Origin of the sequence: Ralstonia sp. AU12-08 (assembly GCF_000442475.1) — a bacterium.
Taxonomy (GTDB): domain Bacteria; phylum Pseudomonadota; class Gammaproteobacteria; order Burkholderiales; family Burkholderiaceae; genus Ralstonia; species Ralstonia insidiosa.
In genome coordinates, this window is the sequence record NZ_ASZV01000008.1 from 173,015 (window position 1) to 229,013 (window position 55,999).

The 55,999-nt window shown below is 64.4% G+C and carries 55 protein-coding genes (2 of these 55 cut by a window edge); 28 read left to right on the forward strand and 27 right to left on the reverse strand.

The annotated features are described in order from the left end of the window. Together C404_RS36360 and C404_RS60590 are read left to right on the forward strand one after the other, a co-directional pair. Positions 1-382 carry the 3' portion of a fimbrial protein gene (locus C404_RS36360; RefSeq protein ID WP_021193671.1) on the forward strand. 170 nt of this gene lie to the left of the window's left edge, so only the last 382 of its 552 coding nucleotides appear in the window; its start codon lies beyond the left edge, outside the window; it ends in the stop codon at positions 380-382. A 604-nt stretch (positions 383-986) separates the two neighbouring features. Continuing rightward, the gene (locus C404_RS60590; protein WP_232317385.1) at positions 987-1,532 is read left to right on the forward strand and encodes a fimbrial protein; all 546 of its coding nucleotides are present in this window, start codon (positions 987-989) and stop codon (positions 1,530-1,532) included. Between the two features lie 92 nt (positions 1,533-1,624). Here the strand turns inward: C404_RS60590 and C404_RS36365 are convergent, their stop codons facing one another. After that, positions 1,625-2,473, reverse strand: a complete 849-nt coding sequence (locus C404_RS36365) for a class I SAM-dependent methyltransferase (RefSeq protein ID WP_021193673.1) — start codon at positions 2,471-2,473, stop codon at positions 1,625-1,627. A gap of 217 nt (positions 2,474-2,690) precedes the next feature. Here C404_RS36365 and C404_RS36370 point away from each other — a divergent pair, with 217 nt between their 5' ends. Then, positions 2,691-3,953 carry an NAD(P)/FAD-dependent oxidoreductase gene (locus C404_RS36370; RefSeq protein WP_021193674.1) on the forward strand — a complete coding sequence of 421 codons (1,263 nt, stop codon included), beginning with the start codon at positions 2,691-2,693 and terminating at the stop codon, positions 3,951-3,953. Positions 3,954-3,957: 4 nt separating this feature from the next. Here C404_RS36370 and C404_RS36375 read toward each other — a convergent pair whose 3' ends face one another. The 3 genes from C404_RS36375 to C404_RS36385 all read right to left on the reverse strand — a co-directional run bounded on the left by C404_RS36375 (position 3,958) and on the right by C404_RS36385 (position 6,041). Continuing rightward, complete coding sequence (locus C404_RS36375) at positions 3,958-5,088, reverse strand: methyltransferase (protein ID WP_021193675.1); 1,131 nt, start codon at positions 5,086-5,088, stop codon at positions 3,958-3,960. 102 nt (positions 5,089-5,190) lie between these two features. Then, on the reverse strand, positions 5,191-5,487 hold the full coding sequence (locus tag C404_RS36380; RefSeq protein WP_021193676.1) for a hypothetical protein: 297 nt from the start codon (positions 5,485-5,487) through the stop codon (positions 5,191-5,193). After that, a complete protein-coding gene (locus tag C404_RS36385; RefSeq protein ID WP_021193677.1) occupies positions 5,484-6,041 on the reverse strand; it encodes a hypothetical protein in 558 nt (185 codons plus the stop codon). The genes C404_RS36380 and C404_RS36385 overlap by 4 nt, the downstream gene beginning before the upstream one ends. Positions 6,042-6,142: 101 nt before the next feature. On the opposite strand from C404_RS36385, the gene C404_RS36390 reads away from it, so the two are divergent. The 5 genes from C404_RS36390 to C404_RS36410 all read left to right on the forward strand — a co-directional run bounded on the left by C404_RS36390 (position 6,143) and on the right by C404_RS36410 (position 11,256). Continuing rightward, the gene (locus C404_RS36390) at positions 6,143-6,577 is read left to right on the forward strand and encodes a gamma-glutamylcyclotransferase family protein (protein WP_021193678.1); all 435 of its coding nucleotides are present in this window, start codon (positions 6,143-6,145) and stop codon (positions 6,575-6,577) included. Between the two features lie 102 nt (positions 6,578-6,679). Then, positions 6,680-7,423: a DUF3348 domain-containing protein gene (locus C404_RS36395; protein ID WP_021193679.1), complete on the forward strand. Its 744-nt coding sequence runs from the start codon at positions 6,680-6,682 to the stop codon at positions 7,421-7,423. Between the two features lie 17 nt (positions 7,424-7,440). Next, positions 7,441-9,966, forward strand: coding sequence for a DUF802 domain-containing protein (locus tag C404_RS36400; RefSeq protein WP_031328967.1), 2,526 nt, complete (start codon positions 7,441-7,443; stop codon positions 9,964-9,966). Between the two features lie 8 nt (positions 9,967-9,974). Next, positions 9,975-10,625 carry an OmpA family protein gene (locus C404_RS36405; RefSeq protein ID WP_021193681.1) on the forward strand — a complete coding sequence of 217 codons (651 nt, stop codon included), beginning with the start codon at positions 9,975-9,977 and terminating at the stop codon, positions 10,623-10,625. Continuing rightward, positions 10,612-11,256 (forward strand): DUF2894 domain-containing protein, encoded by a 645-nt coding sequence (locus C404_RS36410; protein WP_232317381.1) that lies wholly within the window; start codon positions 10,612-10,614, stop codon positions 11,254-11,256. Before C404_RS36405 ends, C404_RS36410 begins: the two co-directional genes overlap by 14 nt. A gap of 37 nt (positions 11,257-11,293) precedes the next feature. Here the strand turns inward: C404_RS36410 and C404_RS36415 are convergent, their stop codons facing one another. Next, entirely contained in the window at positions 11,294-12,640 is a 1,347-nt protein-coding gene (locus C404_RS36415) for a GGDEF domain-containing protein (protein ID WP_021193683.1), read from the reverse strand. Between the two features lie 336 nt (positions 12,641-12,976). Here C404_RS36415 and C404_RS36420 point away from each other — a divergent pair, with 336 nt between their 5' ends. After that, positions 12,977-13,309, forward strand: coding sequence for a hypothetical protein (locus C404_RS36420; protein ID WP_021193684.1), 333 nt, complete (start codon positions 12,977-12,979; stop codon positions 13,307-13,309). A 224-nt stretch (positions 13,310-13,533) separates the two neighbouring features. Here the strand turns inward: C404_RS36420 and C404_RS36425 are convergent, their stop codons facing one another. Together C404_RS36425 and C404_RS36430 are read right to left on the reverse strand one after the other, a co-directional pair. Beyond that, positions 13,534-14,589: an SDR family oxidoreductase gene (locus C404_RS36425; RefSeq protein ID WP_021193685.1), complete on the reverse strand. Its 1,056-nt coding sequence runs from the start codon at positions 14,587-14,589 to the stop codon at positions 13,534-13,536. Between the two features lie 27 nt (positions 14,590-14,616). Continuing rightward, on the reverse strand, positions 14,617-15,798 hold the full coding sequence (locus tag C404_RS36430; RefSeq protein WP_049286117.1) for an MFS transporter: 1,182 nt from the start codon (positions 15,796-15,798) through the stop codon (positions 14,617-14,619). Positions 15,799-15,910: 112 nt separating this feature from the next. Here C404_RS36430 and C404_RS36435 point away from each other — a divergent pair, with 112 nt between their 5' ends. After that, a complete protein-coding gene (locus C404_RS36435) occupies positions 15,911-16,816 on the forward strand; it encodes a LysR family transcriptional regulator (protein WP_021193687.1) in 906 nt (301 codons plus the stop codon). A 129-nt stretch (positions 16,817-16,945) separates the two neighbouring features. Beyond that, positions 16,946-17,899 carry a chemotaxis protein gene (locus tag C404_RS36440; protein WP_021193688.1) on the forward strand — a complete coding sequence of 318 codons (954 nt, stop codon included), beginning with the start codon at positions 16,946-16,948 and terminating at the stop codon, positions 17,897-17,899. Between the two features lie 52 nt (positions 17,900-17,951). Here the strand turns inward: C404_RS36440 and C404_RS36445 are convergent, their stop codons facing one another. After that, positions 17,952-18,464: a hypothetical protein gene (locus C404_RS36445; RefSeq protein WP_021193689.1), complete on the reverse strand. Its 513-nt coding sequence runs from the start codon at positions 18,462-18,464 to the stop codon at positions 17,952-17,954. 111 nt (positions 18,465-18,575) lie between these two features. Continuing rightward, positions 18,576-19,664, reverse strand: a complete 1,089-nt coding sequence (locus tag C404_RS36450; protein ID WP_031328971.1) for a zinc-binding metallopeptidase family protein — start codon at positions 19,662-19,664, stop codon at positions 18,576-18,578. A gap of 244 nt (positions 19,665-19,908) precedes the next feature. Between C404_RS36450 and C404_RS36455 the strand changes: the two genes are divergently transcribed. From C404_RS36455 to C404_RS36470, 4 genes are read left to right on the forward strand one after another with little or no spacing between them, the layout of a single operon-like run. Next, on the forward strand, positions 19,909-23,322 hold the full coding sequence (locus tag C404_RS36455) for a transglutaminase family protein (protein ID WP_021193691.1): 3,414 nt from the start codon (positions 19,909-19,911) through the stop codon (positions 23,320-23,322). A gap of 21 nt (positions 23,323-23,343) precedes the next feature. After that, the gene (locus tag C404_RS36460) at positions 23,344-25,932 is read left to right on the forward strand and encodes a circularly permuted type 2 ATP-grasp protein (protein ID WP_031328972.1); all 2,589 of its coding nucleotides are present in this window, start codon (positions 23,344-23,346) and stop codon (positions 25,930-25,932) included. Continuing rightward, entirely contained in the window at positions 25,932-26,831 is a 900-nt protein-coding gene (locus C404_RS36465; RefSeq protein WP_021193693.1) for a transglutaminase family protein, read from the forward strand. The genes C404_RS36460 and C404_RS36465 overlap by 1 nt, the downstream gene beginning before the upstream one ends. A 28-nt stretch (positions 26,832-26,859) precedes the next feature. Then, positions 26,860-27,144: a hypothetical protein gene (locus C404_RS36470; protein ID WP_021193694.1), complete on the forward strand. Its 285-nt coding sequence runs from the start codon at positions 26,860-26,862 to the stop codon at positions 27,142-27,144. Here C404_RS36470 and C404_RS36475 read toward each other — a convergent pair. The 3 genes from C404_RS36475 to C404_RS36485 all read right to left on the reverse strand — a co-directional run bounded on the left by C404_RS36475 (position 27,141) and on the right by C404_RS36485 (position 30,180). After that, positions 27,141-28,526: an LLM class flavin-dependent oxidoreductase gene (locus C404_RS36475; protein WP_021193695.1), complete on the reverse strand. Its 1,386-nt coding sequence runs from the start codon at positions 28,524-28,526 to the stop codon at positions 27,141-27,143. The genes C404_RS36470 and C404_RS36475 overlap by 4 nt on opposite strands. A 5-nt stretch (positions 28,527-28,531) precedes the next feature. Then, the gene (locus tag C404_RS36480) at positions 28,532-29,362 is read right to left on the reverse strand and encodes a hypothetical protein (protein ID WP_021193696.1); all 831 of its coding nucleotides are present in this window, start codon (positions 29,360-29,362) and stop codon (positions 28,532-28,534) included. 173 nt (positions 29,363-29,535) lie between these two features. Then, a complete protein-coding gene (locus C404_RS36485) occupies positions 29,536-30,180 on the reverse strand; it encodes a TetR/AcrR family transcriptional regulator (RefSeq protein WP_021193697.1) in 645 nt (214 codons plus the stop codon). A gap of 130 nt (positions 30,181-30,310) precedes the next feature. On the opposite strand from C404_RS36485, the gene C404_RS36490 reads away from it, so the two are divergent. The 9 genes from C404_RS36490 to paaE all read left to right on the forward strand — a co-directional run bounded on the left by C404_RS36490 (position 30,311) and on the right by paaE (position 37,456). Next, positions 30,311-30,742: a YybH family protein gene (locus C404_RS36490; RefSeq protein ID WP_021193698.1), complete on the forward strand. Its 432-nt coding sequence runs from the start codon at positions 30,311-30,313 to the stop codon at positions 30,740-30,742. Between the two features lie 93 nt (positions 30,743-30,835). Then, a complete protein-coding gene (locus tag C404_RS36495; RefSeq protein ID WP_021193699.1) occupies positions 30,836-31,267 on the forward strand; it encodes a VOC family protein in 432 nt (143 codons plus the stop codon). 230 nt (positions 31,268-31,497) lie between these two features. After that, positions 31,498-32,034, forward strand: a complete 537-nt coding sequence (locus C404_RS36500) for an SRPBCC family protein (RefSeq protein ID WP_021193700.1) — start codon at positions 31,498-31,500, stop codon at positions 32,032-32,034. 32 nt (positions 32,035-32,066) lie between these two features. Beyond that, positions 32,067-33,515 (forward strand): DHA2 family efflux MFS transporter permease subunit, encoded by a 1,449-nt coding sequence (locus C404_RS36505; protein ID WP_021193701.1) that lies wholly within the window; start codon positions 32,067-32,069, stop codon positions 33,513-33,515. Positions 33,516-33,667: 152 nt separating this feature from the next. Continuing rightward, positions 33,668-34,687, forward strand: a complete 1,020-nt coding sequence (gene paaA / locus C404_RS36510) for a 1,2-phenylacetyl-CoA epoxidase subunit PaaA (RefSeq protein WP_021193702.1) — start codon at positions 33,668-33,670, stop codon at positions 34,685-34,687. An 11-nt stretch (positions 34,688-34,698) separates the two neighbouring features. Continuing rightward, positions 34,699-34,998, forward strand: coding sequence for a 1,2-phenylacetyl-CoA epoxidase subunit PaaB (gene paaB, locus C404_RS36515; protein WP_021193703.1), 300 nt, complete (start codon positions 34,699-34,701; stop codon positions 34,996-34,998). Between the two features lie 9 nt (positions 34,999-35,007). Then, entirely contained in the window at positions 35,008-35,808 is an 801-nt protein-coding gene (paaC, locus tag C404_RS36520) for a 1,2-phenylacetyl-CoA epoxidase subunit PaaC (protein ID WP_021193704.1), read from the forward strand. Beyond that, entirely contained in the window at positions 35,802-36,341 is a 540-nt protein-coding gene (gene paaD, locus C404_RS36525) for a 1,2-phenylacetyl-CoA epoxidase subunit PaaD (RefSeq protein ID WP_021193705.1), read from the forward strand. The genes paaC and paaD overlap by 7 nt, the downstream gene beginning before the upstream one ends. Positions 36,342-36,355: 14 nt before the next feature. Then, entirely contained in the window at positions 36,356-37,456 is a 1,101-nt protein-coding gene (gene paaE / locus C404_RS36530) for a 1,2-phenylacetyl-CoA epoxidase subunit PaaE (RefSeq protein ID WP_021193706.1), read from the forward strand. Between the two features lie 13 nt (positions 37,457-37,469). Here paaE and C404_RS36535 read toward each other — a convergent pair whose 3' ends face one another. Then, the gene (locus C404_RS36535) at positions 37,470-38,090 is read right to left on the reverse strand and encodes a TetR/AcrR family transcriptional regulator (RefSeq protein ID WP_021193707.1); all 621 of its coding nucleotides are present in this window, start codon (positions 38,088-38,090) and stop codon (positions 37,470-37,472) included. Positions 38,091-38,166: 76 nt separating this feature from the next. Then, a complete protein-coding gene (locus C404_RS36540) occupies positions 38,167-38,982 on the reverse strand; it encodes an alpha/beta fold hydrolase (protein WP_021193708.1) in 816 nt (271 codons plus the stop codon). Between the two features lie 99 nt (positions 38,983-39,081). On the opposite strand from C404_RS36540, the gene C404_RS36545 reads away from it, so the two are divergent. Further along, positions 39,082-40,035: a LysR family transcriptional regulator gene (locus tag C404_RS36545; protein WP_021193709.1), complete on the forward strand. Its 954-nt coding sequence runs from the start codon at positions 39,082-39,084 to the stop codon at positions 40,033-40,035. Positions 40,036-40,042: 7 nt separating this feature from the next. Here the strand turns inward: C404_RS36545 and C404_RS36550 are convergent, their stop codons facing one another. Beyond that, positions 40,043-40,648, reverse strand: coding sequence for a cysteine dioxygenase family protein (locus C404_RS36550; RefSeq protein ID WP_021193710.1), 606 nt, complete (start codon positions 40,646-40,648; stop codon positions 40,043-40,045). Positions 40,649-40,811: 163 nt separating this feature from the next. Between C404_RS36550 and C404_RS36555 the strand changes: the two genes are divergently transcribed. Then, positions 40,812-42,431, forward strand: coding sequence for a rhodanese-like domain-containing protein (locus tag C404_RS36555; RefSeq protein ID WP_037011192.1), 1,620 nt, complete (start codon positions 40,812-40,814; stop codon positions 42,429-42,431). Beyond that, complete coding sequence (gene metC, locus C404_RS36560) at positions 42,428-43,663, forward strand: cystathionine beta-lyase (protein ID WP_021193712.1); 1,236 nt, start codon at positions 42,428-42,430, stop codon at positions 43,661-43,663. Before C404_RS36555 ends, metC begins: the two co-directional genes overlap by 4 nt. Before the next feature lie 10 nt (positions 43,664-43,673). Here metC and C404_RS36565 read toward each other — a convergent pair whose 3' ends face one another. From C404_RS36565 to C404_RS36615, 12 genes are all read right to left on the reverse strand, one after another. Next, positions 43,674-44,528 carry an amino acid ABC transporter ATP-binding protein gene (locus C404_RS36565; protein ID WP_021193713.1) on the reverse strand — a complete coding sequence of 285 codons (855 nt, stop codon included), beginning with the start codon at positions 44,526-44,528 and terminating at the stop codon, positions 43,674-43,676. Continuing rightward, positions 44,515-45,198: an amino acid ABC transporter permease gene (locus tag C404_RS36570; protein WP_021193714.1), complete on the reverse strand. Its 684-nt coding sequence runs from the start codon at positions 45,196-45,198 to the stop codon at positions 44,515-44,517. Before C404_RS36570 ends, C404_RS36565 begins: the two co-directional genes overlap by 14 nt. Next, positions 45,191-45,973 carry an amino acid ABC transporter permease gene (locus tag C404_RS36575; RefSeq protein WP_021193715.1) on the reverse strand — a complete coding sequence of 261 codons (783 nt, stop codon included), beginning with the start codon at positions 45,971-45,973 and terminating at the stop codon, positions 45,191-45,193. Before C404_RS36575 ends, C404_RS36570 begins: the two co-directional genes overlap by 8 nt. Before the next feature lie 12 nt (positions 45,974-45,985). Continuing rightward, complete coding sequence (locus C404_RS36580) at positions 45,986-46,837, reverse strand: transporter substrate-binding domain-containing protein (protein WP_031328976.1); 852 nt, start codon at positions 46,835-46,837, stop codon at positions 45,986-45,988. A gap of 89 nt (positions 46,838-46,926) precedes the next feature. Beyond that, positions 46,927-48,054 (reverse strand): acyltransferase family protein, encoded by a 1,128-nt coding sequence (locus tag C404_RS36585; RefSeq protein WP_021193717.1) that lies wholly within the window; start codon positions 48,052-48,054, stop codon positions 46,927-46,929. 280 nt (positions 48,055-48,334) lie between these two features. Further along, positions 48,335-49,186 (reverse strand): hypothetical protein, encoded by an 852-nt coding sequence (locus C404_RS36590; RefSeq protein WP_021193718.1) that lies wholly within the window; start codon positions 49,184-49,186, stop codon positions 48,335-48,337. Positions 49,187-49,404: 218 nt separating this feature from the next. Further along, positions 49,405-49,854, reverse strand: a complete 450-nt coding sequence (locus C404_RS0129675; RefSeq protein ID WP_021193719.1) for a MarR family transcriptional regulator — start codon at positions 49,852-49,854, stop codon at positions 49,405-49,407. A gap of 26 nt (positions 49,855-49,880) precedes the next feature. Next, entirely contained in the window at positions 49,881-51,434 is a 1,554-nt protein-coding gene (locus tag C404_RS36595; RefSeq protein WP_021193720.1) for a DHA2 family efflux MFS transporter permease subunit, read from the reverse strand. A gap of 66 nt (positions 51,435-51,500) precedes the next feature. Further along, positions 51,501-52,763 carry an HlyD family secretion protein gene (locus C404_RS36600; protein WP_021193721.1) on the reverse strand — a complete coding sequence of 421 codons (1,263 nt, stop codon included), beginning with the start codon at positions 52,761-52,763 and terminating at the stop codon, positions 51,501-51,503. A gap of 44 nt (positions 52,764-52,807) precedes the next feature. Next, positions 52,808-54,271, reverse strand: coding sequence for an efflux transporter outer membrane subunit (locus C404_RS36605; protein ID WP_021193722.1), 1,464 nt, complete (start codon positions 54,269-54,271; stop codon positions 52,808-52,810). Positions 54,272-54,317: 46 nt separating this feature from the next. Beyond that, positions 54,318-54,752, reverse strand: a complete 435-nt coding sequence (locus tag C404_RS36610; protein ID WP_021193723.1) for a MarR family winged helix-turn-helix transcriptional regulator — start codon at positions 54,750-54,752, stop codon at positions 54,318-54,320. Between the two features lie 89 nt (positions 54,753-54,841). Then, positions 54,842-55,204: a winged helix-turn-helix transcriptional regulator gene (locus C404_RS36615; RefSeq protein ID WP_021193724.1), complete on the reverse strand. Its 363-nt coding sequence runs from the start codon at positions 55,202-55,204 to the stop codon at positions 54,842-54,844. A 145-nt stretch (positions 55,205-55,349) separates the two neighbouring features. Between C404_RS36615 and C404_RS36620 the strand changes: the two genes are divergently transcribed. Next, positions 55,350-55,999, forward strand: partial view of a zinc-dependent alcohol dehydrogenase family protein gene (locus C404_RS36620; RefSeq protein WP_021193725.1) — the 5' portion only. 358 nt of this gene lie beyond the right edge of the window; the window shows 650 of its 1,008 coding nt (coding positions 1-650); it begins with the start codon at positions 55,350-55,352; the stop codon falls past the right edge of the window.

Below are 55,999 nucleotides of genomic sequence, written 5' to 3' on the forward strand. Positions count from 1 at the left end.
CCTCCCTGACACGCAGGCCGGTACCTTGACTGCCGTCGGTGCCGTGGCGGCGAGTCGCGCTCCGGTCCAACGGGTGACGGTCACGTGCACGGGGAACCCAGGCGTGCGGATGACGATGGCGATCACCGGTACGTCCCCCGTACCTGCGCAGAACGTTGTGCCGAGTACAGGCACGGCAACTCGCATGGGGGTGCAGATTCTTTATGGCGCTGCAGGCACCACCACCGCTGCAACCGTGATGCCGATTGGCGGCACGGGCGTGACCTTTGCTGGCGGAGCGCCCGTCGTGATTCCGATTTCGGCGCAGTACTACGTTGTGACGGCCAATCCCAATGCGGGGACGGTCAATGCCCGGGTCACGTTGACGTTCACGCCGAATTGACCGGCGGCGCGGAGATGACGTGAGGAAAAATCTTTCGGTCGTTTAAAGGGATTGGTCACCGCTTTGAGGTGGGCGCATCTTGGATGTCATCGGCAAAAAAATTGTCCCGGTTTGGATTGGGGAAAATTTATTAGGAAACATAATGAAACGCTTTTGCGGTCTGTTATCGCTCGCGCTAGGACTGGCCCTGAGTTTTTTAATGTCATCCAGTGCGATGGCTCAATGTGCATGGACTGCAACGTCGGGGGGCGGCGTACTCGAAGTGGATGTGAATGCGCCGCTCAATTCGCGAATTGCCCAAGCTGATGTGGTGTTTTCCGGGCCGACGACGTGTGGTGTCTCGGCGCCTACGCATTTCTTTTCGACGCAACCTTTCTACGGTGCAGTTGCTACGTATGGGAACGTATATCGAACGAATATTGCGGGCATCGGTGTTGCTACGAATGTGATTGCGAACCGGCCCGCTGGTTGTCAAGGAACACCGTATTTGCCATTTCAGTGCGATGGATCGGGTGGTCTCCCGGCCGGTAGGGGCATGACTTTACGGTTTACGTTTATCAGAATCGGAACCATTTCGGCGGCTTCGCAATCGCTCACAGGTTCTATGGCCGCCTGGAATCACGGGGGGGCTGGTAGTACCAATCCTCGACTCAATTTCACATGGGGTAGTGCTGTCACCATTAGCCCGAGAAGGCCGACGTGTTCTGTTGCCGTGGGTGATCGTACTGTTGGTGTGAACTTGGGCGACGTCGCCGCTTCAGCGTTCACGGGTGTGGGTTCTACCGCAGGCGGCCAGAACTTCAATCTTGCGGTGACTTGTACGGGCGGAGATCCAGGCGCATTGGCGAGAACGGTCAATGTCAGAGCGACCGACGCCACCCGTCCCACCAACACATCGCAGGTGCTGTCCTTGACCACCGCCTCGACAGCCACTGGCGTTGGCGTGCAGATGCGGCGCGGTGCTACGGTGTTGACTTACGGCGCGACAACAGGGACGGCGACGGATGCCAACCAGTGGACGGCAGGCTCGGTTGGTACGGGTGTCAGTGGCCTGACGATTCCGCTCTCCGCACGTTATGTGCAGACGGCCGCGCCCGTTACGGCAGGTACGGCCAACGCCCAGGCTATCTTTACGATGGTCTTCAACTAGTCGGGTTGACTGCCTCATCTCCATCAAAAAAGGGCCTGAACTATCTAAGTTCAGGCCCTTTTTTGCATGTTGACGCCTCAGCCGGGCAGGGCTCAAGCCGGCGCAAAGAACCGCTCGTTCAGCTCTTCCAGCCCCAACGTACTGATCACCTCATGCAGCCGCTCGGTCGGGCGCTTGCGCGGCAGGTTCTTGTACTGCGCAATGATCAGCTCGTTCTTCATCGAGTGCTCCCAGCCAACCAGCTCGGTCACGCTCACCTGATAGCCGTGGGCTTCCAACTGCAGACAGCGCAGCACGTTGGTGACCTGGCTGCCAAATTCACGGGTGTGCAGCGGGTGGCGCCAGATTTCCGTCAGCGCATTGCCGAGCGATTTGCCCTTGTTCTTGCGCAGCACCCCGGCCACCTCTGCCTGGCAGCACGGCACGATCACGATGTACTGCGCGTGCTTTTCCAGCGCAAAGCGGATCGCATCATCCGTGGCGGTATTGCACGCATGCAGCGCCGTCACGATGTCGATGGTGGCCGGCAGGCGGTCTGACGTGATGGAATCCGCCACCGACAGGTTCAGGAACGACATCCCCTTGAAGCCGAGCCGCGCGGCAAGCTCGGTCGACTTGGTGACCAGCTCTTCGCGCGTTTCAATGCCGTAGATGTGCGAGGTGCCGTGCGCGGTATCACCAGCGGGTTGCTCCTTGAAGAACAGGTCGTACAGGATGAAGCCCAGGTACGACTTGCCCGCACCGTGGTCAACCAGCGAGACATGTCCCTTGGCCTGCTGCACGTCGGCCAGCAGCGGCTCGATGAACTGGAACAGGTGATACACCTGCTTGAGCTTGCGGCGGCTGTCCTGGTTCATCTTGCCGTCGCGCGTGAGGATGTGCAGTTCCTTGAGCAGCTCGACGGACTGGTTGGGGCGGATTTCGTGGGTCTTGTTGGACATCGTCAGGACAGCTTGGCGGCATCTGCACGGAAGGTGTGCGGTGCCGAGAGAAAAACGGGAGCGAAGGCGTGAGTTTACCGAAAAGTGGGCCAGGCGACGGGGAGGGCACCCGAAAGAGAACGATGGGCCGCTTCGTTTGTCCGTGCCAGGCCGGGATGTGACATGTGACAATAGCGCCCCCGCCAGTCCGCTCTGCACGTCATTTCCCCGCCTTCGCATGTCTGACCCGCTCAACGCCCCTCTTGTTGCTGTCATTGGTGCCGGCCCCGCCGGGCTGATGGCCGCTGAAGTGTTGTCCAACCAAGGCGTACGCGTGGAGGTGTTTGATGCCATGCCGTCAGCCGGGCGCAAGTTCCTGCTGGCGGGCATTGGCGGGATGAACATCACGCATTCGGAGCCGCTGGATGCATTTCTGGGGCGGTATCGCGCACGCCGCGAGCAGCTTGCGCCGATCATCGATCGCCTCAACCCCGATGCGCTGCGCGCGTGGATTCATGGGCTGGGCATCGACACGTTTGTCGGCAGCTCGGGCCGTGTGTTTCCGACCGAGATGAAGGCGGCGCCGTTGTTGCGCGCCTGGCTGCATCGGCTGCGCCAGGCGGGTGTGCAGTTGCAGATGCGGCATCGCTGGGTCGGGTGGGGCACGCCGTCAGATGCAGGGCACGTGCAAATGCTGCGCTTCGATACGCCGGATGGGGAGCGCGTTGTGCATGCCGATGCCGTCGTCCTTGCAATGGGTGGCGGTAGCTGGCCGCGCCTGGGCTCCGATGGTGCCTGGGTGCCGCAGCTGGAGGCACGCGGTGTGCAGGTGTTGCCGCTCCAGCCTGCCAACTGCGGGTTCGATACGGACTGGAGCCCGCATTTTCAGGAGCGCTTTGCGGGGCAGCCAGTCAAGTCGGTCGCCATTGGCTTGCCGTCGGGTGACGACGGTGCGCTGCAATTCCGCCCGGGCGAGTTCATGGTCACGCAGACGGGGGTGGAGGGCAGCCTCGTCTATGCGTTGTCAGCGCCCATTCGCGATGCGCTTGCCGCTGCTGGTGAAACGACAATCTGGCTGGACCTGGCGCCCGGCTGGAGTGCCCAGCGCGTGCGCGATGAGTTGATGCGCCCGCGTGGCGCGCGCTCGATGTCGAGCCATCTGCAGAGCAAGCTGAACATCACGGGCGTGAAGCTGGGGTTGCTGCGCGAGTGCCTGTCGAAGGAGGCGTTTGCCGATCTCGCACAGTTGGCCGCAGCCATCAAGGCGCTGCCGCTGCGTCTCACGCGCACCCGGCCGATTGACGAAGCGATCAGCAGCGCGGGCGGCGTGGCGTTTGAAGCGTTGGATGCCAACCTGATGATCGAGCGTCTGCCCGGCGTGTTCTGCGCGGGCGAGATGCTCGATTGGGAAGCCCCGACAGGCGGCTATCTGCTGACAGCGTGCTTTGCGACGGGCGCGGCTGCCGGGCAGGGCGTGCTCGACTATCTGGCGACGCGTTAGGGCATTAACGCGCCTTCAGGCGCCACAACGATGTCACCTCGGCCACGCGCGCTTTGTACAGCGGGTCGTTTTCATCCGAGGCTTTCGGGTGCTTGGGCTTGATGTCCTGGCGGCCGACGACTTGCAGGCTGGCGGCGTCAATCATGGCGAGCAGGGCGTCGCGCGTGCGCAGGCCAAGATGCTCGGCAAAGTCCGACAGGATCAGCCAACCCTCGCCACCGGGCTCCAGGTGTGCGGCAAGCCCGTTGAGGAAGCCGCGCAGCATGGCGCTATCCGGGTCATAGACTGCCCGCTCGATCGGCGAGCTGGGCCGCGCCGGCAGCCACGGCGGGTTACACACGACCAGCGGCGCACGCCCTTCGGGAAAGAGATCAGCGTCAACCACGTCCACCTGGGTTTGCAGGCCAAGGCGCGCCAGGTTGTCTCGCGCGCAAGCCAGCGCACGCGGGTCCTGATCGGTGCCGATGATGCGCTTCACGCCGCGCTTGGCCAGCACGGCGGCCAGCACACCCGTGCCCGTGCCGATATCAAACGCCAGCGCTTTCGACGGCAACGGCGCTTGCGCAACCAAGTCGATGTATTCCCCACGCACGGGTGAGAACACGCCGTAGTGCGGGTGAATGCGCGCACCATCCAACGCGGGAATCTCCACCCCTTTTTTGCGCCATTCGTGCGCGCCGATCAAGCCAAGCAGCTCCCGCAGCGATACGACTGAGGCGGCTTCTCCCACGCCATACGCTTCAATGCAGGCTTCGCGCATGTCAGGCGCGCGGCGCAGCGGGATCGTGTAATCGGCATCGAGCGGGATCAGCAGCATGCCGAGCGTGCGGGCGCGCTGCGATTGGGCCTGGCGATGGAAGTTGAACGCCTCGATGGGCGAGGAGGCTTCCTTGCGCGGTTTGCGATCGGTGCGGCGGGACATGGCCTGCAGCAGTTGCCGCGCGTTCTGGAAGTCGCCGCGCCAGAGCAGTGCGGTGCCTTCGCAGGCCAGGCGGTAGGCGGTGTCTGCCGTGGTGCGGTCGTCGGCAATGACCACGCGCTTGGGCGGCGGGTTGCCGGCTTCGGAGCGCCACAGGGCGGTGTGGACGGCGTCGGTTTCAACGTCGGTCCAGGTGAGGGTGGGGTGATGGGTCACAGCGGAATGGGTAGAAGGCGGGGTAGGGCGCGGTAGTGGGCGACACGATACCGCTGGCGGTGCAAACACACAATGCGGGCGGGCGCCGGGTGCTGCACTTGGCTAGTGCTGGATGGTCTTCAAATGCAGTGCAATTTCGTCGGTCACCACCTGGCGAAACGCCGGCCAGCCCATCGGCAACGGTACAAACACGCTGTTGTTGTTGTCTGATGAGGCGCAGCGCTTGATATGGCTGACGTGGCCTGCCGCGTCAAATTGAACGTGCAGGATGCGCGTGGTTGCGGACGGGTGCCACACCACTTTGCCGAGAAAGTAGGTGCGAGCGCCGCCGCGTTCGGCAGCGTCGACGACCAGATCAAACTGCGTGGTCAGGAACGTATGGAGTTCGTCTTGGGTCATGCGCTGGCGCCGTTGTGCTGCTGTGCCAAGGCGGATTCGACGGCGGCAAGATCCCGGGGATGTGTCACACGGTACTTTTGCGCTGCCGCCAGGATCGGCGCTTCAAGCAGGTGGGCGTACTGCGCGCGGCGCTGCGCAAACGTGTCCCACGCCCAGCGGATTGGGTGGCCTTTGTCGAGCCATGCCGAAAATGCCTCGGTATTGCCCGTGCCAGGCCACAGTTCCGCCTTGGTTATGGCGCGCCAGAACGAGCGCCGGATCACCCGCCACATGATCACCGGGCGGGCGTAGTCCAGCCACACGACGTGCGTTGCGCGGGCCAGGACGATGTCTCGCACGCCAGGGTAGTTGCCATCGCAGACCCACGACGGGCCATCAACGGCGGCCTGCACCCGGCGGTAGAACTCCGCAGGGTCATCGGTGGCCAGAGGTTTCCATTCCGCTTGCCAGTTGATGGCATCGAGCTCGATGTACGCAGCCTGGGTCGATGCGGCCAGCCGCCGGGCGAGCGTCGATTTGCCCACCCCGGATGTGCCGATGACTGCGATTCGCATGCGGATGCTCCCAGTCTTGCAAGGGGCACGAGGATAATCCAAGTGGCTGTTGGCCTGTTTGCGCACCCGGAGTCATGGGTAAATACCTTGGAGAAACACGGATGTCTGACCACGTTCTGGTCTTCGTATTTGGCACGCTCAAAGAAGGATTTCCCAACTTCCAAACCAATCGCGGACGCCGAATCCCGGGCGAATACCGAACCGTCGAGCGCTTTCCGCTCTATCTCATTGGGGAGCGCATGTCGCCGTGGATGATCGACCTCGCGGGTGAGGGCGAACACGTTGAAGGGCAACTGTTCTCGGTGGACGCAGAAACGCTTGCGGCAATGGACAGGCTTGAACGCATACACGAAGCGGATGGCTATCGGCGGATCGAGATCAGCGTCACGCTGACTACGGGTTCGGATGGCCTGGAAACTGCGGCTTTTGCCTACGTAAAGCCCGAGGGCAGCTTGGCGAACGCGGATGTACGGAAAGGCCCGATGCCACGCTATGCGCTGGCCGACGCAGCCTTGTATCGCCCGCGGTCTGGCTAGTTGTTACGATTCTTCCTGCGCAAGTGATGCTTTCGCCGCTCGCGGAAGGCGGTCTGGGTGGGCAGGCAGTGTAAACTCCAGCCTTTTTTTGGCACTCGTAGCATGGCGCACGCCCAGCCGCGTAGGGCGCTCAGCGGCCCTGCGCTGATCCGCTTACTTGCTCGCCTGGCGGACATTGACGTTTCCGAATCCGGGCAGCCGCTTTCAGACCGGCTGAGCCAATGGCTCAGTTGGACGGATGCCATCACGCTCTCGACGGCGCTGGCCGCCAGTCCGCCGGCCATCACCCCGGGTGTGCGGCCCGTTGGCATGGACGCCGAGACCATGTGCAGCCGTGTCCGCGCCGCATTGGCAAAGTCCATCGCCACCGCTTGTGCGCCTGATGCCAGGCCGGGCGGAGGTGGGCGCGCGCCCATACAACCCGCCATGCCGGCCGCGCCGGTTGACTATGCGGACATTCGGCAGCGCTACATCTTGGTGCAGCAGACCATGGAGATGGAGATTGGCGAGCTGCGTGGCCGCCTGCGACGCGTGCTGGCCGCCAAGACACCGGATCTTGCCCGGCTTGCCGTGCTGGACGCCAGCATGGAGCAGGCCCTTGGCGCACGGGAACGCACGCTATTGGGCGCCATCCCGACGATGCTCGGGCCGTACTTCGAGCGTTTGCGCGCGGCCGAGCAGCCGCAAGCTGATGCGCCATCGGAGAGCACGGCCCAAACCACTCAACCCACATCCCGCGCATGGCTGCATGCGTTCCGCAAGGATATGCAGAGCGTGCTGCTTGCAGAGCTGGATGTTCGTTTTCAACCGGTCGACGGGTTGCTTGCCGCCCTTCGGACTCGCTAAGCGTTCAACAGGACACCATGTCCAGAAATCACCTGAATCTCATCGTTTTCTTTGTTGGACTCGCTGCCTTGGGGTGGATCGCGGCAGGCTATGTCGTGGGCCTGAACCCGCTCGCGCTGGTCGTCACCATCGTGATTGGCGCCGCCTATGTGGCGGGTGCGCTGGAATTGCGCCGCTATCAGCAGGCCACGGGCACGCTCACGCAAGCCGTGGCCGGGCTGTCTGAACAGCCGCCCAAGCTGGGGGCCTGGCTGGAGCAACTGCATCCGAGCCTGCGCAACGCCGTGCGCCTGCGCGTGGAAGGCCAGCGCGTTGCGTTGCCCGGGCCGGCGCTCACGCCGTATCTGGTGGGTCTGCTTGTCCTGCTGGGCATGCTGGGGACGTTGCTCGGCATGGTGATGACGCTCAAGGGCACGGGCGCCGCGCTGGAGAGCGCCACCGACCTGCAGGCGATTCGCGCGTCGCTGGCCGCGCCGGTCAAGGGGTTGGGGTTCTCGTTCGGCACCTCGATTGCCGGTGTGGCCACGTCTGCCATGCTGGGGTTGCTGTCTGCGCTGTGCCGGCGCGAGCGGCTGCAGGCGGTTCAGGCGCTCGACACCAAAGTCGCCACGACACTGCGCATCTATTCCCACGCGCATCAACGCGAAGAGACATTCAAGCTGCTGCAGCGGCAGTCGGATGCCATGCCTGCCCTGGTGGACCGGCTGCAGGCAATGATGGCCGCGCTGGAGCAACAGAGCGCCGCCAGCAGTGAACGGCAGATCGCCAGCCAGCAAGCGTTTCTCGACAAGACGGAGGCGGCCTACCGTCAACTGGCATCCTCTGTCGGGCAGTCGTTGCAGGACAGCGCCGCCGAAAGCGCACGCGTGGCCGGTGCAGCGCTGCAACCGGTGGTTGACTCGACGATGGCGGGGCTTGCGCGTGAATCGGCCGCGCTGCATGAGACGGTGACGCATGCCGTGCAGCGCCAACTGGACGGCCTGTCGACGCGCTTCGAAACAACCGCCGAGACGGTCGCGAGCATCTGGAACACCGCCTTGTCGGAGCACCAACGCGCAAGCGCTGCGCTGGTGGGGAGCGTGGGCACGTCGCTGGACCGGTTTGCCGACACCTTTGAGCAACGCTCGACCCGTTTGCTCGATGGCGTTGCCGAGCGTCTGGACGCTACGGCCGGTAGCTTGTCCGGTGCCTGGAACGATGCGCTTGCGCGACAGGAGCGTACCCACGCAGCCCTGGCCGGGCAGAACCAGCGCGCGCTGGAGGCGGCTGTGGCGACATTCGAGCAGCACGCTGTCTCGCTGCAGGACGCGTCGCGCCAATCGCATACGGCGCTGCAAACCGCACTGGAATCGCGTGACCAGCAACGTCTGGCAGCCTGGACGGATGCACTGGGCGCGATGGGTGCCAAGCTGAGCCAGGAATGGGAAAAGGTGGGTGCCAACACGGCGAGCCGTCAGCAGGAGATTTGCGATGCGCTGGCGGCAACTGCCCGCGAAGTTGCGGCGCTGCAGGACACGTCGCGCCAATCGCATGTGGCGTTGCAAACCGCACTGGAAGCCCGCGATCAGCAACGTCTGGCCGCCTGGACCGATGCGCTGGGTGCAATGGGCGCCAAGCTGAGCCTGGCGTGGGAGAAGGCCGGTGCCGACACGGCGAGCCGCCAGCAGGAGATTTGCGATGCGCTGGCACAGACCGCGCGCGATGTTGCGTCGGCGCAGGACGCGTCGCGCCAATCGCTCGTGGAGCTGCAAACCGCGCTGCAAGCCCGCGACGAGCAACGTCTGACGGCTTGGACCGATGCGCTGGGTGCAATGGGCGCCAAGCTGAGCCAGGCGTGGGAGAAGGCGGGTGCCGACACGGCGAGCCGTCAGCAGGAGATTTGCGATGCGCTGGCGCAGACTGCGCGCGACATCTCTTCGCAAACACAGGCCCACGCCAACAACACGATCGCCGAGATTTCTCGACTGGTGCAGGCCGCCTCGGAGGCGCCAAAGGCTGCTGCCGAAGTGGTTGCCGAGCTGCGCCAGAAGCTGTCCGACAGCATGGTCCGCGACACGGCGATGCTGGAAGAACGCACGCGCATGCTGGGCACGCTGGAGACGCTGCTCGACGCCGTGAACCACGCGTCGACCGAACAGCGCACCGCGGTGGATGCGCTGGTGGCAAGCTCGGCGGAGTTGCTCGAACGCGTTGGTGTGCGATTCACCGATCGGGTCGAGGCCGAGACCGGCAAGCTGGGCGCAGTGGCCGCGCAGGTGACCGGCAGTGCCGTGGAGGTGGCGAGCCTGGGCGAGGCGTTTGGCGCGGCGGTGCACCTGTTTGGTGAGTCGAACGACAAGCTGGTGGCGCACCTGCAGCGGATTGAGTCTGCGCTCGACAAGTCGCTCACGCGCAGCGATGAACAGCTCGCCTACTACGTGGCGCAGGCCCGTGAGGTGATCGATCTGAGCATGCTGTCGCAAAAGCAGATTCTTGAAGACCTGCAGCGCGTGGGTGGCCATTCGGGCGACCAGCGTGCCCTTGCCGGAAGCGAAGCGGCATGAGTGACGCAATGAGCGACGAGATTGACGGCGGCTTGGAGTCCGCGCCGGTCTGGGCCGCGTTTGGCGACTTGATGTCGGTGGTGCTGGGCGCCTTCGTGCTGATTCTGGTGGGTGTGATTGGCGTGCAGCTGGAGCTGTCGTCCAAGCTGGAGAACGAGGTCAAGCAGCGCGAGGCAGAGGCGCAGCGCCGCAAGACGCTGGAGCAGGCGCTGGCAGGCCCGCTGGCGGCGGGGCGCGTGACGCTCGTCAACGGGCGGATCGGCATCAACGGCAACGTGCTGTTTGCGCTCAACTCCGACCAGTTGCAGCCGGAAGGCCGCGCGCTGATGAAGAGCCTGGCGGGCCCGTTGGCGGCCTATCTCACATCGCGTGACGAGATCCTGATGGTGAGCGGGTTCTCCGATGACCAGCAGGTGCGGGCAGGCAATCGCCAGTTTGCCGATAACTGGGAGCTGTCCGCCAAGCGTGCATTGACCGTGACGCGTGCGCTGATTGATGAGGGCATCCCCGCGTCCAGCGTGTTTGCTGCGGCGTTTGGCTCGCAGCAGCCAGTGAGTTCCAATGCGGATGATGTGGGCCGCGCGAAGAACCGGCGCGTGGAGATTGCACCGGTGCCGAGGCAGTCTGCTTCCAACGGTGGGCGTCGTGAGCCGAACTGATTCGTCCACGCAGGCAACGCTCGATGCGTGGCGCGCACGTGGTGCGGATCGCTTCGATCGCGTGCGCTTTCATTTCATTGAAGCGCTGCATCGCCGTGCGGTCGGCCAGACGGGCGAGGCGCGGCGCATCCTGGATGAACGGCTTGGCAACCTGATTGCCGCGTATGCGGAGGACCTTGATCGGGCGATGCCCTCGTCCAAGCCGGATGTAGGGTCCCGTGAGCCTGCTCGTAGCGCGTTGGCTGAATTGCTCGACAGTATCGCCAACCGCGCGCGCGTGGATGCCGGCAGCGCCGCGGCCATTGGCCTGGAGCGCCATCCCCATGCCGCCACTGAACTGAAGATTCTCGAAGACGTGCGGGAAACCTGGTCGCGCGTCAGTGCAGAGAAACAGTTGCGCCAATCGCTTGATCAAGTGCCGACTAACGCTGGGCCGCTCAATTCGAGCAGCCTTGTGCACCGGTCGCTGTTGCTGATGCGTGAGGTGTCGCCGGAGTATCTGCGGCAGTTCCTGGCGTATGTGGATGCGCTGTCGTGGCTGGAGCGGATGGGTGGGGAGGGGGCTGGTGCCGGGCAGGAGGTTGGGCGTGGCGGTGCGGGCAGCAAGGGTGCGCGGAGCAAGTCGCGCTAGTCAGTGCCCCTTGGTCCGCCCAGATGCAAAAAACGCGTCACGCACTCACGACTTTGTTTTTTCCGGCACGCTTGGCTTGATACATACCGCGATCGGCGCGCTGGATCGCGGCCATCGGGGCTTCATCCTTGCCGAGTTCCGCCACGCCGGCAGAGAACGTGATGAAAAGCCGGGTCTCACCGGCGGCAAAGAAGCGCTGGGTGAGGCTGCGTTGCAGTCGGGTGATGGCTTGCACACCGTCTTCCAGGCAGGTGCCGGGCATGAGGATCACGAACTCTTCACCGCCAAAACGCGCGAGTGCGTCCTGGGGGCGTATGCATTCGCGCGCTACCTGGGCCAGGTGTGACAGGGCATCGTCCCCGAGGCTGTGTCCGTGGGCATCGTTGATGGATTTGAAGTTGTCGATGTCCAGGAAAGCGATGGAGAGCGTCGAGTTCTGATGCGCAGCGCGGGCGACCTCGCGCTCCAACGCTTCTTCCAGCCCTTTGCGGTTGAGTGCCCCCGTGAGCAGGTCGTGACGTGCCGAGGCCGACGCCATGTCGAGCGCCTTGCGAAGACTCGCAACTTCGGCCGCGGCATCTTCGGCCTTCTGCTTCATTGCCGAAAGCTCGTCGCGATTGTGGGCGGCCTGCTGCGACATCCAGCGCGTGGCGGCTAGTGCGTCCTGAATGGCGGGGGCAATCTCGGAGAGGGTCTCGGCCGACTCGATTTTTTTGGCGCACGCCTCCATCTGCCGGTGATGCTCGCCGGACGTTTCAGCAGCCGTAGACAGCCGCTCCATGAACGAGGCCAGGAGCCGTTTCATGTCTTCCTGGGCTTCGACTGACTTGGCCTTCAGCACGCCTTGTTTGTGGATCACCTCTTTGAGGCGGCGCCGTACGTCGTCAAGCCGTCGCAGGTTGACTGGTGCTTCGCTGGCTTTCAACAGGGCGTCAATCTGGCCGCGCAGCCAGCGGTCGTCCAGCGACAACTGGCCGATGTTTTCAAAGACAAGCTGCAGCAGGCCCAGCAGCGATTTGCGGATCTCGTTCTGGTCATCTGCCACCAGCGATAGCCGATGGTTGAACGCCGCCAGCTTGGTGTTCAGGTGCGTGAGGCTTTCTGTTTCTGAGCGACAGGTCTTGATCAATGCCCAGGCAACCGGGCCGATCGCGACGTCATCTTCGCCCAGCGCAGGCAGGCAGTGCTCAACCGTGCGCGCAAGCTGTTCGCGCAACTCCCGCACCAGCGTCATCCGGTCTGCGTTCTGCGCGTCTCCATTGGGTTGGCTGTCGGCAATTTCGTAGTAGACCGCAGCAAAGTTGTCTGGCGTGGGGGCCAACCTGCGTGAGGCCAGCAGCTTGAGAGCGTGCCGCGCGGTCTCCGAGGGATTGTTGTCTGTCATGCCGAACCGCAGGGTGGAGAGAGGGAATCAGTGTGCGATTTTCCACGGTTCCGGGCGCATCGAAAAGTGGTTCAAAAGTTTGTGTGGGTGTTTTGCTGTATAGGCGAGTGCTGTTTTGTTTGCTGATAGGGCAAGCATTGAACGGTTTTTCGCGGTGGGATTTGCGATTGGCCGATTGATTCGCGTTCGCTGCCTAAGCGATATTTGGTGGTCGGGGATCGAGCGCGAGATGAAAACATCGGCAAGTGAAATCGCGCGAGTTCATTTTCCCAATCCCGTTGTGCGGAGACTTTCCGGCGGTTGTGAATAGACACGGCAGTCTGCGTGCAAACCAACATGAATCAACCCAAGACGTATTGCAACGGCCAGATTCTCATCGACCTGGCACCATTCGAAGCGCGTCCTTCGCACTGGGTCGATGCCCCTAAAGTGATGCGGCCTGACGGCGCCGTGCTGGTGGATTTGACCCAAACGTTCTGGGATCTCCAGTCCGTTGCCGAATCACCTGCCGAGGTTGCGTTGACCCTTCGTCGGTACCCAGGCGACCGCGGCTCGGCGGTCGCCCGGATTGTGGTGGCGAGCGGGGAGATTGATGTGGAGGGCGAATTGACGCCTGCACCTGAGGTGGTGCGCTGCCTGGAGGCGCACTATCAGAGCGCGAAGCATTGAAATGGCGCGCTTTTCCTGCATCCGGAAAAGCGCGCCATTGTCGAAGAAATGGTGGGACGTACAGGACTTGAACCTGCCTGCCTGCGTCGGTAAACCGGCGCTGCTCGACCCATGAGCTACCGTCCCGCCTTTACTATATCGACGCTTGCTGAGGAAACCCGAGTCGGGACATTTCCCTAGCCCGATCGGTCAGTCGACCGGGCCGGTCGAGGCATCCGGACGCTCTAGCCCGGAATGATTTTGCGCCGTCGCAAGTCGTCGAAGATGCCCATGAACATCGCTTCCGTCTCCACGTATTCATGAAAACCGAAGCGGCGTGCCTTGGAGCCGTCGCCAAACATGTCGTAGTCCCACGAGAACACGAAGTCGGCGAAGCGCCACGAAGACACGTCGCGGTACGGTGTGTCGGCCAGCCCGTGTCGGGCGATCATGCTTTGCCACAGCGGCGCCTTGTCGGCCATGACGGTGTCGAGTGACAGGGGCAGCGGTGGGGCGACTTCCAGATCAAAGTAGCGGGCGATCTTGGGCCACATTTCGCTCCAGCGGAAGAGGTCTCCATTGTTGATGTTGAAGGCCTGGTTGGCGCAGCGCGGGTCGGTGGCGGCCCACACCGTGGCGCGGGCGAGCAAGCCGGCATCGGTCATCTCCAGCAGGTGGTCGTACGCGCCGGGTTTGCCGGGAAAGCGCAGGGGCAGGCCCAGTTCCTTCGACATCGATGCGTCAATCGCAACCGCTAGGTTCATCGGGTTGCCCAGCGCAAAGCCGCCCACCACTGCGGGACGAATGGCCGACCATGTCCACGCTTTGCCCTGCTGACGCGCTTCCAGAAAGGTCTGCTGGTCGAACATGAACTCGGGCGGCATGAAGTGCGCATCGGTTTCGCGTGCCGGGGTTTTGAAAGGCCCAAGATGGCCGCCGTAGACCTTGTAGCCCTGCATCAGGCTGATGTGCGCGAGGCGGGGTGCCGCGGCTTCCATGGCGTCGACCACGTTGGTCAGCATGGCCAAGTTGGGCGGCACAAGCTCGGCCCAGGTCGGGCGGTCCTGGTATGCGGCGTAGAAGATGTGCGTGACGTTGCTGAGCGCACCGAGCTTGGCGCGGGTGTCAGCCGCATCCAGCAGGTCGACGGCGATGTGGCGGACGCGCTCGGTCGACGCACCGCCACGTCGCGACAGGCCGACGACGTGCCAGTCGTCCAGCGTAGCGAGGTGGTCGATCAGGTTGCGGCCGATCACGCCCTGGGCGCCCACGACGAGGGCGACTTTGTGGTGTGCAGTCATGACGGTGTGCGGTGATGTGATATGCGATCAGGCCGTTTGCGGGCGTTGCGTTGCGGCATCTTCAGTGCCATGCAGGCGCAGGCCGATGGCAATGAGGAGCAGCGCGCCGATGGGGGCCAGGGCGGCAACCCAAGGCAGGGCGGTCAGCCCCGGGCCATGTGAGATCACCACGCCGCCAACCCACGCACCGAGCGCATTCCCCAGGTTGAACGCCGCGATGTTGAAGCTCGATGCGATGCTCTGACCGGCCCCCTGCGCCTTCTCCAGCACCCACATCTGCAGCGGCGGTACGGTGGAGAAGGCCACGGCGCCCAGCAACGCCACGAACACCACGGCCCACACCTTGTCATGCACGGCAAACGTCATCAGCGCGAGCGTGACGGCCAGGGCGACCAAGGAGCCGATGAGCGTGCCGCGCAGGTGGCGGTCTGCCAGTCGCCCGCCCACCAGGTTGCCGGCGATGAGCCCGCCGCCAAACACGAGCATCACCGGCGAGACGGCTGCGCTGGTATAGCCCGTCACCTCGACCATGAGCGGGGCGATGTAGGTGAACACCGCAAATACGCCGGCATAGCCGAGCACTGTGGTCAGCAGGCCGAGCAGCACGGGACCGCGCATCAGCACGCGCATGTCGTGGCGCCAGTCGCCGGCATCCTGCGGAGCGGGTTCGTTCGGTACAAAGCGGGCAATGACGGCTAGCGCCACCACACCAACGGCCACGATGGCCCAGAACGCGGCGCGCCAGCCATACGCCTGACCGAGCCACGTGCCCAGCGGCACGCCCAGGATGGACGCCACCGTCAGCCCCGTGAACATGATGGCGATAGCCGAGGCACGCCGGTTGGGCGGCACCAGGCCAGTCGCCACCACCGAGCCGACGCCGAAGAACGTGCCGTGTGCAAATGCGGTCAGCACGCGGGCGACCATCAGCAGGGCGTAGTTGGGGGCCAGCGCACAAGCCGCGTTGCCCACCGTGAAGATGACCATGAGCCCCAGCAGCACGGCCTTGCGTGGCCACCGCGCCGTGAGCGCAGTCAGTACGGGGGCACCCAGCACGACGCCGAACGCGTAGCCGGAAATCAACAGGCCCGCCTGGGCGACGGTCACGTGCAGGTCTGCACTGGTCTCCAGCAGCAACCCCATCAGAACGAATTCGGTGACGCCGATGCCGAATGCACCGGCGGTCAAGGCGAGTAAAGCGACAGGCATGGTTCGATGTCCTTGAAACTGGCCGCAGTGGCGGAATACGGCCAAGTATGTCGACGCCGTGGCTTGTGCGATAGACTGCCTAGAAGCACAACATCTATGAATTGAAATCACAATGTCGCGGCTTGATGTCAATCGCTTTGGCGAGATGGAAGTCTTCGTGCGGGTGGTGGAACAGGGCGGGTTTTCAGCGGCGGCGCGGGCGTGCCGGATGACGCCATCGGCGGTGAGCAAGCTGGTGGCGCGGCTCGAAGCGCGGCTTGGTGCACGGCTGGTGAACCGGTCAACGCGGCGCTTTCAGCTCACGCCGGAAGGCGCGGCCTTCTATGACCGCAGCGTGGCGGTGCTGGCGGATCTGGACGAGGCCGAGCGCGAGGCGTCAGCCGGTGCGCAGCCGTCGGGGCGGTTGCGTGTGAACGCCAATGTGCCGGTCGGCACCCATCTGCTGCTGCCGATCGTGCCGGCGTTTCTGGCGTGCCATCCGCAGGTGTCGCTGGATATTGCGTTGACGGATCGGGTGGTCGATCTGCTGGAGGACCGCACCGATGTTGCACTGCGTAGCGGGCCGCTGAAGAGCTCCCGCCTGGTCGCGCGCAAGCTGGGGCAGACACGGCTGATGGTCGTGGCTTCACCCGCCTATCTGGCGCGCATGGGTACGCCGCGCACGCCGGCCGACCTGGCCAATCACAACTGCCTGGCGTTCAGCTACGTGCGCGCGGTCAACGGCTGGCCTTTCACGAAACGGGGGCGCCGCACCGAGGTCATGCCGCAGGGCAACACGCAGATCAGCGACGGCGAGGCCCTACGCGCGGTGGCCGTAGCCGGCCTGGGCCTGGCGCGGCTGGCCGAGTTTCAGGTGCGGGCGGATCTTGATGCCGGCCGCCTCGTGCCGGTACTAGAGGATTACAACCCCGGCGAAACCGAAGATATTCACGCGGTTTATGTCGGTCAGGGCGCGCATTTGCCGGCGCGTGTACGGGCGTTTCTGGACTTTCTGGTCGCGCATGTGAAGGTTGCCTAGGCGGCCGTCTCCCCACGCAGGAAGGGCGTGGCGTTCACATTCGTAAATCCCTTCAAGTTGCCTCTTTAGTTGCATGCGGGCGTGCCGTTTACCGCCACATAACGTGTGCTTGAACGGGGGAAGACGCAAATGTCACTGCATTCGCAACTGGAAGTCGATGAACGGACCAATCTGACGAACAACAACCGCTTTGAGCTGTTGCTGTTCCGCCTGGGCGAATCTGCGCGATCCAACCAGCGCGAAATGTTCGGCATCAACGTGTTCAAGGTGCGCGAGATCATGGTCATGCCGCCAGTGACGCACGTGGCGGATGCCGGCGCCCACATTCTGGGCGCGGTGAATGTGCGTGGCCAGATCATCCCGGTGATTGACCTGGCCAGCGTGATCGGCACCAAGAATGGCAATGCCAACATCCTGCTGATTACCGAGTACGCGCGTTCCACGCAAGGTTTTGCGGTGGAAGAGGTGGATGAGATCGTCCGCCTGGAATGGAGCCAGATCTTCCCGGCTGAGGCCAGCGTAGGCAGCAGCAACATCACCAGCCTGGCACGCCTGGACGGCAACGCCGACAACTCGCGTCTGGCGCAGGTGATCGACGTCGAGCAGATCCTGGTGGACGTATTCCCGACGCGCCGCACCGATCTGGCCCCCGACAATGACGAGCGTCCGATCAAGCTGCCCCCGGGCGCCAAGCTGCTGGTGGCTGACGATTCGGGCCTCGCGCGCTCACTGATTGCCAATGGTCTGGAAGCGATGGGCACCCCCTACGTGATGACCAAGAGCGGCCAGGAAGCGTGGGACACGCTGCAGAACATCGCCCGTGATGCAGCCCGCGAGGGCAAGACCGTGCGCGACAAGATCGCCCTGGTGCTGACCGATCTGGAAATGCCCGAGATGGACGGCTTTACGCTCACGCGCAAGATCAAGACCGAGCCGGCGTTCCAGTCGATTCCGGTGGTGATTCACTCGTCGCTGTCGGGCTCGGCCAATGAGGACCATGTACGCCGCGTGGGTGCCAATGGCTACGTCGCCAAGTTCGAGGCCAATGAACTGGCGCAGGCGATTGCGTCGGCGCTGGCCTAAGCATGGCGAATGACCGGCGGCGTGCAATGCGCCGCCGGGTATCACCTGAGCATCACTTGCGGCTGTGGTGATCGCCGCCAAGCGGATCGACGACGATCATCGTGCGGTCCAGCACACCGTTGTCGTCGAATAGGGCGTTGAAGTGCGCCTGCTGATATCCGGCGACATACATCCGGTATGACCACGCCTCGCGCTTCATGAGCGGGTAGTACTGCGTTGGTTCTTTCGGTGTGCCGAAGCGTTCAAGCACATCGCGCTTGGTCCACACACCGGGGCGCGCTTCGTAGATTTCCTTTTCAGTCAGCATCTGCCGGTAGCTGGTGAGCTTGCCGCTGGCGTCAAAATCGGCGGCATAGACCTCATGCCCGAGCGGCTGCTTGGAATAGATCCAGCGGTGCGTGCCGCCCGCAAGCTGATAGGTCTCGGTGGGGGCGCCAAAGGTTTCTTGCACGGCACTTTCTGGCTGGCCGATCATCTTTTGCGCGGTCTGCACCGGGTTGAGCGAGGCACACGCGCACAGGGCAAGTGCCGTCAGGCTGATCCATCTGCTGAGTTGTCTTGGCATGGCGTTCTCCGGGGGAAGGCTGGGATTGACCTTCTGGATGGTAAACGCCTCAGCCGCACGAATTATTCCCTCGATCCAAATTGGCGCCTGCATCGCACAACATTGGTGCGATCAACCGGGTTTCTTGGCGGAGGCTGCGATGACGCGGTGCACGAAACGCAGCTTGTCGATCACGGGGGATGCCAGCGTGAACGGGTAGCCATCGGGCTGCCCCAGGCTGCGATTGAGGCTGTTGAGCACGTAGGTGAGCGGAAACCAGCGGCTCATCAGGTTGTTGAAACTGGCCTCTTCCACTGGGGTCTGGTCGGTCAGTTCGGGCTCTTGCGGGTGGTCGGGCAGCAGGGCCAGGCCGTACGACACGGCGGTGTCCAGTGCGTCGACCATGTGCAGGTAGTGCGCCCAGGTTTCGGCCCAGTCTTCCCATGGGTGCATGGTGGCGTAGGCGCTGATGTAGTGCTGTGCCCAGTCGGCCGGCGGCCCATTGTCGTAATACGCCTTGAGGGCGTCGGCATAGCTGGCGCGTTCATCGCCAAAGCGCAGGCGGAACGCGGCTTCCCACATCGGCTTGCCGGCAATCAGGCGATCAAAGAAGTAGTGCCCGGACTCGTGGCGGAAGTGGCCAAGCAGCGTGCGATAGGGCTCCCGCAGGTCGGTGCGGGCTTTTTCGCGCGCGGCATCGTCGGCTTCGACAATGTTGAGCGTGATGCGGCCGTGGTTGTGGCCGGTCATCACGGGCTCGCTATCTTCCTTGCTTTGCAGAAATGCAAACTCCAACCCGGTTTCGGGGTTTTCCAGGCGCGATTCCAGTGGCAGGCCCAGCGTCATGAGCGTATAGAGCAGCCGGCGCTTGGCCACCTCCATCTTGTACCAGTAGAACCGGTTTTCCGGCACGGTCAGGTCGGGGATGGTGTCGGTGAACTGGCAGGCGCGGCACAGTGTGTCGGGCGAATCTGCCGGGATCATCCAGTTGCAGACGTTTTCGACCGCGTAGTTGTGGCATTGGCGGTAGAGTTGGCCGTGCGCATCTGGGTGCAGGCTGCGCCAGAGGTTGTCTCCAGCCTCTGCTGTTTCGCCAGTGGCTTCAAACGCGCTGATCTCGCCCACGTCAGGCAGGTAGCCGAGCAGGGCGTCGCAGCGCTCGCACAAGACGTTTTCAAAGAAGACGAGCTGCTGGCAACGGTTGCAGTGGAACGTTTTCATGGTGATCCAGGGGCGGGGCAGGGGCTGGCGTTCGGGGTGCTCGCCAACCAAGATGGTGGGATGGCAGCGGCGAGCCGTCCAGCAAGCGTTGTACCGCATTGGCGTGTCATACGCACGGCCGTGCACGCGTGGCACGATGGCTTGTCGCCCAAAGCCGGGCATGCCGCACAAACGGCATGAACCTTGCTTGAACCGCCCGCCGGCACCGCGCCGGCACGTCATTACGAGCCACCGAGGAGTCCGTGTGTCGATCCGAGTCGCGCTAAACCACGTTACCCATTATCGCTATGACCGGCTCGTCGAGCTGTCGCCGCAGGTGGTGCGCCTGCGGCCGGCGCCGCACTGCCGTACGCCCATCCATTCGTATTCGATGCGGGTGGAGCCGGCCGAGCATTTCATCAACTGGCAGCAAGACGCGTTTGCCAACTACCAGGCGCGGCTGGTATTTCCGCACAAGACGCGCGAGTTCAAGGTCACCATCGACCTGGTTGCCGAGATGGCGGTCTACAACCCGTTCGACTTCTTCCTGACGCCTGAGGCTGAGGAATTTCCGTTCACCTACGACGATGCGCTGGCCGCCGAGCTGGCGCCCTACCTCGTCAAGCGGGAGATGACGCCGCACTTTGCCGCGTTTGTGGCCAGCATTGACCGCACGCCGCGCCGCACCATCGATTTCCTGGTGGAGTTGAACCAGCGCCTGCAGCAGGACATCCGCTACCTGATCCGCATGGAGCCCGGTGTGCAGACGCCGGAAGAGACCCTGTCGCTCGGCTCCGGTTCGTGCCGCGATACGGGCTGGCTGATGGTGCAGACGCTGCGGCAACTGGGGCTGGCGGCGCGCTTTGTGTCCGGCTATCTGTTGCAGCTCACGCCAGACGTAAAAGCCGTCGACGGCCCCAGCGGCACCGAGGTGGATTTCACCGACCTGCATGCCTGGTGCGAGGTCTACCTGCCCGGCGCAGGCTGGATCGGCTTTGACCCGACCTCCGGCCTGCTGGCGGGCGAGGGACACATCCCCGTGGCGTGCACGCCGGAACCCGGCAGCGCGGCGCCCATCTCGGGCGCGGTGGATGAGTGCGAGGTGGAGTTCGAACACACCATGTCGATCACGCGCGTGCTGGAGGCTCCGCGCGTGACCAAGCCGTACACCGAGGCGCACTGGGAAGACGTCGTGCGCATGGGCGCGCAGGTGGACGCTGACCTCGACGCCATGGACGTGCGCCTGACCATGGGCGGCGAGCCCACCTTCGTGGCCGTGCGCGACCGCGATGCCGCCGAGTGGAACACCGATGCCCTTGGCCCCACCAAGCGCAGCTACGCCGTCGGGCTGATGGACAAGCTGCGCCAGCGCTACGGTGCCAACGGCTTCCTGCATATCGGCCAGGGCAAGTGGTACCCCGGCGAGCAGTTGCCGCGCTGGGCGCTGTCGCTCTACTGGCGGGCTGATGGCCAGCCGTGCTGGAATGATCCAACGCTGTTTGCCGACGAACGCGAGCCCGGCCGCTACACCGCTGCCGATGCGCAGCGCTTTCTGCACCATCTGGCGCGCAAGCTGTCGGTGGACGAGCAATGCATCCAGCCCGGCTATGAAGACACGTGGTACTACCTCTGGCGCGAGCGGCGCCTGCCGGTGAATGTCGACCCGTTTGATTCGCGGCTCGACGATGAAATGGAACGCGTGCGCCTGCGCCGCGTGTTCGATGCCGGCCTGTCAGCCGTCACCGGCTACGTTTTGCCGCTGGCGCGCGAACACGATGCCGCGCTGGCCGGTGCGCGCTGGGTGACTAGCCCGTGGTTCTTCCGCGATGACCGCATGTATTTGATTCCCGGCGATTCGCCGATGGGCTATCGCCTGCCGCTCGACTCGCTGCCGTGGGTCAGCAAGAGCGACTATCCGTATCAGCATGCGCACGATCCGTTCGGCCCCATCGCCCCGCTGCGCACGGCGGCGGAGCTGCGCATGCAATACCAGGGGGAGTCTGCCGGCGCGGCAGCGAAAGCCGCATCCGCCGCAGGCGGCACAGGCACGGCCCTCGATGTCCGTATGCCGGCACACAGCGAATCCGCCTCGTGGGTCCACCGCACCGCGCTGTGCGTCGAAGCGCGCGACCCCGCCCGCGCTGCCGGCCCCAAGGTCGAGAGCGACACCTTCGGCTCCGGCCGCAGCCAACTGCACGTATTCATGCCGCCGCTGACGGTGTTGGACGACTACCTCGACCTGCTGGCCGCCGTGGAAGCCACCGCCGCCGAGCTGCAGGTGCAGGTCGTCATCGAAGGCTATCCGCCGCCGCGCGACCCGCGCCTGAAGCTGCTACAGGTGACGCCCGACCCCGGCGTGATCGAGGTCAACATCCACCCCGCCAGCAACTGGGATGACTTGGTCGACCACACCGAATACCTCTACGAATCGGCCCACCAGTCGTACCTGAGCACCGAGAAGTTCATGCTCGACGGCCGCCACACCGGCACCGGCGGCGGCAACCACTTCGTGCTGGGCGGGGCCACGCCGGCGGATAGCCCGTTCCTGCGCCGGCCCGACCTGCTGGCCAGCCTGATTGCGTACTGGCATAACCATCCGTCGCTGTCGTACCTGTTCTCGGGGCTGTTCATCGGGCCGACCAGCCAGGCGCCGCGCGTGGACGAGGCGCGCAATGATCAGGTGTACGAGCTAGAGATCGCGTTTGCGGAGCTGCAGCGTCAGCTCGATCGCCTGGGGGGTGTGGATGGGGCCAACATTCAGCCCTGGCTGATCGACCGCATCCTGCGCAACATCCTCATCGACGTCACCGGCAACACGCACCGCGCCGAGTTCTGCATCGACAAGCTCTATTCGCCCGACGGCCCCACGGGGCGTCTCGGCCTGCTGGAGTTGCGCGGCTTCGAGATGCCGCCGCACGCGCGCATGAGCCTCGTTCAGCAACTGCTGCTGCGCGCGCTGGTCGCCCGCTTCTGGAAGACGCCATACACCACGCGCCTCACGCGCTGGGGCACGGAGCTGCACGACCGCTTCCTGCTCGGCACCTTCGTACAGATGGATTTCGACGACGTGCTCGCCGACCTGCGCGAAGCAGGCTACGCCTTTGAGCGCCACTGGTTTGCGCCGCATTTTTCGTTCCGCTTCCCGCTGGTGGGCGAGCTGCATACGGGCGGGATCTCGCTCACGCTCAGTGCGGCGCTCGAACCCTGGCACGTGATGGGCGAGGAGGGTGCGCAGGGCGGCACGGTGCGCTATGTCGATTCCTCGGTCGAGCGACTGGAGGTGCGCGTGCTGGGGCTGAACGAGAACCGCCACGTGGTGACGGTCAACGGCATTCCCTTGCCATTGCAACCAACCGGCCGCGTAAGCGAGCAGGTGGCGGGGGTGCGGTTCCGGGCGTGGTCGCAGCCGTCGGCCTTGCACCCGACCATTGGCGAGCATGCGCCGCTGACGTTCGACTTGGCCGACACCTGGACCGGCCGTTCGCTGGGTGGTTGCCAGTATCATGTGGCGCATCCGGGTGGACGCAACTACCAGACGTTTCCAGTCAACGCTTATGAGGCGGAAAGCCGCCGCCGTGCGCGCTTCTTCACCACCGGGCACACGCCCGGCCCGATGGAGGTGAGGGCGCCCGAGCGCAGTCTGGAGTTTCCGTTTACGCTGGATTTACGCCGCTACTAATCTCTTCCAGCCAAGCCGATCTTGTCTTACCAGTCGACCCTGCCGCTTGATCCACTACAGCCCGCTGCCGCCCACGCGGATGTGCTGGCCCTCCTTCGCATGTTGCCGGTGCGGGAGGGCCACTGGGATGAGCTGCACGACGCCACGGGCGCGTTGCGTGCGCCGTGGCGGCAGTTTTTCGAGCATGTGCGCGAGGGCGGCTTGGTCGGGCTGGAGCAGGCCCGCGCTTCCGTCGCGCAGCAGGTGCGCGATAACGACATCAGCTACAACGTCTACGCCGACAAGGGCGAGCCCCGCCCGTGGGCGCTCGACGTGCTGCCGTTCCTGATTGATCACGCAGACTGGGCGGTGATCGAGCAGGGCGTTACCCAGCGTGCACGGTTGCTCAACGCCATCGTGGCGGATACCTACGGCCCACAATCGTTGCTTGCGCAGGGGCTGGTGCCGCCTGCGCTGGTGTTCGGCCATCCGGGCTACCTGCGTGCCGTACGCGGTTATACGCCGCCGGGCGGGCACTACCTGCAGATCGTGGCGGTGGATCTGGCCCGCGCGCCCGACGGCACCTGGACTGTTGTCGGCCACCGCACGGAGGCGCCCTCCGGCCTGGGGTATGCACTGGAGAACCGGCTGATCGTCTCCAGCCTGTTTGCCGATGCGTTTCGCGAGTTGCACGCCACGCGTCTCGCGCCAACGTATTCGCAGTTGATCGGCGCGTTGGCCGCTGCCGCCCACACCACGATGCGTGGGGACGAGGCGGGCGGCTCGCCGCACATCGTGCTGCTCACCCCCGGTCCCTTCAGCGAAACCTATTTTGAACACGCCTTTCTGGCGCGCTATCTGGGGGTGACGCTGGCCGAAGGTAAAGACCTGACGGTGCGTGGCGACAAGCTTTATCTGAAGACCTTCAATGGCCTGGAGCGCGTGCATGCTGTGCTGCGCCGCCTGGACGACGTGTTTTGCGACCCGGTGGAGCTGCGCGCCGATTCCACCATCGGGGTGCCGGGTCTGCTGCAGGTGATGCGTGCGGGCAATGTGCTGGTGTCGAACGTGCCCGGCGCCGGGTTTGTCGAGTCACCGGCTGTGCTGGGTTTCCTGCCGCGCATCGCGCAGGCATTGCTGGGTGAGCCACTGGTGCTGCCCAGCGTGCCGACGTGGTGGTGCGGTGAGGCGCTGGCGCGCAATGAAGCGCAGGCCCGATTGACCACCGGGCTGCTGCTGCCAACGTGGCCCGGCTGGCCCAGCGAAAGCCCCGATGGCCCACCCGGCATGGCGCATGGCCAACAGACACTGGCCGACTGGCATGCGCGCATCGATCGGGCTCCCGAGGCCTTCACGATTCAGGCGCCGCTGCCCTATTCCTGCACGCCGCGCTACGAGGCTGGCATGCTGGCCGGCCGGCCCTCGGTGCTGCGCGTTTATGCCATTGCCGATCTGGCTGGCGGCTGGCATGTCATGCCCGGCGGCTTCACGCGCCTCGCAGCCAATCGGCAAGTTTCCCCATCGATGCAAATGGGCGGCAGCAGTGTCGACACCTGGGTGCTGTCGAACCAGCCGCAACCCGCTGCGCCGTTCACGCTGCTACCGTCGCCGATCCGGCCAGCCGATCTGGCGCGCAAGCATCACACGGTATCGAGCCGGGCGGCGGAGAACCTGTTCTGGTCCGGCCGCTATGGCGAGCGCGCCGAGAACGGCGTGCGACTGTGTCGCCTGATCCTCGGCTCGCTGGAAGCCAATGATGCGGACACGATGTTTGCCACGCTGACTGAGTTGGCGTCCGAGTCCGGCCTGATCTTTACCGCCGACGTGTTTGCGCGCAGCAGCCCGCAGGCATTTGAGCGGGCGTTGGTGGTTGGCTTGAGCGAGCAGTCGGGTACGACAGGCATTGGCCAATGCCTGGCTGCGCAGGCGCGAGCGTCTGGCGAGGTGCGCGGGCGCCTATCGAACGACCATTGGCGCACCATCCTTGCGGCACGCAACGATTTTCGCGATGGGCTCGCCAACCTGATGACGGATGGCCCCCATGATCGCGTGGCCCTGGTTGACTTGCTGGAGTACCTGGCCACGCAACTTTCCGCCATCAGTGGCGCGCAGGGTGACCGCATGACGCGCGACGAGGCCTGGCGCCTGCTGTTTGCCGGGCGCCACATTGAACGCGTGTGGGCCATGACCACCTTCCTGCGCGTGCTGGCCGAGCAGGGCACGCTGGCCACAGCCGAGGGTTTTGACCTGCTGCTGCAGCTGTTTGACAGCACGCTGACGTACCGGTCAATGTATCCGGGGCGCCTGGAGGTGCCTGCACTGCTTGACCTGCTGGTGGTTGAGCCGAGTAACCCGCGCGGGCTGTACGGTGTGTATGACCGGCTGCGGACCAAGTTGGGGCAGATCGAGCGCGCCGCTGCCAGTACACGCCGCACGCGGTTTGCGGAGTTGATGCCCGAGGTCGCGACGCTGCCGTCCCTCGAAGCCTTGTGTGAGGTCGATGCCGAGGGGCGCTACGCCAACCTCATCCGCCTGTGCGACACGCTGGGTGACTATGTGGCGGCAGCTTCCAATGAAATCAGCGCGCGCTACTTCAGCCACGCCAGCATTCCGACCGCACAGGTGGCCTGATGGACGCGCACGCCACAGTTCTGTCGGTTTCGCACAGCACCGTCTACCACTACGCGACGGCGGTGGAGACCGCCCAGCATTTGGCCACCATTCGCCCGCGCGCGTGTATGTGGCAGACGATCATTGCGCATCAGGAGCACATTGATCCTTCGCCCTCGTACGTGACCAGTCGCGTGGATGGTTTCGGCAACGACGTGCTGTATTTCTCGCTCGACACGCCCCATGAAAGCCTGCGCATGACCAGCGAGACCACGGTGCAGCTGCTGCCGCGCTGGAGCGGCCTGGACCCGGCCGCCACGCCGGCATGGGAGGATGTCGCGCAATGTCTGCGATATCAGGCGGGCTCCGTGTTCTACCCGGAAGCCGAATTCTGTTTTGCCTCGCCCAACATCGTGCTGAGCCCGGAGTTGCAGGCCTACGCGCGACAGAGTTTTGAGCCCGGGGTGCCAGTGGTGGCCGGTGCCATCAGCCTGATGCATCGCATTCACACCGACTTTGAATACGCACCCACGGCAACCGCTTTCGATACGCCTGCAGCGCAAGCGTTTCGCCTGCGCCGCGGGGTGTGCCAGGACTTTTCGCAGGTGATGATCGGTTGCCTGCGCGCGCTCGGGTTGCCTGCGCGCTACGTGAGCGGCTATCTGCGTACCGAGCCCCCGGCCGGACAACCGCGCCTGATTGGGGCCGATGCCTCGCACGCGTGGGTGTCTGTGTTCTGTCCGCAAAGCGGTTGGGTGGATCTGGACCCGACCAACGATGTGCTGGCCGATCTGGATCACGTGACGTTGGCGATCGGCCGCGACTACAGCGATGTGTCGTTGCTGCGCGGCATGATCCTCGGCGGTGGCGAGCATCGTGTGGAAGTCGCGGTCAGCGTGCAGGAAGTCTCGGCCGCCTGAGCGGCGGTTTGGTCATGCGGGGGGCATCATGAAAAACGAAATTTCCTGGCAAGACCTGCCTGACCCGGCCGACGTGTCGGGCGTCTTCGCTTTTGCCATGTCGTTCAACGGCTATGAAGAGCTGGGCTCGTTTGAGGCGTGCACCAGCGCTGCACGCGAGCGCAGGCGCGCATCGCTTGTCGACTTGCGCAACGAACTGTTTTGCGCCGCGCGTGCGTCGCGCCATGCCGGATCAACGGGCTACCTGGGTACGTACGAAGCGTTGCTTCCGCTCTTTCAACAGATGCTGGGCGCGCCAACGACCAGTGCCTAGGGTTGGTCCGCCAGCTCCTGTGCAGGGTGCCGGCGCCGTTGCGCGCCCGGGTGGGCGTCCGGCAAACGGTCGGCGCCAAACAGTTTGCGGCGCAAGGTGCCAGGCGCATACGCGGTCTTGTAGACACCGCGGTTCTGCAACTCCGGCACCACCAGGTCGATGAAATCCGCATAGCTTTCCGGCGTGACGGTGCGCGCCAGGTTGAAGCCGTCGATGTCGGTCACATCCATCCATTGCTGCAGCGCGTCGGCAACCTGCTGCGGGTCGCCCACGATGGTGGCGTAGCGGCCGCCCAATGCCAGCTGATCAAGCAGTCGCCGCACGGTGAACTGCGTGTCACCGCCAGTGGCGCGGCGGATGGAGGACTCGATCGCATTCGTCTTCACCGCGCGCAGCGGGTCGTCCAAGGCATAGGTCGAATAGTCGATGCCGGAGCCTGCCGAGAAATGCGCAAGACCGGCTTCCGCACTGGCATAGCGTTGGTATTCGGCGAGCTTTTCGCGGGCCAGCTTCTCGGTCTTGTCGACCACGACGGTGATGCCCATGAAGACTTTGACGTCCTCTGCTCGGCGTCCAGCCTGCACGGCGGCTTGCCGCAACTGCGCCACCTGATCGCGCGTGGCTGATTGGCTCTGGCTCGACAGGAACACGCATTCCGCATGCTGCCCCGCAAAGGTCTGTCCACGTGCGGATGAGCCCGCCTGAAACAGCACCGGCGTGCGTTGTGGAGAGGGTTCGCTCAGGTGGTAGCCCTCCACGTCGTAGTAGCGGCCGTGATGCTGGATGCGGTGCACCTTGTCGGGCTGTGCGAACACGCGTGCGGCGCGATCACGCAGCACCGCATCGTCTTCCCAGCTGCCTTCCCACAGTTGGTAGACCACATCAAGAAACTCATCCGCGCGGTCATAGCGCTCGTCGTGCGCGATCTGCTCGCGCAGGCCCATGGCGCGTGCCGCGCTGTCCAGATAGCCGGTGACGATGTTCCAACCGACACGCCCGTCGGTCAGGTGATCGAGCGTGGAAAAGCGCCGCGCAAACAGGTACGGCGCTTCATACGTCAGGTTGACGGTCAGGCCGAAACCGAGATGCTCCGTCACGCCCGCCATGGCGGAAACCAGCATCAGCGGATCATTCACCGGCAGCTGGATCGACTCACGCAGCGTGAGGTCGGCCGATTGCCGGTAGACGTCGTACACGCCCACGATGTCGGCAATGAACAAGCCGTCGAACAGGCCACGCTCCAGCAGCTTGGCGAGGTCGGTCCAGTAGCTGAGCTTGCGGTAGTCGGTGGAGGTGTCGCGCGGGTGGGTCCACAGGCCGTGGTTGATGTGGCCCACGCAGTTCATGTTGAATGCGTTGAGCAGGATCGGTTTCTTGGCCATCGTGTTCAGGCACCCAGGCTGGTCAGGGTGGGCAGCGCATCAGCAGGGCGCTGCAGCAGCACGCCAAGGATCTCGCGCCGCCACGCGTCGTAAAGCGGAACATAGTTGCGCGTATCGATGCCGGCCGCGCGTTCGTTCAGTGCCCACGATTCGCGCAGGTAGTCGCCCAGGAGTACTTGCAGCTTGTCATCGGCTTCCACCACTTCACCGACGAGTTGTTCGCGTTGCGCATCCGATGCGGCATTGAGCTTGTGATGCCACCAGTCGGTGATGAGGATACGGTGCACCTCTTCGTCCGGCATGATGCGGTTCTCGGCAAAGTCGCGGTTGGCGAGATCGAGCACACGCGAGGTACGCCGGTTGACCTGCAGCCGCGCGAGGATGTGGTGCTCGTAGTGGAACTCCCACGCCAGGAAGGCAGCCTGGCTGGTCAGCGGGTAGTCGCCCAGGATGTCCCAGTGGTGGCGTACGTCTTGCGCAATGCGGTCGATCTGGTCGTGCCCCGACAGCACGCGGATGCGCTCGCGCGAGGCCACGGCGTGAAAGCCGTCGTCGCCAATCTGTCGTGAGAGCGCGAGCTGAAACTCGGGCTCGTCGCGAAACAGCCGGTCCAGCCCGGCGCTTGCCAGTTGCACGATGAAAAGATCGTGCGCGGCGTTCCACAGCGCGTAGTCGATCACCCCTTCCCGTTCTTCTGGGGTTTGCGCATCGCGCGGTGGCTCGGTGCGTGAAGGCGGCAGGTGTGGCGCGTGCACGGCGGCGACGCGGTCAAAGAGGTCTTTCTCCAGCGCCGCGCCATAGCGCGCGGGCGTCGTTTCGAGGTGGGTTTGGGTCACGTTGACATCCTGGTCGCGGAGGTTGGCTCCGGTGGATCGGTGTGCGCCACCGCCGGGTGGGCGGGCGCGACAAGGCTGACATCGTTGCATTGAAGGCGACGCAGGCGAACGAAGCGTTGCGCATGTCGTCAGAACCTGCGCGCAGATTGCGCGGCTTCGTCCAGCCGAAGCGGCTACAGGCCGTTCTCCACCATCTCGACCACGCGCAGCGCGATGGCGCCCGTCTGCTCGGGTGGGCGGCCGCGTAGCGGGCCGTCAATGATGAGCAGCGCTAGCCCGTGCACCGCAGACCATGCGAGATATTCAGCGCCCGGACGGCGCTCGGCTGGGAGCACGCCGGCGGCAGTCATGCGGTCGAGTGCCAGGCCTAGCAACTGGAACGGGTTCAGCCCGCTGTTGCCGGCCTTGTCCGGGTCGGCGTCGTTCTCCACTTCATCGGGCACGGCAAACGCGGTGCGGAACAGGCCAGTCTCCATTTGCGCAAAGCGCAGGTAACCCACGCCGATGGCGCGCAAGGAGGCGCGGGCCTGCACATCTTCCGGCCAGGTGGGGTCGATTGCATCCAGTTCCGTTTCCATGGCGCGTGCCAATGCTGCCAGCGCCGCCGCGCGCACCTCCTGCAGCAAATCCAGTCGCCCGGCGAAGTGCCGGTAGGCCGCATTCGGTGCGACGCCAGCGCGGCGCGTTGCCTCGCGCAGCACGATGGCATCTGGGCCGCCGGCACGCGCCAGCTCGATGCCGGCGTCGAGCAGCGCGCGCCGCAAATCGCCGTGGCGATAGGTCGATCGCGCGGGCGGGCGGGGTGGTTCCTGGGTCATGCAATCTCCGCAAGCTTTATGTGGACACTGTTCATTATGTCTGCTATCGTTTGTGGACAGTGTTCACAAATCAACACTAGGCGCTGTTGTCGTAGATTCCAAGGCGCTTTTTTCGTCATCGGAGGCCGACATGACAACTGCAACAAATGCCGCGAATGATGAAGCGCAGGTGCGTGCGCTGATCGAAGAATGGGCCGCCGCCGTGCGCGCCAAGGACGTGGACGCCGTGATGCGCCACTACGCGCCCGATGTGGTGGTGTTTGATGTCATGCCGCCGCTGTTTGTAAAAGGTGCTGATGCCTACCGGCGCAACTGGCAGGGCTGGTTCGATGCGCTGGAAGGGCAGGCTGATTTCCAGTTCGTCGAGTTGCACCTTGAGGTGAGTGGCGACTTGGCCTATTGCTTCAGCGTGAACCGCTTGCGTGCGCGCTATCGCGATGGCGTGAAGCATGATGCGCAAACACGTGCCACGGTGTGCTTCCGCAAGATCGATGGCCGCTGGCTGGTGGTGCACGAGCACGCCTCCGTGCCAATGCCGGTGCCCGAACCAGCGTGCAATTGACGGCGTTCGTTGATGCGTGGCTTCCCCTGACCGTGTGACCCAACGCGCGGCCGGATCTTCACCTGGAGTCCCTACCTACCCCAAGGAGTTGTGATGCAAATTCAACCGTATCTGTTCTTCGAAGGCCGTTGTGAGGAAGCGCTTGAGTTCTACAAGAAGACGCTTGGCGCCAAGGTTGACGTGGTGATGCACTACAAGGATGCGCCCAAGGATGCGCAACCTACCGCCGAGCAGTGTGGCGGCATGGCGCCTTCGCTCGACAAGGTGATGCACGCAGCTTTTCGCGTGGGTGAAACGCAGGTCCTGGCATCCGACGGCATGGCTTCGGGCAAGGCCGATTTCAAGGGCTTCGGGCTGTCGGTGAGTGTGGCTGACAAGGCCGAGGCCGAGCGCACCTTCAAGGCGCTGGGCGACGGTGGTCAGGTGACGATGCCGATGTCGGAAACCTTCTTTGCCAACGCATTCGGCATGGTGGCCGATCGTTTCGGCATCACGTGGATGGTGATTGCGCCCAAGCCGATGTAAGCATTGTGTCGGCGCAAACGGCCACCCGGTGGTGGCCGGTCGACGCAAAGCCGTAGGAAGGTTTGCCTTGGCGCCGGGTGACTGACCGGTGCTAGACTGCGCCCCCACCGGGGCCTTACCAATATCAACGAAACCACCCCCGGGTGGCTGGCCGCTCTGGCCGCGACCCTTCGCATTCCCTGCGCGAAGGTGTCCACTCACCTGCTGCCCCATTTCTGGAGACCGTCTTCATGCTGAAGGTCATTGCGATCGTCATCGTCGTTGCCATTGTTGCCGTGCTTGGGTTTGCCGCCACGCGCCCAGACAGCTTTCGCGTGCAGCGCGAGATCGACATCAAGGCGCCGCCCGAAAAGGTGTTTGCCCTGATCGATGATTTTCACCACTGGACCGCCTGGTCGCCGTGGGAAAAGCTCGACCCGGCGATGAAGCGCACGTACGGCGGCCCGACCAATGGCAAGGGCGCGAATTATGCGTGGGAGGGTTCCAGCAAGGTGGGTGCGGGGCGCATGGAGATTGTCGATACCTCGCTGTCGAACGCGCCCGCGCGCATCCAGATCCAATTGGATTTCCTGAAACCCTTCGAAGCCCACAACACGGCGGAATTCACGCTGAAGCCTGCGGGCGATCTCACCCATGTGACCTGGGCCATGTACGGCCCGAGCCCATTCATCTCGAAGGTAATGGGCCTGTTCTTCAGTATGGACGCGGTGATCGGCAAGGACTTCGAGGCCGGTCTCGCCAATCTCAAATCGGCTGCGGAATCCTGAGCGAGGCTGCAGCGCATTCAAGGAGTGGTTCCATGACGCATGGCATCGACGAACGCAAGCGCTGGCTTGCCCTCATCGTGCTCTGCCTGGGCGTGCTGATGATCGTGCTGGACACGACCATCGTGAACGTCGCACTGCCGTCCATCCGGGCGGATCTGGGCTTTTCCGAAACCTCGCTGGTGTGGGTGGTCAACGCCTACATGCTGACCTTTGGCGGCTTCCTGCTGCTGGGTGGGCGACTGGGTGACCTGTTCGGGCATCGCAAGCTGTTCTTGCTGGGGATCACGCTGTTCACGCTGGCTTCTGCGGCGTGCGGGCTGGCGAACTCGCAGGGGTTGCTGATTGCGGCGCGAGCGGTACAGGGGCTGGGCGGGGCCGTGGTGTCGGCGGTGTCGCTGTCGCTCATCATGAACCTGTTCACCTCGCCGGCGGACCGCGCAAAGGCGATGGGCATCTACGGCTTTGTGTGCGCGGGCGGTGGCAGCATCGGCGTGTTGCTGGGCGGGCTGCTGACCAGCGCGCTGAGCTGGCACTGGATCTTCCTGGTCAACCTGCCGATTGGTGTGGCGGTGTACGCCGCGTGCGTGGCGCTGCTGCCTGCTGGCAAGCCACTGGCGGATCGCGCCAAGCTGGATGTGGCAGGCGCCATTTCGGTGACGGCATCGCTCATGCTGGCGGTATACGCGATCGTGCATGGGAATGAGGCGGGTTGGACTTCTACGCAAACGCTTGCCCAGTTGGGGGTTGCCGTTGCGTTGATGATTGCGTTCCTCGTCATTGAGTCGCGCGTGTCGCATCCGCTCATGCCGCTGCACATGTTCGCGCTGCGCAATGTGGCCGCGGCCAATGTGGTGGGCGTGCTGTGGGCGGCGGCGATGTTCGCGTGGTTCTTCATCTCGGCGCTCTACATGCAGCGCGTGCTGAACTACAGCGCCATGCAGGTGGGGCTGGCCTTCCTGCCGGCCAACATCATCATGGCAGTGTTCTCGCTGGGGCTGTCGGCCAAGCTGGTGATGCGCTTTGGCATTCGCGCGCCGCTGTCGCTGGGCTTGCTGGTGGCGGCCGTCGGGCTGATGCTGTTTGCGCGCGCGCCGGCCGGCGGCAACTTCATGCTGGACGTGCTGCCGGGCATGCTGCTGCTGGGCCTGGGTGCAGGCGTGGCCTTCAACCCGGTGCTGCTGGCGGCGATGAGCGATGTCGCGCCGGATGAATCTGGCCTGGCTTCGGGCGTGGTCAATACGTCGTTCATGATGGGCGGCGCTTTGGGGCTGGCGATTCTCGCAAGCCTAGCGGCAGCCCGCACGAACAACCTGACTGCTGCAGGAGCCGTTGGGGCCACCGCACTCAACGGCGGCTATCACTTGGCTTTCCTGCTGGGTGCCATTGCGGCTGTGCTGGCTTCTGCACTGGCCGGCGCCTTCGTGCGGACACGGGCACACGCGCACACGCAGGATCAGGCGTCCTCCGCCGCCTCCATCTAAGCTGATTCACACTGCATGTCTCAATCGAGGCATGCGGTGTAATCCGTTATTGACCGACCGGTCGGACGGTTTATAATCGATCCAGCTCCGGCATGACGTGAATGGCGGGGCACGCACATCCAGCACTCCCCAACGCGGGGCCGGAGGATCGCATGTACACCCAAAGCCTGGACCAGCCCGGCGGCTTGCCCACAGAACAGGAACTGGCCGCTGTGCCGCAAGGCGAAGCCGAGTTGCAGGCGCGCTTTGACGCGCGCATCGGTGCTGACCACAAGATCGAACCGCAGGACTGGATGCCCGCGCCGTACCGCAAGACGCTATTGCGGCAGATTTCGCAGCACGCGCATTCAGAGGTGGTGGGCATGCTGCCCGAGGGCAACTGGATCAGCCGTGCGCCGTCGCTCAAGCGCAAGGCCATCCTCCTGGCCAAGGTGCAGGACGAGGCGGGTCATGGCCTCTATCTCTACTCCGCCGCAGAAACGCTCGGCAGCACGCGCGACGAGATGCTCGACGCGCTGCACGAAGGGCGCGCCAAGTACTCCTCCATCTTCAACTACCCGACGCTCTCCTGGGCAGACGTGGGCGTGATCGGCTGGCTGGTGGACGGCGCCGCCATCATGAACCAGGTGCCGCTGTGCCGTTGCTCGTACGGCCCGTATGCGCGCGCCATGATCCGCATCTGCAAGGAAGAGTCGTTCCACCAGCGCCAGGGTTTTGAGTCGCTGCTGACCATGATGGGCGGCACGCAGCCGCAGCGCGACATGGTGCAGGAGGCAGTCAACCGCTGGTGGTTTCCGGTGTTGATGATGTTCGGGCCGCCTGATACCGCATCGCCCAACAGCGCGCAGACCATGGCCTGGGGCATCAAACGTATCTCGAACGATGACTTGCGCCAGCGCTTTGTCGACGCGACCGTCGAGCAGGCGCGTGTGTTGGGCGTGACGTTGCCTGACCCTGGACTCACGTGGAATGAGGCGCGTGGCCATTACGATTTCTCGCCGCTGGACTGGTCCGAATTCAAGCGTGTGCTTGACGGCCATGGCCCCTGCAACCGTGAGCGCCTCGCCACCCGCAAGCGTGCGCATGAAGAGGGTGAATGGGTGCGCGAAGCCGCGCTTGCCTACGCACGCAAACAGGCCGAACGTGCGGCCGCCACCGAACAAGCCGCCTGAGGAGCCCCAGCATGAGTACAACCGCGCATCAACACGAATGGCCACTGTGGGAAGTGTTTATCCGCAGCAAGCAGGGCCTGGAGCACAAGCATTGCGGCAGCCTGCATGCGGTCGATGCCAAGCAGGCGTTGCAGATGGCGCGCGACGTCTATACGCGCCGGCAGGAAGGCGTCTCGATCTGGGTCGTGCCATCGGCCGCCATCACCGCCAGCGAGCCCGATGACAAGCCCATGCTGTTCGACCCGATGGCCGACAAGATCTACCGGCACCCGACGTTCTATCGGCTACCCGATGAAGTCAACCATATGTGAGCCGTGGCGATGACTTCCAACGCGCATCTGCACTACATCCTGCGTCTGGCCGACAACGCGCTCATTCTTGGTCAGCGCAACGCTGAGTGGACGGGGCATGGCCCCGTGCTTGAAGAGGACATTGCACTGTCCAACCTGAGCCTCGATTTGATTGGTCAGGCGCGACTGCTCTATACGCATGCCGGCCAGCTCGAAGGCACGCTGACTGGTACGCCGCGCGGCGAAGACGACTATGCCTACTGGCGCACTGAACAGGCGTTCCGCAACTACACGCTGCTCGAACTGCCCCATGTGGGGCCGCTGGTTGCCACATCCGCTGCGGCACGCGACTACGCGGTCACCATCGTCCGCCACTTCCTGTATACGGCGTTGATGGTGCCGTTGTGGGAGGCGCTGGCCGCATCCAAGGATGCAGAACTGGCCGCCATTGCCGCCAAGTCGGTCAAGGAGATGCGCTATCACCTCGCGCACACGCGTGACTGGCTGGTGCGCTTTGGCGATGGCACCGAGGTGTCGCATGCGCGCGCCCAGGCGGCGCTCAACTGGTTGATGCCCTACACCAACGAGTTTTTTGCCGCTGATGCCATTGAAGATGCCGTGGCCGATGCCGGCATTGGCGTGCGCGTCGCCGATCTGCGTGATGTGTGGCAGGCAACGGTGAACGATGCGCTGGCTGAGGCCACACTTGCCTTGCCCGAGTCAGGCCCCTACGTCAGCACTGGAAAACACGGCGAGCACTCCGAGCACATGGGCTATCTGCTGGCCGAAATGCAGGGGCTGGCGCGCCAGTTTCCGGGGGCATCGTGGTAGCCGAGCCCGTTGCTTCCGCCGAGGTGGCTACACGGCTTGCACGCGCTCGGGCCGCGCTGGACGCCGTGACCGACCCGGAGATCCCCGTCGTCACGATCGCTGAACTGGGCATCCTGCGCGACGTGGAGATCGATGGTGGTGGCACCGTGGTGGCAACCATCACGCCCACGTATTCCGGCTGCCCGGCGATGGACCAGATTGCCGACGACGTGAGCCGCGCGCTGCAGGCGGCGGATGTGGGGGCCTTTCGCGTGCGCTCCGTGCTCTCGCCAGCGTGGACGACGGATTGGATCACGCCCGAAGGGCACCGCAAGCTGCGCGACTTCGGTATTGCACCGCCAGCCCACGTGGTGACGGTGGGCAATGCGCGCCCGATTCGCCTGATGCGCCCGGCACAGGGCGAGCACATTGCCTGCCCGCAATGCGGCTCGCACGACACGGTGCTCATCTCCGCCTTCGGTTCGACCGCGTGCAAGGCGCTGTACCGTTGCCGCGCGTGCCGTGAGCCGTTCGACTACTTCAAGCCCTACTAAACGAAACGATCGCCATGACCCCGCAATTTCACCCGCTGCGTATTGCCGAAGTGCGTGGCGAGACGGCTGATACGATTTCCCTACGCTTTGATGTGCCGGACGACCTGCGCGATGCCTATCGCTTCAAGCAGGGCCAGTTCCTGACGCTGCGCATGCCGGTGCCCGAGACAGGGCAGAGCGATATGCGGCGCTCGTATTCCATCTGTTGTTCCGTGCAGGACTATGACGCGCATGGCGAACTGCGCGTGGCCGTCAAGCGTGTGGATGCCGGCGTGTTCTCCAACCACCTGCACGACCGCATTCGTGTGGGGCAATCGCTCGATGTGCTGCCGCCTGATGGCCGCTTCTACGTTCCACTCGCTGCGGAAAGTGCGCGCCACTACGTCGCCTTTGCTGCCGGCAGCGGCATCACGCCGATCCTCTCGCTCATCAAGACCACGCTGGCCGCCGAGCCGCACAGCCGCTTCACGCTGGTCTACGGCAACCGCAGCATCGACAGCATCATCTTTGGCGAGGCGCTGGAAGACCTGAAGGACCGCTATCTCGATCGGTTTGCGCTGTATCACGTGCTGTCGCGCCAGGCGCAGGAGATTGCATTGTTCAACGGGCGGCTGGACGGTGCGAAGGCGCATGCTTTTCTGGATGCGCTGATTCCTCCCGACGATATCGACGCTGCCTTCATCTGTGGGCCATCCACGATGATCGATGCGGTGGAAGCTGTGCTGCTGGAGCGCGGTGTGCCACGCGAGCGCGTGCATGCCGAGCGCTTTGGCGTACCGGTGGGCGACGCCTCGACTGAATCGGCCAAAGCGCGCAAGCGTGCGGCGGTGGCTGGCGATGTGGCGTTGACGGTGGTGCTCGACGGCAAGTCGCACGACGTGCCGATGGCGGGGGATGCCAAGGTGCTCGACAGCGCGCTGAACGCTGGGCTGGACTTGCCTTATGCGTGCAAGGGCGGCGTGTGCTGCACGTGCCGCGCCAAGGTGCTGGAAGGGCGCGTGGAGATGGAGAAGAACTTCACGCTGGAAGACTGGGAGATCCAGCAAGGCTTTGTGCTGACGTGCCAGGCGCGGCCGCTCACGCAGCGTGTTGTCGTGAGCTATGACGAGCGCTGATGGTTGCTGAGCTTCAGCCCTTCTTGTCGCCTGGGCTGCCGAGCCCGTTCTCCAGCATCTCGATCACCATCTCGGCATAGCCTTCGTACGACAGTGGGCCATCGGGTTTGAGCCAGGTGAACGTCCAGTTCATCATGCCGAACAGCATCATCGTGATGGGGGTGCGGTTAGCCTCGTCCACCTTGTCGGGGTAGGCCGCGCCGAGCTGCCGGCCCACAGCGGCCACCACGTCCCGCTCGCGGGCAAGCACGATGTCACGCTGGTCGGGCGACAGGTACTTCACATCATTAAGCAGCGCCACGTGCCGCGTGCGCGACGTCGCGTATTCAGCCAGGAAGGTGCGGATCAGCAGATGCAGCGTGGCCCGCGCCGACAGCTTGGCGTGCAGCGCATCGCTCTCCGCGCGTTCGACCAGGTCGGCCAGCCGCGTGGTGTAGCGGTCGAGCAGATCGAAGAGGATCGCTTCCTTGCCTTCGTAGTAGTGGTACAGGCGCGACTTCGAGCCACCGCAGGCGGCGGCGAGCTGGTTCATCGACACGCTCGGGTAGCTGTCAGCCGCAAAGGCTTCAGCGGCGGTGTCGAGCACGCTTTCGCGGCGCAGCTCGAATTCGTCTTCGTTCTTGACGCGGGACATGTCTGGCGGCACATCGGTTGGATGGCCGCCATGTTAACCGCAACCGGACGGGTTGCGGCGCATCGTTGCCGATCCGTTATGCCGTCTCGTGCACGGCCAGGAAATCCAGCACCAGCCCGATAAACGCGTCCGGCGCCTCCACGTTGGCAAGGTGCACGGTGTCCAGCATGCGCAGTTGTGCGCCCGGAATGGCGGCGGCGATCTCCTCGCCGTGCCGCGCAGACGTCACCGTATCGTGCTGGCCCGCAATGACCAGCGTGGGATGCGGGATGAGCGCGATCGTGCGACGCAGGTCTGAATCCCGCACCGCAGTCCAGCCGCCGATGATGCCCTCGCGCGGCGTTTCTAGCAGCGCGCGGCGGAACGGTGCGACCGCCGGGTCATTTGCCTCCAGCATGTGTGCCGGGAACCAGTTGCGCAGGAAGGTCTCGGCCGTCTCTTGCATGTCGGGGGCACGCTGCAGCTCCGCAATGGCGTTGTCAAAGTACTGCACCGGGCCGAGGTGGGCAGCGGTGTTCGACAGCACCAGGCGGTCGATACGCTCCGGCACATGGATGGCCAACCATTGCGCCACGATGCCCCCCAGCGAAAGCCCCAGCATGTGCACGCGCTGCAGGCCGAGTGCGTCGAGCAGCTCCACCACATCGCGTCCCAGTCGATCGAGTGAATACAGCCCCGTAGGCGCATCGGACGCGCCGTGGCCACGCGCGTCATAACGCAACACGTGGAAGTGCTCGGCAAGCTGCGGCACCGTCACGTCCCACATATGCAGGTCGGTGCCGATGGAGTTGGACAGCAGCAGGACAGGCTTGTCGGGCGAGCCGTCAAAGCGATAGGCCAGACGTACGCCGTCGCCGGTGGTGATGAACGAAAGGGTGTTGTGAGATCCCATGATGCGTTCCAGAACGTGTTTGAGGTGGAGTCATCCTAGAATCCGGGCTGTTTCATGGATACTATAAAGTTTGAAAGAACTCTGTAGATTCAACAAACAATGTCGAACTTCACGCTCCATGAGCTGCAGTGCTTCGATGCGGTGGTGGCAGGGGGGAGCTTTCAGGCGGCGGCTGACCGGCTGCACCGCTCGCACCCCTCGGTGTTTGCTGCGGTGGCCAAGCTGGAGGAGCAACTCGGCTTGAGCCTGCTGGACCGCAGTGGCTACCGGGTGCGGTTGACGGAGGCCGGCCAGTCCTTCCACCGCAAAGTCCAGTCGTTGCTGCGGGAGAGCGAAGAGCTGCGGACCCATGCCAAGCAACTGGCCATGGGGGAAGAGGCAGAGTTGCGCGTGGTGCTGGGCGATCTGTGTCCGTTGCAGCCGGTACTGGCATTGCTTAGCCAGTTCTTCGGCCAATGCCCGCAAACGCGCCTGCAGTTGCAGTTCGAAGCCGTGACCGGCCCCTGGGAGCGTCTGCTGGAAGACGAGGCCGATCTGATCGTGCACCGCGTGCCGAAAGGCGATGTGCGCATGGAATGGATCGACCTAGGCAAGATCGCGATGGTACCGGTGGTCGCGCCGGGTTTTTTGCCTTTTGCGCCAACGTCCGGCCTTACGCCGCAGCAGATGCAGCGCTTCATGCAATGCGTGATCAACGATTCGGCGCGTCAGCCGTCATCACAGGCGCACTACGTGTTGGAGGGCGCCCCGCAGTGCTTCGTGCCGGATCAGCTGATGAAGAAGGAGTTGATCGTGCACGGTATGGCATGGGGGCATCTGCCGCGCTTCATGATCGAGGCGGAATTGCGCGAGGGGCGTCTGCTCTCGATTGCAGGCAAGCACTTCCCCGGCATGATCCAGGACTTGGCGGTGGCGCGCCGGCGTGATCGGCCGCATGGGCCCGTTGCCAATCGGTTGTGGGATTTTCTGGCCCAGCAGGCGCCGGTACTGAAGCCGGTGCTGGGCCGGATGCCGCGCCAGGCCGCGGCAGGCGCCGCGCGCAAGACGACGTAGCGCGCGGTCAGGCGGCCTGCTTGGTCGCACTCATGTAGTTGCGGTTGTAGTTGAGCACGCGCCCCGTGGCGAGATCAAAGCCGACGCGGCCAGTGAGCGTTTCCAGCGCGCGGCCGTACAGGTGGAAGTGGCGCGTAGGCTTGTTGCCGACCACATGGATGCTGTGGATGTCGTCTGCAAGAAACGTGATGGGCGTGCCGGGTTGCACGACCACCTCACGCGACAGGGCGAGCGTGGCCCGTTCAGGGTCGCGGCCATCATCGGTGCGGATGTACACGCGGTTCAACTCTTCGCCTTCCAGTGCAACGATCACTGCCCACGTGGTGTGGTTGTGCGGCGGCGTGATCTTGCCCGGGTTGATCGAGTTCAGGTACAGCGCAAAGGTCTTGTCGGCCTCTTCATGCAGCAGGTAGCGGCTGGACGCATCGGCGTCATCTGCCGGGGGCGGCGGGAAGGCGTCGAAGGGGAACAGCGCCTCTTGCGCGGCCAGTTCCTGCAGCCGATCAGCAATGCGGGTGAGTGACGCGTAGGTGATGCCATCCTGCGCAGCAATGGCACGAATGGCGATGAGGGTTTGACGGACCGCGTGGTCCCGTTGCTCGGTGAGGCTCATGGCGCGTTGTGAACAATGAAGGGCAGAGAAGAGACGCCCCAGTGTAGAACGCCGGGCACGCACCACCAACGCAGCATCCTGCATATGCATAGACGCATCGGTTCGTTCTCGCGCGCGGGGCGGCGTGCCTACCATGGGCCTTTCCGTTACGCGCGAGGCCCGCATGTCTGTTCCTTCCATTGATGCCGTCACGTTGAAGGCGTGGCTCCACGACGGTGCAGAGATCGCACTGCTCGACGTGCGCGAGGCCGGAGAGTTTGGCGAAGGACATCTCTTCCTGGCAACGCCAGCACCATACAGCCGGCTGGAGATCGACGCCGTGCGTCTGGTGCCCCGGCGCAACGTTCGGCTGGTAGTGACGGATGCCGATGGTGGTGCGCTCTCCGTGCTGGCAGCCCGGCGCTTGCTCGATCTTGGCTACGACAGCGTGCACGTGCTGGCAGGCGGTAATGCCGGCTGGCAGGCCGCCGGGTTTGCGTTGTTCAAGGGCATCAACGTGCCATCCAAGACGTTTGGTGAACTGGCTGAGCTGGCCTATCACACACCGCACATCACGGCAGGTGAGCTGGCCGCCTGGCAGCGCGAGCACAAGCGCCACGTGCTGCTGGATGGGCGCACCGTCGCCGAGTACCGCCGCATGACCATTCCTGGTGCCGTCGCGTGCCCGAACGGTGAGCTGGCACTGCGCGTGCATGCGCTTGTGCCGGATGACGACACACCGGTTGTCATCAATTGCGCGGGGCGCACACGCAGCATCATCGGTGCGCAGACGCTGCGCAATCTGGGGCTGCCGAATCCGATCTACGCGCTGGAGAACGGTACGCAAGGCTGGCAGTTGCACGGCCTGACGTTGGAGCACGGCGCCGACCGCCGCTACCCCGACACGATCGATGTGCCGGCACGCCGGCGCGCGAAGGCAGCGGTGGCGGATCTGTCCGATCGCTTTGCTGTGCCAACAGTCACAGCGGTGGCGGTTCAAGCCGAGATCCAGCAAGGGGCGCGTACGGTCTTCCTGCTCGACGTGCGCACCGCGGATGCCTTTGCGCGCGGCAGCCTGCCGGGTGCCGTGCATGCGCCGGGCGGCCAGTTGCTGCAGGCGACAGACCAGTACGTCGGCGTGCGCGGCGCCTGGTTGATCGTCTTCGACGATGACGGTATCCGCGCTCCCGTGATCGCCAGTTGGTTGCGCCAGCAGGGGCACGACGCCGCAGTGCTGGAAGGCGGTTTGAGCGAAGCGAATACGGCCTTGCTGGCAACACGCGATGCGCCGTGGCAGCCGGCACTCCCAGTGGGGATCGACGCGGGCACGCTGCGCAACGCCTTCGCGCATGGAGAAGTCGTGTTGTTCGATCTGCGCAGCAGCGCTGCCTATCGCACGGCGCATATTCCCGGTGCACGCTGGGCCACGCGGCGACAGTTGCACGACGTGCGCGGCGCACAGGTCGTGCTGGTGGACGATGACGCTGCCGTCAGCGCACTCGCGGCGGTGGACTTGCTGGAGCAGGGGGCGGCTTCCGTGCGGCGACTCGAAGGTGGCGTTGCCGCGTGGCATGCCGCCGGGTATCCGCTTGAGGCGACGCCAGAACTGCCGGCAGACGCCGAGCGCATTGACTACCTTTTCTTCGTGCATGACCGCCATGACGGCAACCTCGATGCCGCGCGCGGCTATCTCGCCTGGGAGATCGGGCTGGTAGCGCAACTCGATGCGCAGGAGCGCGCGCTGTTTGCGCTCGGCAGCCCGAGTGCAATCGTCAACGAACCGGCAGAGGTGGTGGCCCCATGACCCGCACATTCACCCGCGCCTCCCACAACGTGCCCGAAGCGCTTGCCACACGCATCATCCACGCGGGCAGCCCACCGTTTGTTGACGGAGCCGCGCCCGTCAATGTGCCCGTTGAACGCACCAGCACCGTGCGCCATGCCAGCACCGCGGCCCTGCACGACGTGCATGCTCGCCGCAAGGCCGGCGAGAACATCGCGAGCTACGGCCGCCATGGCTCGCAAACGCACCGCGCGCTGGAAGACGCGCTGCTGGCGCTGGAGGGCGGCGTGCGGGCGTTCCTTGCGCCGTCGGGCCTGTCGGCCATCTCGCTGACGTTCTTGGCGCTGCTCTCGCCCGGTGACCACGTGATCGTGACCGACAGCATCTACGCGCCCGTGCGGCGGCTGGATGCCGTGCTGCTGCAACGATTGGGGATCGAGGTGTCGTATGTCGAGCCCAATGATGGGCGCCTGGAAGCTGCCATTCGACCGCACACGCGGTTGATCTTCACCGAGTCGCCCGGGTCGTTGCTGTACGAGATCTACGATCTGGAGGCCATTGCCCGTGTCGCGCGGCGCCACGACATCGTGCTGGCAACGGACAACACCTGGGCCTCCGGCATCCTGTTCCGTCCGCTTGAGGCGGGGGTCGATGTTTCGGTGCTGGCTGCCACCAAGTACGTGGCCGGGCATTCCGACGTGATGCTGGGTGCCGTGATTGCGCGCACCGAGGCCGTGGCCGCCCGCATTGCCGCCGCCCACGATGTGCTGGGCCTGACCATTGGCGCAGACGATGCCTACCTGGCCTTGCGTGGCGTGCGCACGCTACCTGTGCGGATGGCGCAGCACCAGCGCAATGCAACGCGTGTCGCGCAATGGTTGCAGACGCAGCCAGGCGTGGGGCAGGTGTTTTATCCGGCATTGCCGGACGACCCCGGCCACGCGCTGTGGAAGCGCGACTTCTCGGGCGCCAACGGGCTGGTTTCCTTCGTACTCAAGGACGCAGATCAGTACGCTGCAGAGCGTGTTGCTGACGCGTTGCAGCTCTTCGCCATCGGCGCCTCGTGGGGTGGCTATGAAAGCCTTGTCACGGTGGTTGCGCCCGAGCGTCTGTCAGACCATGTGCAATGGAACCGCAGCGGTGCGGTGTTACGCCTGCACGTTGGCCTGGAGGATGCCGACGACCTGATTGCCGATCTGGAGCAGGCGCTGCAGCACGCCCCCGTGGCGGAGCTGCACGCCATCGGCGGGTAGGAGAGGGGGATCAGACAGCAAACGCCGCGCTTGCAAAGGCGGCGTGCCACGGCGCATGCGCAGGCGGCCGTGCCCCGGCGTGCCCCGACAGCGCGCGCGACAGAAATGCCCGCGTGCGCTCGCTTACCGGTGACGAGAAGAGCTGCTCGGCCGGGCCGCGCTCCACCACCACACCGTGCTCGGTAAACACCACAGCATCGCTGATGGCACGTGCGAAGGCCATTTCGTGCGTCACCAGTACGCAGGTCAGCCCATCGTCGACCAGTTCTCCGATGACGTTGAGCACTTCGCCCACCGTCTCAGGGTCGAGCGCCGAGGTCACTTCGTCAAACAGGATCAGCTCGGGCCGCATTGCCAGCGCCCGAGCAATCGCCACGCGTTGTTGCTGGCCGCCAGAGAGCTGGCCCGGATAGGCGCGTGCCTTGTCGGCCAGGCCCACCTTCTTGAGCAGCGCATGCGCATCGGCTTCGGCCTCTTGCTTTGTCCGGCCCAGCACGCGCACGGGGGCGGCCGTCAGGTTGTCCAGCACGCTCAGGTGCGGAAACAGGTTGTACTGCTGGAACACAAAGCCGATGCGCTTGCGCAGGGCAATCGTGTCGGCCTCGGTGGTGAGCTGGTCGACGCGGATGCCGTCCACCGTCACACTGCCGCGCTGCGGCCGCAACAGCCCGCTGATGCAACGCAGGAGCGTCGACTTGCCTGAGCCGGATGGCCCGATGATCGACACAGCCTGGCCACGATGCACGTCGAGGTCGATGCCGCGCAGCACAGTTGTGGTGCCGAAGGTCAGATGCACATCGCGCAACGCTACGAGCGGAGCACTGGTAGCAGGCGCATCAAGGGGCAGCAGATCAGGCGAGGACATGGGCGCGCTCCAGGCGCCGGGTCAGGCGCGAAATCGGGTAGCAATAGACGAAGAACAACCCGAGCACAGTGAAGTAGGTAAGCACCGTGAACGGCGTACGGTTGACGGTGTTGCTGGCAATCTGCGCGGTGTCGAGCAGGTCATGCACGCCCACCAGCGAGGCCATGGCGGTGCCCATGGTGATGACCGCATACAGGTTCATCCATGAAGGCAGCATGCGGCGCAGGCACTGTGGCAGCACGATGCGCCAGAGGATGTCGCGGCGCGTGAAGGCCAGCGATGCCGCCGCCTCCCACTGCGTAGACGGAATCGACAGCACCGCGCCACGAAAGATTTCCGCTACGTGGGCACTTGCCGGCAGTGCCAGCGCCAGCGTGACCTTGAGCCAATCGGGAAACGGAAACACATGGCCGCGCACGACAATCTCGAACGGCACGGCGTAAGCAATGCCGTACACGAGCACAAGCCAGGGCGCATTCCGGAAGGCGACGACGTAGCTACCGGCAAACCGTTGCACCCAGCGTGCCGGCGATAGATGCAACGCACCGACGGCCAGCCCGATCAACGTGCCCAGCCCAACAGCAAGCAAGCTAATGCCGATATTGATGGCCAACCCCCGCAGCAGCGCCGGTGACCAGTGCAGCAGCGTCCCAAGAAGGGTGTCAGGCATGGGCGGGCCCTCCTGCAACAGCGTGGCCCGTGGCCCCATAGCCCGGCATGCGCAGCCGGCGTTCGATCCACACGCCGGCTGCGTGCACGGCATAGGTGACCACGCCATAGAACAGCAGTAACAGCACCATGCATTCGAGCACGTTGTCGCGTTGGGTCCAGATCATCAGCGCGCTGTAGGTGATGTCGCCCACCGCAATGGCCGAGGCTAGAGACGACGCCTTCACCAGTTCCACCGTGTTGTTCATCAACGAAGGCAGCGCGGCACGAAATGCCAGCGGAAGCTGCACGCGCCACAGCCGTTCACGTGCGCTGAAGCCCAATGACGTTGCCGCTTCCAGCATGGCGGGCGGTACGGCCTCAATGCCGCCGCGCAACGCCTCGGCATGAAAGGCCGCTTTGTGCAGCGAGAGAATGGCCACCGCCCAGAAGAACGGCGTGAGCGGGTTGCGCAACTGCCACTGCGCCAGCGCTTGCGTGATGAGTGTGTTGACGACCAGGAATGCACAGCACAACTGCACCAGCGTGGGCGTGTTGCGGGTGAGTTCAACAAAGCCCTGGGCGAGTTGCGCGACACGCCGGCGCGGTGAGATCAGCAAGCGCGCCAGCACCACCCCAAAGATGAGGCTCAACACCACGGTGCTGAACATCACTAGCAGCGAGAGCTTGGCGCCTTGCAGCAGCGCATTCCGTTCGTAGGCTTCAGCCAGGAAGCCGTAGTCGAGGCCCGTATGGCGGACCAGCGCAATCACGCGCAGAAGCAGATCGTCAGCCATGCGGAATGCGGGTCAGCTACGGCCCGCCTTGACGGTGCCCTTTGCAGCTTCGTGCCATTCGACCAGCGCGGGCGAGGGTGGCAGGATGCCATTCTTCTTCTCGGTCTCGATCAGCCAGCCATCGCGATGCCAGCCTTGCACGATGCGATCGAGCGCGGCCACGGTGTCGTTCTCGCCCTTGCGTGCCCAGATAACGGTGGGCGAGGGGATCAGATCTGGGCCGACAACGCGGTAGTCCTTCCATTCCGGGTTGGTGCGCGGCAGCGGTTGGAGCAGTGTGGCGTCATGCACGGCGGCGGCGCAGTTGTTGCCGCGCAGTGCCAGCAGCGATTCCGCCGGGCTCTTGAAGCCCTTGGGCGTGGCACCGATCTCGGCCGCCAGCGGCTTGGTGTAGCTGCTGCCTTGCGACAGGCACACATCCTTGCCCTTCAGGTCGCTCCACTTCTGCACGGGGCTGTCTTTGGGCACCAGCGCCACGCCGCCTACGCGGTAGTAGGGCGAAGGCACGTGGGCCAGCAGTTCCGCGCGCTCAGGGTTCAGCTCCATCGAGGCAACAAGAATGTCCACACGCCCTTGCTGCAGGAACTGAATGCGGTTGGACGGCTGCACCTGCACCGTTTCCACCTCCACACCCAGCCCGCGCCCAAGCGCCTGCGCCAAGTCGACATTGAAGCCTGTTGCGCGTTGCGTTACCGGGTCAATGGAACCGAAGGGTCCGCCCGACAGCACCACTCCCACCACCAGCTTCTTGCGCTGCTGGACCTTGTCGAGCGTGGCGTCAGCAGATGCAGCCGTGCTTGCCAGCAACGTGGCAGCAGCCAATAAGGTAGGGGCAAAACGGAACCAGTGAGAACGAGCAGACATGGCGTGCGACAGATTGTTTCTGAGGCAACCATTGTGTGAGACGCCCGTCGTGCGGTGAACGAATAAAAACCGGAAACGTTATGCAGTGCTCACGGTTTCTGCAGCCCCAGCCGTGCGCGCCACGCATGCCGCTGGGTATCCATCCAGTCGATCGTCTTGCGGCCCAGCGCAATGGAAGGCTGCTCGATATAGCGATGGAGCAGCGCCGCCAGCGCAAGCGTGAGTGCAAGATTGACGGCAAACAGCAGGACTTGCGTACCGATCCACTCCGGCGCAAGCACGCCCACCAGCCGGTGCGTGGCTTCGATCACGCTGGGGTGGACCAAGTAGAGCGCATACGACAACTCGCCCAGCCAGACCGCCGCACGCGGCACGCGGAGCAGGCCGCGGTACTCCATCGCCACCAGACCGATCAGCAATGCCCCCGCCGGCAGGCCGCGCGCGAGCAGATCAAACCTGGGCACGGGCCCGACCACGGAGACGATGAAGGCGCCCAGACCGGCCGCCAACAGCACATGGGCCAAGGCGGGTGTCAGGCGGTGCCGGTGTTCCGCATACAGCCACGCCAGCCCCGCCCCCAGCAGGAATTCGAGCACGAGCGGATTGGCTGCCATTGCCTGCAGGGGTGTGGCCCAAGTGTAGAGCGCTTCTGGATCACGCAGCACTACACCGCTGTGCCAGAACGGCACGATGATGGTTGTGGTGAACAACGCCAGCGCGACCAGCCACAGCGCGCGTCTGCCAAACAGCGCCAGGCCCAGCGCGCACAGTGCATAGAAGAACGCCTCGTAGTTGAGTGACCAGCCGACGTAGAGCGCGGGATAGCCGAAGTAAGGCGCATCCACATTGGCCTGCGGTAGGAAGGCCAGTGAGCTGAGCAGCACGCCAGTCGACACCGGATTGAGCCATGTGGAATGCAGCACCGACATCAACCAGTAAGGCGGCGCCAGCCGGAATGCGCGCTTGACGAGAAACTCGCCGGGCGCCTCCGGTCCCTTGGGGCCCAGGATGGCGACCCACGCAATGATGAAGCCGCTGATGACAAAGAAGACATCCACGCCCACATGTCCGCGCTTGATCACGTGCGTGGTCAGCCACGCCAGGGCGGGCATGTCGGTATGGGCCAGCGCCAGGCCGGAATGGAATACAACGACGTAGAGCGCGGCAAAGCCTCGCAGTGCCTGGATGCTTTGAAGAGAAGACGAAGAACGGTTCACGCTGAGTGGGACGACTGCGGCGCAACGAGCGGTTCCGCCGCCATCGCGCTGTGGACGAGCTAGGGCAACCCAACCACTTTAGCAAGCTGCGTGCCCCGTGCTCTCGCCCGTTGTGTGCCAGGGCAGTGGCGCGTTCGTGCTCAACCGATGCTCTGCGTCAAGGCCCGACGCGCGGGCGTCAACATCGGCTCGCGCTAATCAGTATTTCCCAGGCAAGGATGCGCTGACGGCAGCGCTCATCCGTCGCGAAACACAACTGAGCGGCCGAGCGCCAAGGCGCTCACCGGCACTTGACGCTGTAGCCCGACACGCTCGGCAGGTCATCTTCGCCAGCGGTTTCCAGCGACAGCCTGCCGGCCGGGCCGGCGTAGCTGTAGCTGCAATAGGCCATGCCCGTGCCCGAGCAGTCGTCGGTTTCGATGATGCCGTGTTTGAACAGCGCCGCTTGCCGTGGGTCGCCACTGGCCTTGGCACGCACCGGGTTCCAGCCCTTGGTGGCGAGCACCTTGCGTGCCTTGTCGATCGGCATGCCGTAGACGTTCGGCAGCTTGGCACGGCCCTGGCAGACAGCCTCTTCGTCGGCCATCTTGGTCAGCCGCACCGTGCCGTCGGCGTCGACATGCAGGTCGCCCGCGGGCGCGGGAACGATATCGCCATCCCACAGGCGCACGGTGCCGCCCTCAAGCGGGACGAGGTTGCCGATAGCGGTGTCGTCTGCCGACTTGCCATAGGCCAGCGCGATCAGCTTGTCATTGCTGAACACCGCGATGTTGCCTTGCGTAGCGGCACAGGTGCCGCTGGTGCCGGCCTGCATCTGGCCCGCAAAGCTCACGGCGCGGTAGGGCCCCAGCGGCACGTCGGCCATGACGGCCCAGCCCTGCGCGGCCACCTGCTTGGCAGCGGCCGACTTCGGCTGGATGACCCGCTGCGGGCAATCCTCCCGGTCACTTGCGCTGCCGCCCGCTTTGGGCAGTGTGGCGGTTGCCTTGACGCGGATGTCCTTCAACTCGGAAACCACGCGCGGTGCTGTGGCACTTGTTTGTGCGATGGCGGGCAACGATACCGCGAGGCTTAGCGCCAGCACGGCTTGGCGCAGGGAAGTCTGTGCGGCGGGGGCTGCAAACGTAGGCATGGCGAGAGCGCGCATCAAGAGCGCGATGGAAGACGATTGGAGAGGACGCAGTCTCTGGCGAGCGTGGAAATCGCCAAAACATTAAGAAACGGAAACAAGCCGGCGACGCAGCAATGGTTGTTCTGATTGGCGTGCCGCTGTTGACGCGGCGGGACTATATAGGTCGGTATCTATTCGCGCAATCGCGCTACGTTGAAAGCGGCATGACGACACGTGCGCTACGTGAGCGATGCGGCAGCGCCTTCCATCAGATGCCGCAGCGCATGCACGGATTGCAGCCCCATGCTGGCGGTCAGCGCGCTGGTCAGGCGCTCGGCTATCTGTTGATCCAACAACTCGCAAAGTGCGATGCCGGGCGCGCTGATCGACAACCGGACGCTGCGCCGATCCTCCGCGCCGCGCGTGACAGAAATCAGGCGGCGCAACTGAAGCAGATGGGCCGCACGTGAGAGCCCGCCGATGTCCCGATGCAGCGTCACGGCGACTTCCGTCAGCGTGCCGGCGGCTGCGTGGTGCAAGTGGCAAAGCAGCAACCACTGCGAGAGCGAGAGTCCCGTGCTGCCCAGCATCTCCGTCACGCGTTGCTGCAGCGTGCTGTGCAACCGATTGACCGAGACGAGCACATCCAGCAGCACGGCCGAATCTGGCATGGGGGGCATCTGCAACATCGTTGACTCCGTGAATGCATAGGCTTTCAATGCGCGGCCACCGCGCCACCGCCGGTGCCCTTGACGGGCTTGGCCAGCCAGATGAGCGGCACGATCACCAAGAAGATCACGCCTGAGATCCAGAAGATGTCGTTCAGCCCGAGCATGGAGGCTTGTGCATCCAGGCCACGCTCGAAGTAGGCGAGTGCCTCAGCCGGGCTGAAACCGAACGCGGCGCGGATGCCGTCCAGCGCGGCGGTATAGGTTGGGTTGTTCGCGCTGCTTTGTTCGGCCAGTTGTGCGTGGTGCAGGATGGTGCGGTTGCTCCATGCCGTGGTAGCGAGCGATGTGCCCACCGCGCCGCAGAACACCCGCACGAAGTTCGACAGGCCGGCAGCAGCGGGAATCTTTTCCGGCGGAAGGCCCGACAGGATGATGGCTGTGAGCGGCACGAAGAACATTGCAGTGGGAATGCCCTGCAGCAGTGTCGGCAACACCAGCGACCACGTATCCACATTGGCGGTATAGCCCGAGCGCATGAAGAACACGCCCGCAAAGCCGGCAAAGGCGAGTGTTGCCAGCACGCGCATGTCGGACTTCGGCAGGATGCGGCCCAGCACCGGCGTGAGCAGCACGGCAAAGATGCCCAGCGGCGCGGTGGCCAGCCCAGCGTTGACGGCCGGGTAGCCCAGCCATTGCTGCATCCATTGCGGTAGGATCACCAGGTTGGCGAAGAACACGGCATAGGCGACCGAGATGGCCACCGTGCCCGAGAGGAAGTTGCGGCGCGCAAACAGGCGCAGTTCGATGATGGGGTGCTGGTCCGTCAGTTCCCAGATCAGGAAGAACACAAACGCGATGAGCGCCACCACCGCCAGCCCGACAATGAACGGCGAGTTGAACCAGTCCAGGTCCTTGCCCTTGTCGAGCATGATCTGCAGCGCCGCCACCCAGGTGATGAGCGAAACCAGGCCGATCTTGTCGATGGGCAGCTTGCGCGTGGCCGATTCGCGATCGCGGTAGAGGAACCACGTGACCGCCGCGGCAAACAGGCCGACGGGGATGTTGATGTAGAAGATCCACGACCACGAGTAGCGGTCCGTAATCCAACCGCCCAGCAGCGGGCCGGCAATCGGGCCGACGGTGGCCGTCATGGCCCACAGCGCCAGTGCCGTGCCGCTCTTTTGCTTCGGGTACGAGCCCAGCAGGATGGCCTGCGACAGCGGCGTCATCGGGCCCGCCACCGCGCCCTGCAGAATGCGCGCAGCCAACAGCACCGGCAGGTTGGGCGCCAAGCCGCACAGCCACGACGACAGCACGAACAGCAGAATGGTCGCCACGAACAGGCGCACCTGCCCGATGCGTTGCGTCAGCCAACCCGTGAGCGGAATCGACACCGCATTGGCCGCCGCAAACAGCGTGATGACCCAGGTGCCTTCATCCACCGACACGCCCAGGTTGCCGGCAATGGTCGGGATCGCCACGTTGGCAATCGACGAATCCAGCACGTTCATGAACGTGGCCAGCGCCACGGCTAGGGAGCCGAGCGCCAGCTTGCCGCCGGTGAGCGGTGCGGGTTCGGTATTGGCTTGTGCATCCATGATGACCTCGCAGAGGCTGCGTCAATTTTTCTGACTTGTCAGATAGTTGGGGAAAAAAGGGGCGGCTTACATCTGCGGGGCCGTCGCACGCGGTGCGTCTGCGCGGGCGAGCTGCGTTTGCGAACGGGCATCGAGAGTGCTGTTCTGCGCGATGATGCGGGCGATCTCGGCGTTGGCGTCTTCGCCATACCGGCGGAACACATCGGTGCGCGTGGCCGTGTTGAGCGGCACTGCCGGCTGCGCACGCGGGATGCTGGCGGCACCGTGCGTGTTCACATCCACCTGCATCGACAGGCCGATCTGCAGCGGGTGTTCGCGCAACTCTGCCGGGTCCAGCTGGATGCGCACCGGCAGGCGTTGCACGACCTTGATCCAGTTGCCGGTGGCGTTCTGCGCGGGCAGCGTGGCAAATGCGCCGCCAGTGCCGGCAGAGAAGCCCGCCACCTTGCCGTGATACGTGACCGAGTTGCCGTACATGTCTGCGCGCAGTTCAACAGGCTGGCCAACGCGGATGTGTTTCGTCTGCACCTCCTTGAAATTGGCGTCGACCCACACGCCGTCCAGCGGCACGATGGCCATCATCGGCGTGCCCGGGGCGACGCGCTGGCCGACCTGCACCGAGCGTCGCGCTACATAACCCGTGACCGGCGCGGGCAACGTGTTGCGTGCGTTGGCGAGGTAAGCATCGCGCAGCTTGGCGGCGGCGGCCTGCACGCTGGGGTGTTCGGCCACCGTGGTCTGGGCGGTCAGGGTGCGGTTGCTGGCGAGTTGCTGGCGCACGGTGTCCAGTGCGGCTTCAGCGGCGCGCACGGTGTCGCGCGCATGGGCGACGTCTTCGGCAGACACGGCACCCGCTTCGGCAACCGTGGTGCGGCGGCGCAGGTCGTCACGTGCGCGGGCGAGATCCGCCTCGCGCTGGGCGATGGTGGCGGCGTACACGGTGTTGTTGACGTAGAGGCTGCTCACTTGGCGCACCGTCTGCGCAAGCTGGGCGCGGGCATTGTCGAGCGCGACTTCCGCATCGGCCGGGTCCAGCGAGACGATTGGTTCGCCCGCCTTGACGATCTGCGTGTCGTCGGCATTGACGGCCACCACGGTGCCCGACACCTGCGGCGTGAGCTGGACGAGGTTGCCGTTGACGTAGGCATCGTCGGTATCTTCGTGGTACTGGGCCACGCTCAGGTAGTACGCGCCATAGCCGGCAGCGGCCACGGTGGTGGCCAGGCCCAGCGCAATCAGCAGCGCCTTGCGGCGGGTCTTCAGGTGGGTGGTCGGGGCGGCGTTGGCTTCGGCAACGGCCTGCGTTTCGTTCTGGATCGGGGCGTTCATTTGGGCACCTGTTTGGTCCGGCAATGTGGATGGGAGACGATGGTTCAGCGGGTTTGCGTGTTCTGCGGTGCTTCCTGGTAGCCGCCGCCGAGTGCGGAGGCCAGTGCAATCTGGTGGTCACGGCGCGCCATGCGCAGGCTGGCGACCTGCTGGTCGGCCGTCAGCGCGTTGGCTTGCGCGTGCAACACGGTGAGCTGTGTGGTCAGTCCGCCCTTGTACTGCGCGAGTGCGAGTTGCAATGCGCGACGGGCGGCGTCCTGTGCGCGCACGCTGGCGGCCAGTTCGTTGTCAACCGAGCGGATTTCCGAGAGCTGTGTCGCCACGTCGGACAAAGCGTTGACCAGCGTGTCGTTGTAGTGCGCGACGGCGTAGTCGAAGTCGGCATAGCGGCCCTTGAGCTGGGCGCGCAGCGCGCCGCCGTCAAAGATCGGCAGGTGGATGGCGGGCCCCACGTTGGCGGTGCGGCTGGCTGCCGTCAGAAAGCGCCCGAAGCCGAAGGCGTCCAGGCCGATTGCGGCGGCAAGGTTGATGTCCGGATAGAAGTCGGCCTTGGCCACGGCAATGTCGTGCGTGCTGGCATCCACGCGCCAGCGGGCAGCCACGAGGTCCGGGCGGCGCGAGACGAGATCGGCGGGCAGGTTGTCCGGCAGCGCCACCGTGTCGCCCACGCCCAACGTGGGGCGGGCGATGGCCAGGCCGCGGTCGGGCCCTTTGCCCAGCAGCGCGCCGAGTTGGTAGCGCACGCGCTGCACGCTGCCGTCGAGTGAGGCGATGGTGGCTTCAGCACTGGCGACGTCGGCTTCTGCGTCTTTCTTTTCCACATCGGTATCGAGGCCCATCGTCACGCGGCCTTGCGTGAGCCGCAGCACCTGCTGGCGCTGGGTGAGCTGGTCTGCAGCGATGTCGCGCAGTGCGTACAGGCGGGCCAGATCGTTGTACGCGCGGGCGATGGCGGTGGAGAGCGTGAGCTTGACCTGCTCGGTCTCGGCCTCGCTCGCACGCAGGGCCGAAACGGAAGACTTCAGCGCCTCGCGGTTTTTGCCCCACAGGTCCAGATCGTACGAGGCGCTGACTGCGGCCTTGTTCTCGGTCTGCCAGGCGCCCGCATACGGCGGCGGCACGAGGGCGGTTTCCGAGAAGCGCTGGCGGTTGATGCTGTAGCTGGCCGAGACCTGCGGCAGCGTGTTGGCGTTGGCGCCTTCGCTGGCAGCGGCTGCGGCGGCCACGCGGGCGCGAGCCATCTCCAGCGACGGGCTGCCTTGCAGGGCTTCGTCGATCAGCGTTTTGAGCTGCGCGTCGCCAAATTGGTCGGCCCAACCTGCGGCGGGCCAGCGGCCCCGTTCGGCCGGCAGGCTTTGCGTGGTGGCGAGGCCGCCAGGCTCAGTCATCTGCCTGTCGCTATGGATGCCGGCGTAGTTGGCGCAGCCGGCCAGCACGGCCATGCACACGGCCGACAGCGCAATGGCAGGACGGTGGAGCAGGCGATCGGGTTTCGTTTGATTTTGCATTTTCTGATTTGTCAGATAAATGAATAAAAAAAATGAGCCGTAAGACTCACTCCGCAAATTTCTTCAGCAAGCGCAGGAATTCCTGAAACTCGGCGGGGGAGAAGCGTTGCAGCCGGTTGTTCAATACCTCGGCGGCAATGTCGGGCACCTGGTTTGCGATGTCTGCGCCCTTGGCCGTCAGCTCCAGGTTGACCACACGGCGGTCTTCCAGGCTGCGGCTGCGGACCAGCAGGCCTTTGAGCTCGAGCTTGTCGAGCGTGCGTGTCATCAAGCCGGTATCTATGCCGAGCAGCTTGGAGAGCTCGTACGGCGTATTGGCAATATCGCGCGCCACCGACAACAGAATGCCCATCTGCTGGCTCGTGATGTCCAGCGGGCTCAGTGCGTCGTCCAGCTCCATCCCGGTCAGGTTGCGGGCCCGGGTGATGTAGAACCCCACGCTTTGCAAGAGTTGGAAGTTGTCGCGGTTGTAGTGCTTCATGGCCTGCTCGTTGCGTTGTTGGACTGCACAGTATTTGACAAGTCAGATTTTGTCAAAGAAGAATTGTAACAACGCAGGAGATGGGGTGGCTAAGCCTCTACAGCCTCTGGCAGTGCGTCCGGCACTTCGCGCTCCCGGTACGACTGCCCCCAGTCGCGCAGGCTGATCAGCACCGGTGCAAGCGACTCCCCAAGCGGGGTCAGCGCATATTCGACCTTGGGCGGCACCTGCGGATAAACGTGCCGCACGATGATGCCGTCGGTTTCCAGCTCACGCAGTTGCAGCGTCAGCATGCGCTGTGTGGCGTTGGGAATCAGCCGCGTCAGTTCCATGAAGCGCTTCGTGCCGTCCAGCAGATGAAACAGGATGACGGGCTTCCACAGGCCGCCGATCACGGAAAGCGTGACCTCGACCGCGCAACCGCTCTTGATGCCTTGGGGTTTGCGACGCATTGGGTTTTTACCTACAAAATTGATAGTACTGGCGATAATTGTACGTTCTTGCGGTGATCGATGTGCAGCTCGACAATCTCCCCTGTCGCTACGTTGCCGTGTACGGCTGCGGCGCTGTTTCGATCTCTCTCAAGGAACCGTTTCAATGAAAGCCATCACCTTGCGCCAGCCCGGCGGATTGGATCAACTTCAACGGGTCGAACTTGCCGACCCCGGCGCGCCCGGCCCTGGCGAAATCCGCGTACGCATTCACGCGAGCTCTCTGAATTTTCATGACCTTGGCGTTGTGACCGGCCGTTTGCCCAGCGCGGATGGCCGCATCCCGATGTCCGATGGCGCCGGCGTTGTCGAGGCCATCGGCGAGGGCGTCAGCGAATTCGCAGTGGGTGATGCCGTTGTGTCGACCTTCTTCCCGACCTGGCTGGACGGCGGCCCGACGCTGTCGGACTTCAAGACCGTGCCGGGCGATGGCGTTGACGGCTACGCACGCGAATGCGTCGTCCACCCTGCACACTGGTTCACGCACGCCCCACGCGGCTACAGCCACGAAGAAGCGGCAACGCTCACCACAGCAGGCCTGACCGCATGGCGCGCACTCGTGGTCGACAGGCAATTGAAGGCCGGTGACACCGTGCTTGTGCTCGGCACCGGCGGCGTATCGATCTTCGCGCTGCAGTTCGCCAAGCGGATGGGCGCAACAGTCATCGCAACGTCATCCTCCGACGAGAAGCTGGAACGCGTTCGTACACTCGGCGCAGATCACACCATCAACTACCGCCGCGACACCGACTGGGC

Coding starts and splice junctions, on each gene's coding strand:
- paaB (WP_021193703.1), top strand. CDS start 34,699: ATGAGTACAACCGCGCATCAACACGAATGGCCACTGTGGGAAGTGTTT.
- C404_RS36490 (WP_021193698.1), top strand. CDS start 30,311: ATGACAACTGCAACAAATGCCGCGAATGATGAAGCGCAGGTGCGTGCG.
- C404_RS36385 (WP_021193677.1), bottom strand. CDS start 6,041: ATGCGAATCGCAGTCATCGGCACATCCGGGGTGGGCAAATCGACGCTC.
- C404_RS36555 (WP_037011192.1), top strand. CDS start 40,812: ATGTCTGTTCCTTCCATTGATGCCGTCACGTTGAAGGCGTGGCTCCAC.
- C404_RS36590 (WP_021193718.1), bottom strand. CDS start 49,186: ATGCCTACGTTTGCAGCCCCCGCCGCACAGACTTCCCTGCGCCAAGCC.
- C404_RS36575 (WP_021193715.1), bottom strand. CDS start 45,973: ATGGCTGACGATCTGCTTCTGCGCGTGATTGCGCTGGTCCGCCATACG.
- C404_RS36420 (WP_021193684.1), top strand. CDS start 12,977: ATGAATCAACCCAAGACGTATTGCAACGGCCAGATTCTCATCGACCTG.
- C404_RS36580 (WP_031328976.1), bottom strand. CDS start 46,837: ATGTCTGCTCGTTCTCACTGGTTCCGTTTTGCCCCTACCTTATTGGCT.
- C404_RS36500 (WP_021193700.1), top strand. CDS start 31,498: ATGCTGAAGGTCATTGCGATCGTCATCGTCGTTGCCATTGTTGCCGTG.
- C404_RS36570 (WP_021193714.1), bottom strand. CDS start 45,198: ATGCCTGACACCCTTCTTGGGACGCTGCTGCACTGGTCACCGGCGCTG.
- C404_RS36470 (WP_021193694.1), top strand. CDS start 26,860: ATGAAAAACGAAATTTCCTGGCAAGACCTGCCTGACCCGGCCGACGTG.
- C404_RS36615 (WP_021193724.1), bottom strand. CDS start 55,204: ATGCGTCGCAAACCCCAAGGCATCAAGAGCGGTTGCGCGGTCGAGGTC.
- C404_RS36440 (WP_021193688.1), top strand. CDS start 16,946: ATGTCACTGCATTCGCAACTGGAAGTCGATGAACGGACCAATCTGACG.
- C404_RS36465 (WP_021193693.1), top strand. CDS start 25,932: ATGGACGCGCACGCCACAGTTCTGTCGGTTTCGCACAGCACCGTCTAC.
- C404_RS36380 (WP_021193676.1), bottom strand. CDS start 5,487: ATGACCCAAGACGAACTCCATACGTTCCTGACCACGCAGTTTGATCTG.
- C404_RS36485 (WP_021193697.1), bottom strand. CDS start 30,180: ATGACCCAGGAACCACCCCGCCCGCCCGCGCGATCGACCTATCGCCAC.
- C404_RS36550 (WP_021193710.1), bottom strand. CDS start 40,648: ATGAGCCTCACCGAGCAACGGGACCACGCGGTCCGTCAAACCCTCATC.
- C404_RS36505 (WP_021193701.1), top strand. CDS start 32,067: ATGACGCATGGCATCGACGAACGCAAGCGCTGGCTTGCCCTCATCGTG.
- C404_RS36565 (WP_021193713.1), bottom strand. CDS start 44,528: ATGTCCTCGCCTGATCTGCTGCCCCTTGATGCGCCTGCTACCAGTGCT.
- paaA (WP_021193702.1), top strand. CDS start 33,668: ATGTACACCCAAAGCCTGGACCAGCCCGGCGGCTTGCCCACAGAACAG.
- metC (WP_021193712.1), top strand. CDS start 42,428: ATGACCCGCACATTCACCCGCGCCTCCCACAACGTGCCCGAAGCGCTT.
- C404_RS36450 (WP_031328971.1), bottom strand. CDS start 19,664: ATGAAAACGTTCCACTGCAACCGTTGCCAGCAGCTCGTCTTCTTTGAA.
- C404_RS36545 (WP_021193709.1), top strand. CDS start 39,082: ATGTCGAACTTCACGCTCCATGAGCTGCAGTGCTTCGATGCGGTGGTG.
- C404_RS36495 (WP_021193699.1), top strand. CDS start 30,836: ATGCAAATTCAACCGTATCTGTTCTTCGAAGGCCGTTGTGAGGAAGCG.
- paaC (WP_021193704.1), top strand. CDS start 35,008: ATGACTTCCAACGCGCATCTGCACTACATCCTGCGTCTGGCCGACAAC.
- C404_RS36535 (WP_021193707.1), bottom strand. CDS start 38,090: ATGTCCCGCGTCAAGAACGAAGACGAATTCGAGCTGCGCCGCGAAAGC.
- C404_RS36405 (WP_021193681.1), top strand. CDS start 9,975: ATGAGCGACGAGATTGACGGCGGCTTGGAGTCCGCGCCGGTCTGGGCC.
- paaE (WP_021193706.1), top strand. CDS start 36,356: ATGACCCCGCAATTTCACCCGCTGCGTATTGCCGAAGTGCGTGGCGAG.
- C404_RS36475 (WP_021193695.1), bottom strand. CDS start 28,526: ATGGCCAAGAAACCGATCCTGCTCAACGCATTCAACATGAACTGCGTG.
- C404_RS36390 (WP_021193678.1), top strand. CDS start 6,143: ATGTCTGACCACGTTCTGGTCTTCGTATTTGGCACGCTCAAAGAAGGA.
- C404_RS0129675 (WP_021193719.1), bottom strand. CDS start 49,854: ATGTTGCAGATGCCCCCCATGCCAGATTCGGCCGTGCTGCTGGATGTG.
- C404_RS36605 (WP_021193722.1), bottom strand. CDS start 54,271: ATGCAAAATCAAACGAAACCCGATCGCCTGCTCCACCGTCCTGCCATT.
- C404_RS36370 (WP_021193674.1), top strand. CDS start 2,691: ATGTCTGACCCGCTCAACGCCCCTCTTGTTGCTGTCATTGGTGCCGGC.
- C404_RS36595 (WP_021193720.1), bottom strand. CDS start 51,434: ATGGATGCACAAGCCAATACCGAACCCGCACCGCTCACCGGCGGCAAG.
- C404_RS36395 (WP_021193679.1), top strand. CDS start 6,680: ATGGCGCACGCCCAGCCGCGTAGGGCGCTCAGCGGCCCTGCGCTGATC.
- C404_RS36415 (WP_021193683.1), bottom strand. CDS start 12,640: ATGACAGACAACAATCCCTCGGAGACCGCGCGGCACGCTCTCAAGCTG.
- C404_RS36425 (WP_021193685.1), bottom strand. CDS start 14,589: ATGACTGCACACCACAAAGTCGCCCTCGTCGTGGGCGCCCAGGGCGTG.
- C404_RS36365 (WP_021193673.1), bottom strand. CDS start 2,473: ATGTCCAACAAGACCCACGAAATCCGCCCCAACCAGTCCGTCGAGCTG.
- C404_RS36600 (WP_021193721.1), bottom strand. CDS start 52,763: ATGAACGCCCCGATCCAGAACGAAACGCAGGCCGTTGCCGAAGCCAAC.
- C404_RS36400 (WP_031328967.1), top strand. CDS start 7,441: ATGTCCAGAAATCACCTGAATCTCATCGTTTTCTTTGTTGGACTCGCT.
- C404_RS36430 (WP_049286117.1), bottom strand. CDS start 15,798: ATGCCTGTCGCTTTACTCGCCTTGACCGCCGGTGCATTCGGCATCGGC.
- C404_RS36540 (WP_021193708.1), bottom strand. CDS start 38,982: ATGGGATCTCACAACACCCTTTCGTTCATCACCACCGGCGACGGCGTA.
- C404_RS36445 (WP_021193689.1), bottom strand. CDS start 18,464: ATGCCAAGACAACTCAGCAGATGGATCAGCCTGACGGCACTTGCCCTG.
- C404_RS36610 (WP_021193723.1), bottom strand. CDS start 54,752: ATGAAGCACTACAACCGCGACAACTTCCAACTCTTGCAAAGCGTGGGG.
- C404_RS36435 (WP_021193687.1), top strand. CDS start 15,911: ATGTCGCGGCTTGATGTCAATCGCTTTGGCGAGATGGAAGTCTTCGTG.
- C404_RS60590 (WP_232317385.1), top strand. CDS start 987: ATGGCCGCCTGGAATCACGGGGGGGCTGGTAGTACCAATCCTCGACTC.